A 57,671-nucleotide genomic window follows, 5' to 3' on the forward strand; every position below is an offset into this window, starting at 1 on the left:
ACACTCCTATAAACATGGGAACATTCGTGAAGGCTGTAGTGGAGGCTATCGACGACGAGGTGGACTTCTCGCAGTATGACCACGACGGCGACGGAAACGTCGACAACATCTATATCTACTACGCCGGAAAGGGTTCTGCCGACTCCAACGACGCCAACACCATCTGGCCCCACGCCTTCACCATGAATGAATGGGGAGTGGAGGTGAAGACCAAAGACGGAGTGAACATCAACAGCTACACCTGCAGCAACGAGGAAGACGGACTGAGCCACGGCTTCACCACTGGTATCGGAACTTTCGTGCATGAATTCGGACACTGCCTCGGATTCATGGACCTCTACGACACCAACGGCGTATACTCTTCTTACACCCCCGGCAGCTGGGACACCATGTGCTCCGGCTCTTACAACAACAACAGCAACACTCCCCCACTCTATTCTTCATACGAATGCTACGAGCTGGGATGGCTGAAGCCTGAGGTGATAACAAGAAGAAGCGGCGACCTGAACGAACTGCCGTATCTTGGAGAATCAAACAAGGCATACATGATACAGGTGCCTGGCAACGAGAACGAATACTATCTGCTGGAGAACAGACAGAAAAAGGGATGGGACGCATACCTGCCCGGTTCGGGAATGCTCGTATGGCACATCGACTACGACGAGGATCTATGGAGAGACAACAAGGTGAACACCGTCGGCAGGCACCAGCGCGTGGACATCGTGGAGGCAAACGGCAGATACTCCGGCACCGGATACTATCAGACGGGCGTGCCTTTCCCGGGTTCTGACAATGTGACGGAATACTCGTTCAAGTCGTGGGATGCCGTGCATCTGCTCGACATCGACAAGATCAGCGATGTCAACGGACTGGTGTCGTTCTATGTCAAAGGAGCTGACTCGGGAATCACAAAACCGGAGCTCACGGCAAGCAACGAGAGATACAACGGCTTCGACCTGTCGTGGAACAAGGTAGAGAAAGCCGAGAACTATCTGCTCAACGTGAAGAAGGTGAACGAGGACAACTCGCTGACCGACCTGGAGGACTACACCGACAAGACCGTGACCGGAGAGAATGTCTCTGTAGAGGGTCTTGAGAAGGAAACTACATATCAGGTGAGCCTGGCAAGCTGCAACGGTTCTTACATCACAGATGCTGACACCAAGGAGGTGAAGACAACAGAAAAATTCTTCACTGACGAGAAGGTGAAGAACATCATGGAGAAGGACGTGACGATGACTTCGTTCAGCGCCTCATGGGATGCCATCGACGGTGCCCAGGACTATGTGGTGAACCTCGAAAAGGTTACCTACGACGGAGAGAAGGTGACTTCTGCCTACGACTTCACCGACAGATTGGACGGAATGCCGGCAGGATGGGAAACAAACTGCAAGAACTTCAGCAGCAGCAAGGGTACATTCGGCGAGACTGCTCCATCTCTGAAGATGACGGCAAACGGAAACTATCTCACGATGTCTCTCGAAGGAGCAAAGGTGAACAACCTGAATTTCTGGTATTACGTAAGCTCTGCTTCTGAGGGCTCTACAGTGGAGGTGCAGGCGCTGCGCAACGGACAATGGATCACAGAGAAGACCATCGACGCATCGGAGAAGACTAAGGAGAACCTCTCGCTCAACTTCAATGCTGCCGATAAGGTGAGACTATTGTTCAACCGCACAGGAACTGCTTATGTGGTGATTGACGACGTAAGCATCAGCGGCAACAAGCAGAGCGGTTCAAAGATGGACAGATACACTGAGAAGAGCGTTGGCGAAAAGGCTGAAGCCTCGTTCGACGGACTGGAGAAGGCCACAACATACTGTCTCACTGTATACGGAGTGAAGAACGGCGAGAAGACAATCACTTCCGACAAGCACTACGTGACAACAGCCGACGACGTGTCGGGCATCAACAGCGTAAACGCTTCTGCCGACGCCGCAGAACTGATATTCGACATCAGCGGCAGACGCATCAACAACGAGCGCAACACCGAGGGCATCGTGATTAAGAAAAGCAACGGCAAGACAGTAAAGACGACAAAATAACGGAAACAACTTAATACTCACAGTAATGAAATTCAAAAAACTATTTGCAGCCCTGCTCCTGTCAGCATGCCTCTCGCAGACGGCTACGGCAATACCGGCTTATCCTGGCGTGATAAAGGTGAAACAGGCCGACGGCACGGAGATAAGCATCAGACTCAGAGGCGACGAGTGGGGACACTACACAACGACAGAAGACGGATTCCCACTGATCTTCAACAAGCAGACAAGCAACTACGAGTATGCCATCATCTCCGGACAGAAACTGGTGAGCAGCAATATCGTAGCTACCGACGCAAGCATGCGCGACCCCAAGGCAATGGCTCTGCTCAACACCATCGACAAGACTGAGGTGGCAAAGATAGCACTGAGCGAAAACTCGGCCACCATCGCCAAGGGCATCAAGAAGGTGGGAGGCAAACCGCAGAAAGTGCTCATGAACGACTTCCCTCACTTCGGCGAGCAGCACTCCATCGTTATCCTCGTGGAGTTCAACGACCGTTCGTTCTCTACTGTGTCCGATCCGAAACAGTATTACACCGACATGCTGAACAAGGAGGGCTTCACATACGAAAACGGTGCCAGCGGAAGTGCAAGAGACTTCTTCATAGCAAGTTCACAGGGACAGTTCAAGCCTACGTTCGATGTATACGGACCGGTGAAGATAGACTACTCACAGTATGACTTCGGCGACGGTATGCAGTCAGGACAGAATAATGCCGGAACAATCCTGCAGACTGTAGTGAAGAAGCTCGACCAAGAGGGAGCAGTGAACTTCGCGCAGTATGACCACGACGGCGACGGATATGTAGACAATATCTACTTCTACTACGCCGGATTCGGTTCCAACGACTCCGGCTATTCAAACGTGATATGGCCTCACGCCTTCGACCTGAGACAGTGGGGAACATACATGAAGACAAAAGACGGCACCGGCATCGGAAGCTACACCTGCAGTAACGAAATAGACGGCAGCAACAGAAAATATCCTACCGGAATCGGAACGTTCGTGCATGAGTTCGGACACGTGCTCGGATTCATGGACCACTACGACACCGCCAACTCCTACGCCACATACACTCCGGGATACTGGGACACCATGGCATCGGGTTCTTACAACAACAGCTGCCACACACCTCCTCTCTACTCGGCATTCGAATGCGCCGAGCTGGGATGGATGAAGCTGACAGAGCTCGACAACACGGCAGAGGGCGTGAACGTGCTGAAACCGCTCGCCGATGACTACATGGCATACAAGGTGAACGTGGACGGCAAACCAAACGAGTATTTCATCCTCGAGAACAGAAGAAGAACAAGCTGGGACAGATTCCTGCAAGGCGAGGGAATGCTCGTATGGCATATCGACTACAATTATGACGCATGGGTGAACAACAAGGTGAACTCCCTACCTAACCATCAGCGCATAGACATCGTGGAGGCTGGCAACGTGCAGTCTAACGACTACTACGAGCAGGAGACAGTGCCATTCCCAGGTTCGGGCAACGTCAGCTCGCACGACTTCAAGGACTGGAGCGGCACCTCTGCCATCTATCTCGACAAGATAAAGAGAAACGGCAACAACGTGGAGTTCATCATCAAGGGTTCTGACCAGGGTCTTGCTGCCGTGGCAGAAGTGAACATCGACAGGGTGACATACAAGAGCATCGAGTGTTCTTGGCAGGCTGCCGACAAGGCTACGGAATACGTGGTAAGCCTCAAGAAGGTGAGCACAGACAACGACGGCAACGAGATACTCATCGACATACCTGCATACAACAACCTGAAGATCACGGCAACAAACTTCGAGTTCGACAACCTTGATTATGACACTGAGTATGCAATCTGCGTATCAAGCAGCATCGGCACTTTCAAGAAGAAGCCTACCATCACGAAGACTGCCACGAACTCACTGCCATTCGATAAGACTCAGGTGAAAAACGTGAAGATAAGCGATCTGTCACCAGTGTCGTTCACTGCCTCTTGGGACGCTCTTGCCGACGCTCAGGGCTACAAGCTCTACCTGATGAGAAACTTCTACGACGGTGAGACCATCACTACCTCATACGACTTCACCAATGAAATCTCCGGCATGCCGGAGGGATGGCTTTCATCTACAAACCTCCTCGGCACAAATGATGGTTTCTACGGTGTGGCAAGTCCGTCACTGCGATTCACCCAGAAGAGCCAGTATCTCGTCATGACAAACAGCGGTGCAAACATCACCAACGTGAAGTTCTGGATGAGAGCACAGCAGCCTGGCAAGGGCTCAAAACTCGAGGTATATATCGAGAACGGTGAAGAGTGGAAACTGGCTGACGAGATAACACTGACATCGGGCAACGGCGAGGTATACAACATCGAGGTTGATCCTACTACGGCTGTGAAACTGCAGTACAACCGTCGTTCATCTGGTATTCTCTACATCGACGACGTAGAGGTGAGCGGCAAGCAGCAGAGAGACTTCCCTGGGGTTAATGGCAAGGAGACTGAATATAATGACATGACATTCGGTGCGCTTGATTCCAACGCTTACTACACTCTGACCGTTTCCGGAATATGCAACGGAGTAGAGAGTCTGAAGTCTGATCCTGTACAGGTGAAGACTCTCAAAGGCACCGACGGCATCAAGGGTGCTACAATGATAGAGGTGAATGGCAACAAGGCTATCTTCACTATCGACGGCAAGCAGATTGACAAAATGCCAGCCGACAAGTCGGTATTCGTAATCAAGCAGGACGGCAAGTCTGTAAAGGCTACGAAATAAGCCATAGGCTGAACTGACGACAGTAAATAGTCAAAACATCATCATAATCGGCATGACGTGTGATACGTTGTGCCGATTTTATTTTGCCTCAAACACCGTGAATGTCGATTATTCTTAGTAACTTCGCAAGGTCGTTTGACAACATTCATAAAATCATCAGCATAACACCCACAAACTCCATCTGCCCATGAGACACGACAAACTCGAAAAGGAACTCCAACTGCTTCTGCTGCTTTCTGAAAACAGAAGCTACTCCGTAGAACAGCTATGCCGGAAGATGGAGACATCGAAACGCAACCTGTATTATTACATCGAATTCTTCCGCGATGCCGGATTCAAAGTAGAGAAATACGGCAACTGCTACTCCATCGACAGGTCGTCGCCGTTTTTCGGCAGACTGATAGAGAAGATTTCCTTCACCGAAGAGGAGGCTATCGTCATCAGCCGCCTGCTCAACAAGGTGAAGAAGAAGAATGCCATCGTGGAGACGCTGAAAAAGAAGATGGAGCGGTTTTATGACCTCGGAATACTGGCAAAGGACTCTCTCAGCGACAAGGACTCCCATATCATCAGCGTATTGCACGACGCGATAAAACACGAGAACCAGGTGGTGATACGCGGATATTCGTCGCCTCACAGCAAGACGAGGAGGGACAGACTCGTGGAGCCGTTCATGCTCATGGACAGCAACAGGGAGGTGAGATGTTTCGAACCGGACTCCGGACTGAACAAGACGTTCAAGATAGTGCGCATGGACGATGTGGAGGCACTGTCCGACAACAGGGCATTCAAAGACAGACACAAGCAGATGTTCACCGATGCCTTCATGTTCAGTTCTGAAGAGACAACAAGGGTGGAGATGCGTCTCGGACAACTGTCTCACGACCTGATGGCTGAAGAATTTCCCCGCACCCTACACAACATGACGCAAGAAGAAAACGGAACATGGCTGCTCTCGCTCGACGTCTGCAGCTACATAGGCATCGGGCGCTTCGTGCTCGGACTGTTCGACGACATCGAAGTGTTGGGCGACGAGGGTTTCAAACGGTATCTGAAGGAGAAGCTCGACAAGTTCTGCGGTCTTCTCGCATAATCAGCCCTAATGACCGATTTGGGTTTATGATAATCTGAAACGGGAATTATTGCTATCGAAATTAGCCCCAAACATCAACAATAAGCATTACCTCGAATTTCCCCCACTACGTGGGGAATGAAACCCCACATTAGGGGGTTCTGTTCCCCACGCTGTGGGGGAAATTCCGGCATATATTTCTGTCGACGTAATTATACAGAATCGGTTATTGGGAATTGTTTGGTTTTTGTCTTTATATGCCGAATCAGTCATTGGGGATTGCATGGTTTTTGCCCTTTCAGAAGAGTGTTTTATTTGTTTGACTTACCTCAAATCCCTTATGGTTCGTTGCCCATTCTGAAGGGCCGCATCACTCCATAGCCGCCAATCATACGCATTCCGAGCCATACCAGCACGACGACGCCATAAGCCGCCACTACCTGCCACGGGCTTATGGCGATATTCTCTATGCTCGCCATCGGCAGACCGGCGATAAGGGCGAGAGCATCGTTGAGAAGCTGGGCTGCCGAACCGAGTCCATAAGCCAGCAGACCGCTCACCACCGGCTGCCACGACAGCAGAAACATCGCCAGGGCACCATATAGCAGGAGCATCGCCATGGGGATGGCAATGAAATTGGTGAGAAGGAAATAGCAGGAGAACCTGCCGAAATAATATGCCGTAAGGGGCGACACTCCCAACTGTGCGGCAAGCGACACCGTAACCATCCCACTGACCCAACGCATGGGCTGGCGCTGCCAGATAGGTGACCGGAACAGGAGGCGTTCCATCTGCGGAACGAAGAGCAATATAGAGGCTACGGCTATGAACGACATCTGGAACCCTACATCGAAAACACTCATCGGACTCACCGCCACCACTACGAATGCCGCCAGCGCAAGGTGGTCGAGAGAGAGACTCTCCCTGTTTGCCACCGCCACTACGCTACATACCGACAGCATCAGCGCCGACCTGACCGCAGAGACGGGCAGTCCGACAATCATGACATACCACCACACCGTGGCAATGGCGAGAAGCCGTGCCGCTATACGCAGACGGAACAGTCGTCTGCCATCGAGCAGAAGCATCAGCAGAGTATATATGATGGCTATATGCAGACCGGAAAGTGCCAGCACATGCGACGCTCCCGACACACTATACACCGTGCGCACATGGCGGTCTATCATCGTCTTGTCACCAAGGGTGAGGGCTGAAATCACAGCGAGATTGCCGCCCGACACATCGCCTCTTCTGAACTGCGCGATCAGGCGCTGACGGAAAGCAAGCAGATGCAGCCGCAACCGATGCCAAACGGGAATGGAAGTGGCGGAGATCTGCTTCAACTTCATGTCGGAGACATAAACGAAGGTCTGCGCCCTGAAGCCCTGGGTCTGGAGATAACGGGAATAGTCAAATCGCCGTTCTGACGCCGTGGCAGCTTTTCTCTGTACGGGAAGCTTAGAATCTTTTCTCTGTCCGGGCACCGTGAAAACCGACAATGCCTCTATGCCGCTGCCAATGCCGAGGCGGCATGTGTCGAGACCGGCAATGCTGACCTTTGCCATAAAAGGAGAAACGCGGCGGTCTGCCACATCCACCACGAGGGCGTCGAAGCCGACCACCTTGCCGTGTCTTTGCGGAGTGCTCATCACCACGGCGTCGTATTTCATATAATCAGCAGGCGGAGCACCTGTGGTATACTCCCGGTTGAGAGTCGTCACAAATGCTCCGCCAACGAATGCGAACAGGCATGCAAAGCAGGATGATGACCTGCCGCTATTGAATAGCAGAAGTGACACCAAGCCCATGACCACCGCCACAAGTCCCCAGCCGAGGGGCTGCACTGACAGATGGACGAGCGACGCCATGACTACTCCTGAGAGGAATGGCACCGCAATGCGCAGGAACACGCTGCGGCGGTTTTTCATAATGCTGCAGGATTAGCCGTCATCAGTCCGTGGAGGTCTCGCCTATCTCTCTCGCCTTCTCGCCGTATTTCCTTATCCATACCACAAACCACACCATTGCAATGATGACGGTGAGGATGCCGAGGTAATATGCCAGGTCTTCCTGCAGTCCGAATGCCTGCTTGGATATGAAGAGATATGTGGAGCATACGCCTGTCATGAACAGAGCTGGAAGAAGGGTTATGACGTATGGCTTGTTCTTACGCACGAGATACACGGTGATTGCCCACAGTGTGAACACCGAGAGTGTCTGGTTTGACCATCCGAAATACTGCCATATCACGTTGAAGCCGTCGGGATTGGAACTCTGCCATGAGAGCAGGGCGATGGATACAACGAAGATGGGCAGGCAGACATACAGGCGGTTCATCTTCGGCTTCTGGTTGAGCTTCAAGGCTGACGCCACGATGAGTCTGGCGGAACGGAAAGCGGTGTCGCCGCTCGTTATCGGGGCTGCCACCACTCCGAGGATGGCAAGCACGCCACCGAGCATTCCGAGCCAGTCCTGGCATACGGTAGTAACCACCATCGGCGCTGACGTGTGGAAGCCTTTTGCCGCTGCGAGCTGTTCATAGCCCGGCGTCGGCGAATCGTAGAAGAACCACATTGCCACCGTAGCCCACACGAGAGCCACGAGTCCTTCGGTAATCATTGAACCATAGAAGATGGGTCGTCCCATCTTCTCGCTCTTCAGGCAGCGCGCCATGAGCGGACTCTGTGTGGCATGGAAGCCACTGATAGCTCCGCAGGCGATGGTGATGAAGAGGCAAGGGAAGATATTGTCGGTGAACGACGGGTCTTGCTCCTTTGCCATATTGCCGAGGCCGTCCCACAGCTCCGGCAGCACCGGCATCTTGATGAGGAGTATCACGATGAGGGCTACTGCCATGAAGAGCAGGGAGAAGGAGAATATGGGGTATATCTTGCCGATAATCTTGTCGATGGGGAGCATCGTTGCTACCACGTAATATGCGAATATCACTATTATCCATAGGAGCGAACCGCCACTGAGATGGCCGAGGATTTCTGCCGGACTATACACGAACACCGTGCCCACCATGATGAGGAGCACCACGCAGAACACGAGCATCACGTTGCGCGGAGTCTTGCCGAGGTATTTGCCGATGAGGGCGGGCAGGTCGGCTCCGTTGTTACGCATGGAGAGCATACCGCTAAAGAAATCGTGGGTGGCACCGGCAAAGATGCAGCCGAGGATAATCCAGAGGTATGCCGCCGGACCGAACTTGGCTCCCATGATGGCACCGAAGATCGGTCCCGTGCCGGCGATGTTGAGAAACTGGATCATGAAAATCTTCCAGTTGGGCATCGGCACATAGTCGATGCCGTCGTTTATCACCACGGCGGGAGTCTTTCTGTCGTCAGGAGCGAACACTTTGCTTACGAACTTTCCATACAAGAGATAGCCCAGCACAAGGGCTACAAAGCTAATGAAAAATGTTATCATAGGTCTTGATAGTAAACTGTGCGCACGGTCTGCTTGTCTACCAATGACTTATGGCAGAGGGGCGTAACATAGGTTTTGATTATTGTTGTGTTTCTTTAGTTTTCTTACTGTCAGGATCTTCCTCCTTAGTCAAGGAATCCCTGTGAGCGCAGGGCATCGAGCATCGTTGCCGACATTGCCTCGTTGTCTTTCTTGGTGTAGCGCAGGTCGGTGAACACCTGTGCGAGGGTCTCCTTGTTGTTGACACGCACGAACTCCTCGTTTTCCGGCAGCGCCTCCTTCTCGGCATAATACTCGTCGATGAGCTGCGGGGTGTAGTCGGTGTAGGTCTCTGAATGGATGATGCCCTGCAGCGGCAGTCTGTCGGTGAGCGGCGGATTCTCGTCGGGCCATCCCAGCGTTATCGTGGCAACGGGCATCACGAGGCGCGGCAACTTCAGCGTGTCGATTATCTGCTTGGGGTTATACACCGTGGTGCCGAGGAAGCAGTAGCCGAGTCCTTCCTCGTCGGCGAGGTTGCAGAAGGTCTGGGTATACAGCAATGCGTCGGTGGCTGCATTCAGAAACGAGAGCAGATTGTCGTATCCAGGCGTCGCCTTGCGGTTTTCTGCCCATCGTGTGGTGCGGTTGAAATCAGCACAGATGGTGAGCACCACCGGCGCCTGCGTAACCATCGGCTGACAGAAATGCGCCGGCGCGAGCTTCTCTTTCATCTCTGCCGAACGTGTCACCACCACGCTGTAGAGCTGCAGGTTTCCCATCGTCTGGGTACGCATTGCCTCAGCGAGGAGCCTGTTGAGGAGTTCGTCGCTTACGGGCTTGTCGGAATACTTTCGTATAGTCTTTCTCGTGTTTATCGTTTTCATTCTGTTTTAAGTTTACATTACTTCAAAATCGTGTCGTCTCTCTATGAGCGAAACATACAGGCAAAGATATACATTATTTCCCGAACTCCGTCATCATCGGCTGAAAAATATAACATTTTGAATTCGGCATGATTGCGCGACTGTCTCCTATAGTTCTCGTATGCAGGAGTGATTGCCGTTATATATGAGTGAATGACTGATTTGGGGTTATGCATCAGACAATCATAAGAAACAGCCGTTTTGCAATGCAAGAGTAAGTTCTCTTGACGTTGCAAAACGGCTACTTTTATAAATAGGAACTATGTTTTTAATGCACCAAAGCGTTTTCGTGTACGCCGGAAACGGCACGTCCGCTTGGGTCGTTCATGTTCTTCCACGCTTCGTCCCACTCCAAAGCCACAGCTGTGGAACAAGCTACACTTGCCTCATGTGGCACGCTGCGGGCTGCGCTCTCGCTGGGGAAATGCTCCTCGAAGATGGAACGATAATAATATTCCTCCTTGCAGAGAGGCGTGTTTATCGGGAAACGTTCGGCAGCATGTGCCATCTGCTCGTCGGTCACGGCTTCAGAGGTGATCTTCTTCAGAGTGTCTATCCACGAATATCCCACACCGTCGCTGAACTGCTCCTTCTGTCGCCATGCCACCTCTTCGGGCAGCATATCCTCGAATGCCTCACGCACGATGCGCTTCTCCATAGACGCCTTCGGGTCGGAACCTGGAAGAATGCTGCACATCTTTGCCTTGGGATTGGTGCGCATCGCCACATCAAGGAATTCCTTGTCGAGGAACGGCACTCGTCCTTCCACGCCCCATGCCGAAAGGCTCTTGTTGGCACGCAGGCAGTCATACTGATGCAGTTTGGAAAGTTTGCGGACGGTCTCCTTATGGAATTCCTCTGCCGAAGGCGCCTTGTGGAAATAGAGGTAGCCACCGAAAATCTCGTCGGCTCCCTCACCCGACAGCACCATCTTGATGCCCATCGACTTTATCACGCGCGCCAGCAGATACATTGGCACGGAGGCACGCACGGTGGTTATATCGTAGGTCTCGATGAAATAGATAACGTCACGAAGGGCATCCAATCCCTCCTGAATAGTATAGTTGATTTCGTGATGCACCGTGCCGATATAGTCAGCCACCTGACGCGCCTTCGCCAAGTCGGGCGCTCCCTTGAGTCCCACGGCAAACGAATGGAGACGGGGCCACCAAGCCCTGCTCTGGCTGTCTGTCTCGATACGGCGTTCGGCGTAGCTCTCGGTGATGGCACTGATGACGCTACTGTCAAGACCGCCCGAAAGCAGCACTCCATACGGCACGTCGCTCATCATCTGGCGTTTCACTGCCGCACAAAGACTATCGCGTATGGCATCGCTGCTGGCGGGATTGTCCTTCACATTGTCGTATTCCATCCAGTCGCGCTTATACCAAGGCTTCATTCCGGGGTCCTTGCTCCAATAATAGTGGCCGGGCAGGAACGGTTCATAGCGGTCGCACTCGCCTTCAAGAGCCTTCAGCTCACTTGCCACGAAAACTTTTCCGTCGGCGTTATATCCTATATAAAGAGGAATGACTCCGATATGGTCGCGGGCTATGAGGAAGGCATCCTGCTCCTCGTCATAAAGGGCAAAGGCGAAAATACCGTTCAGGTCTTCAAGAAAGTCAATTCCCTTGTCGCGGTAAAGCGCAAGGATCACCTCACAGTCGCTACCTGTCTGAAAATCATAACGCCCCTGATATCTTGCCCTGATCTCCTTATGGTTATATATCTCGCCGTTGACGGCCAGCACCTGTTTGCCATCCGGCGAGAACAGAGGCTGACCTCCACTCTCGGGATCGACGATGCTCAGACGCTCATGCGCCAGTATGGCACTGCCCGAACAATGTATGCCGCTCCAGTCAGGACCACGGTGGCGTATCTTCTTACTCATGCCGAGAGCCTTGGTGCGCAGCTCCGGCGTCTGTTCTTTTACGTTGAATATTGCTACAATTCCGCACATATATCTTTCTCTTTTGGGGAAATAAAGCTACAAAAATTTCTTGTTCTCTCAAACTGACTGCAGGTAGCTGTCCACCTTGTGCGCCGCATCGCGGCCGCTTGCCATAGCCCTTACCACGAGCGAGGCTCCGTTCAAGGCATCGCCGCAGACGAATACGTTATCGGGATAGTCAGGGTGCTGAGGCTTGAGAAATCCCATTGCGAGGAAGCACGCCTCACACTTTATCACCTCGGGGTCGCCAGCCTCAACCATCAACGGACGGCCTCCCTCTGGATTCGGCTGCCAGTCGATGGGCTGCACACGGACGCCACACAGCTTTCCGTTCTTGCCTATGAACTCCAGTGTGTTGATGTTCCAGCGACGCGTACATCCCTCCTCGTGGCTCGACGTGGTCTTGAGCACGCGCGGATAGTTCGGCCATGGATTCTTCGGGTCGTCGGGACCCTCCACGGGGCGTGGCATGATTTCTATCTGTGTGACGCTCTTGCATCCCTGGCGATGGGCGGTGCCTATGCAGTCGGAACCGGTGTCGCCGCCGCCGATGACGAGCACGTCCTTGCCCTTGCAGGTGACACGCTCGTCCTTGGAGTACTCTGCTCCAGATAGGACGCGGTTCTGCTGCGAGAGCAGTTCCAAGGCGAGGTGTACACCTTTGAGTTCGCGACCGGGCACGTTCTTGAGGTCACGTGCCTCGGGTGTTCCTGTTGCAAGGACGTAGGCGTCAAAGCCTTCGGGCAATGAAGAGGCTTCCACCACTGTATTGTATACGAACCGTATGCCTTCCTCGATGAGGATGTCGAGCCTACGGTCAATGATGTTCTTTGAGAGCTTGAAGTTGGGAATGCCGTAGCGCAGCAGACCTCCTGCCGCTTCGTTCTTGTCGAACACGGTCACGTCGTAGCCCATGCGGTTAAGACGGTTGGCAGCCACAAGGCCCGAAGGACCGGCACCTATCACCGCTACACTCTTGCCGTTGCGTGGGAAGGTCATCGGTTTGATATAGTCCTCATGCCATGCCGTCTCTGTTATGGCAGCCTCGTTCTCACGGTTGGTTACCGGGGCGTGGTCTGTAAGATTGAGCACGCAAGCCTTTTCGCAGAGCGCCGGACAGATGCGTCCGGTGAATTCAGGAAAGTCGTTTGTGGCATTGAGCAGACGATAAGCCAGTTCCCAGTCGCCATTGCAGAGAGCGTCGTTCCATTCAGAATCCTTGTTGCCCAACGGACAAGCCCAATGGCAGAACGGCACACCGCAGTCCATGCAGCGGCTTGCCTGAGCCATGCGGTCACGCGAGTTGAGAGTCTGCTCCACCTCGCCAAAGTCATGTATTCTTTCGTGTAAAGGACGATACCCGGCTTCAAGCCTGGGCACTTCCATGAAAGCTTTTAGTTTTCCCATATCTTCCTTAGTTATTTATTAATTGCATATTGGCGATCTTCTCTTCCAGCTGGCGCATCTTCTCCTCCTGCAGCACCCGCTTGTATTCGATTGGAGTGACAAGGATGAAGTCCTCCACATAGCGGTTCCAGTCGTCCAACATGCGGCGTGCCAGGGCAGAACCCGTATAGAGGTAATGCTGGCGGATGAGTTCGTGGAGCTCCTTGCGTGCCGAACTTTCCTCGACGAGCGATATCTCCACCTGATCCATATTGCAGAAATAATCAAAAGTATGTTCACGGTCCCAAACGTAAGCCAGACCTCCACTCATACCGGCGGCGAAATTGCGGCCTATCTGACCAAGCACCACGATGCGGCCACCGGTCATATACTCACAGCAATGGTCGCCGGCACCTTCGATGACGGCTGTGGCTCCTGAATTGCGCACGCCGAAACGCTCGCCCACACGGCCGTTGACATACAGCTCGCCACCTGTCGCTCCGTAGAGTCCTGTGTTTCCGGCAATGATATTGTCTTCAGCCACGAAGTCGGCGCTCGAACGTGATGGGGGCAGAATGCTGATGCGTCCGCCGGAGAGTCCCTTCGCAAAATAGTCGTTTGCCTCGCCTTCCAGTCTGACGTTGATGCCGCTGACGGCAAAGGCTCCGAAGCTCTGGCCTGCCGATCCCTTGAACTTAATGTTGATGGTGGAATCGGGCAGTCCCTCCTCGCCATAACGCTTGGCTATGACACCAGAGAGCATTGTGGTGACTGCACGGTCGGTATTCTTTATGGCGTAGTCAAGATTCACCTCCTCCTTGTTCTCTATCGCCTTCTCACAGGCACTGATGATGTCTTCATCCTTCACTCCGCTGACCTTTGTGAATCCGCTACGGTCCCAATGGAGTGCCTTGTCCGTGTCGGGACGGTGGAGCAGCCGGCTGAAGTCGATGGTTCCCAACTTTGACGACTTGTCCTGCGGGATGACCTCTATCATGTCTGTGCGGCCGATGATGTCCTTAAGATGTCTTACGCCGAGTTCTGACAGATACTCGCGCGTCTGCTGGGCAAGGAATGTGAAGAAGTTGACCACGTATTCGGCACGTCCGCGGAACTTGGCACGCAGGGTCTCGTCTTGCGTTGCCACACCTACAGGACATGTATTGGTGTTGCACTTGCGCATCATCAGACAGCCGAGCACGATGAGCGGCAGGGTGCCGAAAGAAAATTCGTCGGCGCCAAGCATTGCCATGATGATTACATCGCGTGCAGTCTTGAGCTGGCCGTCTGTCTGCAGGCGGACCTGGTCGCGCAGACCGTTGAGCACCAGTGTCTGCTGTGCCTCGGCAAGTCCGATTTCCGGCGAGATACCGGCAAAGCGCATCGACGATACCGGACTTGCACCCGTGCCGCCCTCAGCTCCTGAGATGACGATGAGGTCTGCCTTTGCCTTTGCCACACCGGCGGCAATGGTGCCCACACCGCTCTCGGCAACAAGCTTCACGCTGACTGCGGCGGTGGGATTGATATTCTTGAGGTCGAAAATCAACTGGGCAAGGTCTTCGATTGAATAAATGTCGTGATGTGGCGGTGGCGAGATGAGCGTGATTCCAGGAATGGCATTACGTGTCTTGGCAATGATCTTGTTCACCTTAAAGCCGGGCAACTGTCCGCCTTCACCAGGCTTTGCGCCCTGCGCCACCTTGATCTGAAGTTCTTCGGCATTGACAAGATATTCGGCTGTAACGCCGAAACGGCCTGAGGCAATCTGCTTGGTCTTGCTGCTGAGCGACACGCCGTCTACCTCGGTGTGGTAGCGGGCGTTGTCCTCACCGCCCTCTCCCGTATTGCTTCGTGAACCGAGACGGTTCATTGCCAGGGCAAGTGCCTCGTGTGCCTCGATGCTGAGCGCTCCGAACGACATGGCTCCTGTGACGAAGTGGCGAACTATGCTCTCCACCGGTTCCACCTCGTCGAGCGGTGTCGGCGTAGCTGCCTTCTTGAAGGTGAGCAGATTGCGGAGGAAGATGGGGCGCTCACCCTTTTCGGCATCTCCCGTGGCGGAATGGGTGTCGACGATTGCCGCCCACTCCTTGAACTGCTTATAGCTGCCCAAGCGTGTGGCGAGCTGTAGCTTGGTGATAGTCTCGGGGTTCCAGGCATGCTCTATGCCGTCTTTTCTATAACTGAAAAGGCCGTTGTTGGGTAGGAAATACTTCTCTTCTGCCTTCACTACAGGAGAGGGGAAGAAAGCTGCCTGGTTGAGCTCTGTGTATTCTCTTGCGATATCCTTCAGTCCGATACCTCCGATGGTGCTTATCTCCGTGCCGAAATGTTTTCTGAGCAATGCTTCTGAAATACCGATACTCTCGAATATCTTGGCACCACGGTAAGAACGGATGGTGGAGATGCCCATCTTTGACATTATCTTCTTCAGCCCCTTGTCAACAGCCTTGATGTAGTTCTGCTCGGCGGTGTGGTATTCTTCCTGAATCTGATGGGTGGCGACCAGATGGTCTATAATGGCGAAGGTCATGTATGGACAGATGGCGCTGGCTCCATAGCCAAGCAGCAGGGCGGCATGCATCACCTCTCTTATCTCGCCGCTCTCCACGATGATGGCGGTCTGGACGCGCTTGCCCACGGAGATAAGATAATGGTGTACGGCGCTGACAGCGAGAAGCGAAGGAATGGCAGCGTGCTTGCCGTCGATGTCGCGGTCGGTGAGAATGATATAGTTTACGCCCTCATCCACGCTCTCTTCTGCTTTCTTACACAGAGTGTCGAGGGCGCTGCGAAGACTGCTTTCGCCTTTCTCCACATCGAAGAGCATCGGCAGCTTCACGGTGTTGAATCCCTTGTAGCGGATATTGCAAAGCAGGTCGAGCTCGGTATTGGTGAGCACCGGCTGTGGCAGGCGCACCATCTTGCAGTTGCTCTCGTCCGGTGTAAGGATTCCGCTACCCACCCGACCGATGTATTCTGTAAGCGACATTACCAGCTCCTCACGGATTGGGTCGATGGCAGGGTTGGTGACCTGTGCGAACTGCTGACGGAAATAATTGAACAACAGCTGCGGACGCTCGCTCAATACGGCGAGCGGCGTGTCATTACCCATGGCTGCCACAGGCTCCTGGCCCTTGGTACACATCGGTATGATGGTGCGCTCGATGTCTTCTTCTCCGAAACCGAAAGCACGCAACTTGGTGTCGTAGTCGTCAACGGAGTTTGCCACCTTGCGACCACTCCTGAGATTCTCCAGCTGGATGCGGCCAGTAGAAAGCCACTGGCGATAGGGATGCTCATGGGCAAGCTTGTCTTTTATCTCGCCGTCATAATATATCTTGCCTTTCTCCGTGTCGATAAGCAGTATCTTGCCTGGTTCGAGACGGCCCTTGCTGACCACGTTGGATGGTTCGAAGTCCATTACGCCTACCTCGCTTGCCACCACCATCATGCCACTCTTGGTTATAGTATAGCGTGACGGACGAAGGCCGTTGCGGTCGAGCATACCGCCTGCATACCGTCCGTCGGAGAACATCAGCGCTGCCGGTCCGTCCCATGGCTCCATCAAGATGGAATAATACTCATAAAAAGCCTTGAGGTCTTCTGATATAGGGTTCTTGTCGTTGAACGACTCCGGCACGAGGATTGCCATTGCCTGAGGCAGACTCATACCGCTCATAATAAGAAACTCGAACACGTTGTCGAGTGAGGCGGAATCGCTCATATCATCCTCCACGATTGGCAGTATGTCCTTGATGTCACCCAAAGCCCCCGAACTGAGCACGCTCTCTCTTGCCTTCATCCATGCGCGGTTGCCACGCACGGTGTTTATCTCACCGTTATGGCAGAGCAGGCGGAAGGGTTGCGCCAGTTTCCATTTCGGGAATGTATTGGTGGAGAAGCGGCTGTGCACAAGCGCCAGTCCTGATGTGAAATAGGGATTGGTAAGGTCTTGATAGAAGCGGCGCAGCTGTCCGCTGGTGAGCATTCCCTTATAAACGATGTTCTTTGATGACAAAGAGCAGATATAGAAGGAATCGATGCCGAGCGGCAAGATTCTGCGTTCGATGCGCTTTCTCACTTTATAAAGTTTTGTCTCAAGCGAAACGGTTTCTTCACCTTCCGAAGCGGTAGAGAGTGACGGCATTGGCGCCACAAATATCTGGCGTATGTCGGGCATCACTTCGCGTGCTGCCACACCCGGTACATCTTCGTTGACGGGCACGTTTCTCAGATGCATCAGTTCCAGACCGTCACGTTCGATCTCCTCAATCATGATGTTCAGAATCTTGTTCTGCAGCTTCTCTTCTTTCGGAAGGAACACCACGCCAGTTCCATAACGCCCCTTTTCGGGCACCGGAATGCCTTGCAGCAGAATAAACTCGTGAGGAATCTGCACCATAATGCCAGCACCGTCACCTGTCTTGTCACGAGTTTCGGCACCACGGTGTTGCATGTTCTCCAACACGCGCAGAGCATTATCCACCAACTCATGACTTTTGCCTCCATGTATGTTTACCACCATACCCACGCCGCACGCATCGTGCTCGTAGGCTGAGGCATACAATCCTTGTTTTGCGTCCATATTATAATGTTTGGTTGATACCTTTAAACAACTTTCTACCCGAAGGATCTATTTCTTTTATTTACAAGCCAACACGGCTTTTTCTCAATCCCCTCTTACAATTTGTTTGAAAATTGCAATAATCAATAGCAATATACAAGTGTATTCGTGTTTGCGGTTGCAAAAGTAAAACAACATTTTAAAACACGCAAATATAATGACAGTTATTTATTTCATAATACGAAATTTTGTTACGAAAACAACATCATTCATAACATTTTTATACCACGGATAAGGAATGCAAGCAAAAAAGACAAAGAATAGAAATTGCTTAACCCCAAAAAGTCACCGGGGCTTGCATGTTTTAAGATTTCAGAACAATACTCATGCCGGGCGTACTACTCAAAAAGGGCCTCGACACCACGTCGAAGCCCTTTTTCATCATTTTTGAATGTCTTAGCTGTTAGTATTAATGTAGCATGTAATTCTGAAAATCAGTGTTTGTTGATGCAAAGGTATCACAAGAATTGATTTAAAACAAATAATCTATAAGTTTTATACCCAAAAACTACGTAAACGTTTGCAATCCTTTGGTTACAATTTACACCTTTGAATACGCAAAATATTGACCGATATCAACAGAAATACGCTATTTTTCATATATATGCATTATATATGAAATTCCACTTTCCATAGTCTATCGCATACATTTATCGCTGCAATCGGACTTTAGATGGGTGTCATATTACAATGAGCGGAATGACAGGACTGAGGGTTTTCTGCTTCACGTATTTTTATACAGATTGCACATAGATGAATTCACCCACAAACGGTTATCGACACCACTCACAAAAAGAGAAAAAAATATTGTCTCACAAGGATGCTTGCCACCCATTATCTAACAGCAACTTTCTTCAAGCTACCATCGCTATACTTCACGATATTCAATCCCTTGGTTGGAGCAGACAATCACTGACCATTTACTGAATAGCGAGCTACCTCCTCAACATCGGTAGAGGTTGTAGTCTTGTCGATGCCTGTTGCATCGAATTCTACTATGTTCTCAAAGTAGTAGCCAAAGCGAGAGAGCCTGTAATCATCACGAGTTCCCATTAAAAGCTGTCTCAAGGCAACGAGGCTCCTTTCGAATCAAAAGGAAAAGGTAGCCACAAGGTTTGGGTAAAAGCTGGCTGGCAGCAATAAGGATCGGTAAGGCAAAGCATTGAGTACGTTATTTTATATATAAAGATAAGTGTCTAAATATAACGCAAGTGGAAGAAATCGAACATCGCAACACAAAAAAAGCTTAATCGGAAAAAATTCCAATTAAGCCCTTTGCTGTTCTTCTCGTTAAAAGCCTATTGCTGTTTTATTTCTTCACAACCTTAACAGTCTTGCCCGAAGCATACTTCACAATGTTCAAACCTCTCTGCATAGAGCTGAGACGCTGACCCTGAGCATCGTATACTGCAACCGGCACATCAGTCTTGCCTTCATTGTTGTTGATGGTAGAGATGCCAGTGCTATAGCCCTCAACATTTGCCTTGGCGGCATTTGCGATAGTGCCATCGGCATTGAGCAACAAGGCAACAACGCGCATCTTTGAAGTGTCCTGAATTAGCGACTCTCCCGAAGTGTTGACAACCTTTGCAGTCTCAAACTCACCCTCTACCTCTATCGGCTCGTCAGTCTTGATTGTTGCTGGCAGCGACACAAGTCCACTTGTAAGACGACTTGTTGCCACTACAACATCATCGAAATGAAGACCTGGGATAACAGAATTTCCTGCAAAGAACGGATCTGCTTCAGGCGAAGGCATTGATCCGACATTGTCTTCTGTATAATAGTTATGCTGCTCCCATGTAGAACCTGTTCCATGAAGGTCATCGGCTACGAGCACAAACTCAACCTTATACTTATCAGCATCTGTCAAATCCTCAAGGAATACGAATGTTGCCTTAGTGGCTATCTTCTTCATGTCATCCTTATAACTTGCCTCAACAGCAACTGATGCAGGAGCAATCTTCTTAGCCTGTGCCTTCCAAATATCCTCAATGCCGAGGCCGGAATTTGAGACTCCGACATAAGGATCAAGAGCAGCATTAAACGAACGGTCCATATCCGCTGTTGGGAATCCAGGCGCACTTGACGGGAAGTTAGTAGAAGACATCACCTCCATTGCATCGTCGTTATGATAAGAAAGCCCGATAAAGTCGGGATGATACTTGTTCATAAGTTTCAAGGCAACATATCCACGCGGACACCATCCGCACCATGTACCAGTATATTCCTCCATTACAGGATTGTGCTTTGGCATAACGTTGGCCACCACAAACTTACCCTCATTGGCAACAGCCTCGCTATTAGCCTCGCCATTCACCTTGTCAATAGTAAACTTAAGTGGATAGGTACCCTTAGCAGCTATCTCACTGAGCTTAATGGTCACATCAGTTGAAGCGTTGTAGATAGCTGGCAGCGGCTTGTCAAGCTCCACCAAACCCGAACCATTCACGTCGCCTGCCGTATAACTGTAGCTGAACGACTTAACGCCATTATAACCATGGTTCCTTATACTAAGAGTAACATCGGTGGTTGTGTTCACCAGTCCATACACCGTTCCTATCTCAGAGATATTGGCAGCATTGGCCTCAAAGCCAGAAATGTCAACCTCAAGAGCCGAAGAACCAAAATCCGACTTATCCTTCCATTTCAAGTAAGTACGCGATGTATGGAGGAAGAATCCTGCATCACTCTTATCCGCAACCAAAACCACTGGATATTTGGTGGTAGAGCTTGTCGCATCCACGTTGAACGAATAGCCCACATACAGTGTGTCGCTATCGATAGTGTAAGGAGTGGCAAGAGTGGCAGAAGCTGTATTGCCATCAAACGTAGCATCGAGACTCATCACATCGGGCACATTCTTATTGCTCTCAACCGTGAGCTTCTTGCTAATCCACACCTTCACGTTGCTTATATTGTCGCTACTCTGGAACGGAGCGCGTATAGCCTCTATCTTCTTACCCTTTAGACTCTTGTCGGCAAGCATCACAGCCACATCATAGTTCTCCTTCTTCTGTGTGCCATAAGCCACCAACGACGACGAACCCATATTGCCACTGAATACAATCTTGCCGTTGTCAGCATAAGCAGAGTCACAGAATCCTGACAAAGCCGCCACAAGCAGAATGGAATTGAGTATACATTTGTTATTCTTCATAACCTTCGTGTTTTTTTATTATTACAGAAAATGGCACCCCCGCTATACACATTATATAATATATAGGGTGAATGAAATTTCCCATTTATGTTAAAAGGCTCTTCTCTTTATTTTTTTATTCTGTCAATCTTACTTCTTGACAACCTTCACAGTCTTCTGTGTGCCGTCTGCCATCTTCATGGTCTTGAGGTATACACCACTAGCAAGGTTGCTTACACGACGACCGCTAAGATCACTGAAGCTTACGCTTGTCACGTTGCCATTGTCGGCAGTCATGCCCTTGATAGCTGTCTCAACAGGAGTGAAGTTGCCTTCATCATCAATCTCATACTCTACAAGATTTGACTTGTAAACCTTGTCACCATCCTTATAGAAAGTCTGAATGCCAAGCTTTGTGAATCCAGTCATGTAGAAGTACAATGTGTGCATGTTACCATTTGCAATAAAGTCAAACGAATTGTCTGAGAAGTAATACGGGATATCGGTGATCTCCTCAGAAATATTCGTATACTCATCTGGATATGCTGTAAACAAATCGCCATCGAAGTATAAATTATAGTAGAGCTTTTGGGCATCAAGCAAGTTGCCGTCAACCGAATTCTTGTCAAACCAGAACTGGAGCACACCACAACCTTGGGCCTCATCGAATGGCACGAACTGCAGCAAGACAGGATCCTTAGGACTTCCAGGAACCTCTACCCACGGCTCCATCTGCGGAGCCCCATAAGATATAGTTGGGTATACAGAATTCATACCTTTGTTAACATCAAACATACCATCCGACTTCAATGTCTTGGCAACGGCGTCATAATCAAACGATATAGACTTCTCGAAGTAGAAGCTGTCAACTTCCACTCCATACAATTCGTTCCAAATCTTCTTACTACCCAAAGGAGCGAAGAAGGAATGTATCTGCTCCACTGGGTCTACACCCATGTAGATCTTACCCTCGAAGACAGCCTTGTCACCATCAATCTTACCCTTTGCCCAATTATCCGGAGCGTTTTCTGAAAGATTGCCAAGATACAGATCCTTGCCATCAATAGCCAAATTGATAATGCGAGCGTCGTCCTGACCATCTTTATTGATGAATCTAACCTGATACTTCGAAACTTCGGCTGAAGCTGGAGGAACACTTGCTGTCTCATTCATCTTGCTCCATACCTAATAGTAGTCGGCGTATCCACACCAACCGCCATCGTCGGCACATAGTGCAAGATAAACATTATTATCGTGGTTGTCTACACGGATGAGTGAGTCGTTGCGGAGCACGTAGCTCATAGTCTGAGATGTAGGATCAGGAACAAAAGAGCTGCCCTCTTGATTCATCACAGCTCGATAAGCATAGAAATATTCCTTCTCGCCTGTAGGATTGCCATTAGCATCAATAGCGTCCTGGGCATAATATTTCTGAGGAAAATCAAACTTGATGGTGTCACCCTCAGCCTTATAGCCCTTTATCCAAGAGCCAGATGGTATTGTGCAGATAGCATTCTGGATATATACTTCTCCGTTGCTACCCTCAACATAACGCTCTACTGTGCCATCCAAAGTTATATGGAATACATATCCGAACATTACCAAGTAACCCTCACTCGTACCATATAGATTGTCATGCAATGTGCCAGCCGGCTGCTCAGTAATGAGTTCCGACTCGCTTGCAGCCTTGCACACACGTGCAAGAAGATTTGTCTGATTGCTTACCGTAGGCATAATAAAATTCATTGGCTGGCCTGCCGGCTTCTTGATGTTAGGCTGATATCTCAGCGAACTGTTGGCAAACGGTCCGTTTGCCTGAACTTTTGCGAGGGGTTGTGCAAAAGACGCTGTAGCAAACAAAGCTGCTACTAACGCTGTGAAGATTTTTTTCATAAGCGACATTAATTTAGTTAACAAATGTACAGATTATCCGTATAGGGAACCCTGTACTTATCTTTTTCTCTGTTGCAAATGTAGTAAATATATATTAACCTGCAAGCTTTTTAATAATTTTCTTTCGTTTTATCGTTATTTTCTTTGTTTTGCTTACTTTTTTATACTATATACACATTAATAAACTATCCTCACATTATTTAATATAAGCAAAAATTTATCAATACAAGCCAAAGTACAAGTAAAATAATATAAGTTAAAAACTTGCCAGATTAAACAAAAAGTCTTACCTTGCAAAACGTTTAAGAAAACAACATTCTTATGCCGTTTTCTTAATTACACATAACAATGCGCTTGTGACGGAATTGGTTGATGCGATAGACTTAGGATATAGTGTCTGAGCCGAGCGGCCTGGGACTATGTGCTTGCTGGGCTTTTAGCCCTTTCAGACATTCTATATCTCATCTATGCATTTAACGGATGACCCAAAAATATTCCTCCAAAAGGAGTGAGTTTCTCAGATTTAATTTGTATCTTCGCCAAGTCATATCAGAGTTTTGCTTGTTTGTTATTGCAACACCAGATAAGTGGATTCTTCGACATGGCAAAATCCTGGGCCGCTCGGCTCTGCCGCTTGCCAAAGCAAGTAACAAAAAGAATAGTTTTTACCATGATATTTTTACCATGATATTTAATGTCTAATTAAAAAAATAGTTATGAAGCAAATTATTAAGAGAGGTAGTTTTTTTACCTTGATGTTTATGTTGCTTGGTTGTTTGTCGCTTTATGCTGCAGATAACGACTTGATTACAAAGCAAATCACCATTCATTTGGAAAAGGCTGGTACTTTGCCTGATAGAATTGGAAGTAGTAAAAAGTATAAGATTACCAATTTAAAGATTATTGGTGAGATAAATGGTACGGATTTGAGGATGATTCGTGAGATGGCTGGAAGTATTTCTTATGGTAATTCTACTGACGGAAAGCTTTCTGTATTAGATTTGTCTGAGGCAAAGATTGTAGAAGGTGGGGATAGCTATTATACTGATTATGATAATAATAATAATTATTATACTTCTAATGATGTAATAGGCAGAATGGCATTCTTTGGCTGTAGCGGATTAATGAGTTTAAACCTTCCTGCTGGTATTACCGAGATAGACTATGGCGCATTCGCTTTGTGTAGCGGATTAACGAGTTTAACCCTTCCTGCTGGTATTACCTCAATAGGCTCTTGGGCATTCCAATACTGTAGCGGATTAACGAGTTTAACCCTTCCTGCTGGTATTACCGAGATAAGCGATGGCGCATTCGCTTTGTGTAACGGATTAACGAGTTTAACCCTTCCTGCTGGTATTACCTCAATAGGCCATGACGCATTCTATAAGTGTAGCGGATTAACGAGTTTAAACCTTCCTGCTGGTATTACCTCAATAGGCACTAACGCATTCTGGAATTGTAGCGGATTAACGAGTTTAAACCTTCCTGCTGGTATTACCTCAATAGGCTATAACGCATTCGAAGGATGTAGCGGATTAACGAGTTTAAACCTTCCTGCTGGTATTACCTCAATAGGCGATTACGCATTCAGAAGGTGTAGCGGATTAACGAGTTTAACCCTTCCTGCTGGTATTACCTCAATAGGCAATTGGGCATTCGCAAACTGTAGCGGATTAACTTCTATTTATGTATATGCAGAGAAAGTACCAAAAATTGGTAGTAATACATTCGAAGGAGTTGATGCCAAGAAATGCACACTTTATGTACCAATGGGAACTCGTGATGATTACTGGCTCTCTAGCTTTGGCGACTACTTTGAGAACATAGTAGAATTCGATGTAACAGGCATCGACAAGACTACAACCTCTACCGATGTTGAGGAGGTAGCTCGCTATTCAGTAAATGGTCAGCGATTGTCAGCTCCAACCAAGGGATTGAATATCGTGAAGTATAGCAATGGTAGCGTGAAGAAAGTTGCTATTCGATAATGGGTGGCAAGCATCCTTGTGAGACAATATTTTTATATAGGGGGTGTGTCAAAAGTTTAAACAGCACGCCCTGAAGTGGGCTAAGGAGATAATTGGGCTTTGCCTTTCCGCTTCGCGCCGGCGACCTTTGGTTCAGCCCGCTTGAAACTAAATCCGAAACATTAGTTAATAGAATTATGACAAGGAAACAAGCTATACAACTGTTTGAAGAACGTAAAGTTCGTACAGTGTGGGACGACAAAGCAGAGAAATGGTATTTCTCTGTTATAGATGTAGTGGCCGTACTTACTGATAGCGCAGACGCAAAAAGATATTGGAGCGTTCTGAAGTCAAGGTTAAAAAAAGAAGGTTGTGAACCTACTACAATTTGTAGTACGTTGAAAATGCAAGCAGCCGATGGAAAAATGAGACTCACGGATGTGGCTGATACAGAACAACTATTTCGTTTGATCCAATCGATTCCATCCCCTAAGGCTGAACCTTTCAAGCAATGGATGGCCTCCGTGGCAAGTCAACGCCTTGACCAGATGCAAGACCCCGAATTGAACATCGATCAGTCCATTATTGACTACAAGCGTTTGGGTTATTCAGATGCTTGGATCAATCAACGTATTAAGAGTATAGAAATACGCAAAGAGTTGACTGATGAATGGGCACGTACAGGCGTTAAGCAGGGACTCCAATATGCTTCGCTCACCGATATCATCACGCAAGAATGGAGTGGAATGACTACCAAGCAATATCGAAATTATAAAGGCCTTAAGAAAGAAAGCCTTCGTGATAACATGACTAATATGGAAATTGCGCTTAACATGCTTGCGGAGGCATCAGCCACCGAGCTTTCAAAACAGCGTGATCCCAAGGGCTTTAATCAGCAGAAAAAAGTAGCCAAAGATGGTGGTAGTGTAGCAAAAGCAGCACGCAATCAATTGGAAAGCAAATTGGGGCACAAGGTGATTTCCCCGGCAAAAGCAAGCGACTATTTACCACCTATTACGAATAACGAAGACAATGAAGATAAGATATAAACATCAGCGTTTTCAAGCAGAAGCTACTAAATGTGTGAGCGATGTGTTTCAGGGCCAGCCCAAACACGATGGCAGTCGCACCTTCTTGAACAAGATTGATATGTGGGATTTTGACGGCTTTGGCAACCTGCCCTTGGTGCTCGATAACGAGAGCCCTTTGCGCGTACTCTTCCGTGACGCCTGCTTTAAGGAAGACGCTCAGAAAATCAATATCTACGAGCAATTCAAGCAAGCCTTGGATTGGGTCGACGATGAAGCTTTCAAGAGTATCAGAGTAATCTGATAGCGTTGAAAACCTACCTTCAGAAGCAACTAGTCGGTATTTCCGACAGGTTCGTTTGGTAGAAGGTTATGATTTATGATGGGGTCAGTTATTCGGTATTTCCGAACAACTGATGAGCATCTATATGATGATAAAAGAATAAGACAATGAAGATAAGATACTAATGTTTCAGATTTAGTAAATATGTCCGTTCTTCATTATATATACGAAAGAGAGGAAACAGGAAGATTTTTGAGACTTTCGCTTTGTGCTTATCTCGCCTTGCATTATCTTTGCATCATCTTCTGACAGGATAAGCTGCGGCTGCAGCCAAGAAACATTTCAACTTTAGACACAACAGAAGCAATTAATAAAAGAAAACAATGAAGATTCACTTTTCACATAAGGAAGAGTTGTGGAACTCGTGGTCGCATTTCGGTGGTGTGGTGATGGGCGTGGGCGTAGGCATCGCGTTCCTGATATTCTGTATCGGTCATCAGAACGCATGGGCTACGGCTGGCGTATCGCTATATCTCTTCGGCATGCTATGCTCGTATATAGCCTCAACGGTGTATCATGCGCTGAGCGCACGAAGCGTATGGAAGGAGAGATTGCGCAAATGGGACCATGCCGCCATCTACTGGCATATCGCAGGCAGCTACTCGCCACTGACGCTGACGGCACTGAGAGAGGACGGCGCATGGGGATGGGGACTGTTCGTGTTTATATGGACGTGTGCCATCGTGGGCACGGTGATGAGTTTCAGAAGACTGAAGGACCACAGTAATCTGGAGACGGCGTGTTTCGTGGGTATGGGATTGAGCATCCTCGTGGCTTTCAAACCACTGATAAACAATGTGAGCGAGGCTGCGGTGATATGGATTATCGCTGAGGGAGTGAGCTACATCACGGGTGCCGTGTTCTACAGTCTGAACAAGCGCAAATACATGCACAGCGTATTCCATTTCTTCGTCCTCGCCGGCAGTGTGTGCCATATCATCGCCGTTTGGGATGTATTGATGCAATACCTTTAAACCCCAAACGGTCATTAGGGCTTAATCTGTTGATGACAGATTTGGGATAAACAATAATGCGGATTGCCTTCCTGCCAACAGGATAAGCAATCCGCATTGTTTATAGTTCCAAGATTGTATTATCTATCTTATTTATTTGTTCAGTCTCCAGGTCACACCGTCCTTGGTGTCGTTCACCTCGAAGCCGGCCTCCTTGAGAGCGTCGCGAATCTGGTCGCTCGTAGCCCAGTCTTTGGCAGCCTTTGCCTTGGCACGAAGGTCGAGCACCATATCCATAACCTTGCCGAATGCCTCCTCACGGGCATCGCTGCTGTCGGCACGCTCGTCTTTGAGTCCGAGGATATCGAAGGCGAAAGTGTGCATGGTGTCGGTCAGTTCGTCGAGACACTCGCTGCATATTGTTGCCTTATGGTCAATGAGTTTGTTGATAACGGTGCATGCCTCGAAGAGATAACTAATCACCTGTGGAGTGGCGAAATCGTCGTTCATGGCATCGTAGCATTTCTGGCGCAGCTCCTTCACCACCTTCTCTGTCTCTGGGTCGCATTTATCGCTCACGTTCACATGACCGAGGTCGTTGATACCGTTGAGCAGTTTCTCCAGTCCCTTCTCGCTTGCCTTCAGTGCGTCATTAGAGAAGTCAACTGTTCCGCGATAGTGTGCCGAAAGCATGAAGAAGCGGATAGTCATCGGCGAGTATGCCTGGTCGAGCAGACGGTGCTTGCCGGTGAAGAACTGCTCCAGGGTAATGAAGTTTCCGAGACTCTTGCCCATCTTCTGTCCGTTGATGGTGAGCATGTTGTTGTGCATCCAGTATTTCACCATCTGGTCGCCCTGGCTTGCCACAGCCTGTGCTATCTCACACTCATGGTGTGGAAACACGAGGTCCATTCCTCCACCGTGGATATCGAAGTGGTCGCCGAGGTATTTGCGGCCCATCGCCGTACACTCGCAGTGCCATCCCGGGAATCCATCGCTCCAAGGGCTTGGCCAACGCATGATATGCTCCGGCGACGCTTTCTTCCAGAGGGCGAAGTCTGCCTGGTTGCGCTTCTCCCCCACTCCGTCGAGCTGTCGGCTCTCGTTTATTACGTCGTCGAGGTTGCGGTGTGAGAGTATGCCATACTGGTATTTCTTGTTGTATTTCTCGATGTCGAAGTATACGCTGCCGTTGCTCTCGTAAGCGAATCCGTTGTCGATGATCTGCTTCACGAGTTCCTCCTGCTCTATGATGTGGCCCGAGGCGTGTGGCTCGATGCTGGGCGGCAGCACGTTGAGCGCCTTCATGGCGTCGTGGTAGCGGTTGGTGTAATATTGTGCTATCTCCATCGGTTCGAGCTGTTCGAGGCGTGCCTTCTTCTCTATCTTGTCGTCGCCCTCGTCGGCATCATGCTCCAGATGGCCCACATCGGTGATGTTTCTTACGTAGCGCACCTTGTAGCCGAGATGCTTGAGATAGCGGAATACGAGGTCGAATGTTATAGCAGGACGAGCGTGTCCCAGATGTGGATCTCCATAAACAGTAGGTCCACAGACATACATTCCCACGTTGGGGGCATGCAATGGTTCGAACGGCTCTTTCCTTCTTGTCAGAGTATTATAAATCAAAAGTCTCTGTTCCATATCATTGTGTATTTGTTGTTATAATCTTTTTTCCTTGTCTCTTGTACTGTAGCCAGACCTTCCGTCAGAAAACGAATTGACGAGTTGGCGAGTAAACAAGGATATTCTTTTATCCTCTCAAGGAACATCACCGGCCGCTGCATTGCAGAATCCGGTTCAGGGTCCTTGTTTACTTGCCAACCCGTTTACTGAGAGAGAGTTCCCAGCTATTATGTCAATCCGCGGGATATGGGCAAAGCCTTGAGGCTGCCCTCGTTCCCGAGGGTATATCTCTATTATTTTATATTGTCAAAGCCTTCGCCGAAGATACCCTGGCAGTTGGTCTGCGACACAAGTGCATTGGAGTCAATCTTCTTGATATAGTTGTATATATCCTGCGACTCATGACGGCGAGCCATCACCACGAGGAGGTTCACCTCATTCTTTGAATACCATCCCTTGCCCTCAACCACGGTAACACCGCGGCGCACGTTGTTGTTGATAACATCGGCAATCTCCTGGTATTTTCTTGATATGATGATAAACTGCACGGTCTGTCTTGCTCCGTTCACCACATAGTCGCACATATAGCTGGCAATCAGCGTGAAAGCCACACCATATACGATTGTCTCGGTGCTGTGGAAGAGCAGGTAGCTGGAAGAAATGATGGTGATATCCACAAACTGCATCGCTCTTCCGAAGCTCATGCGGAAATATTTGTTGAGCATGGCGATAACGATGTCGGTACCACCGGTAGAACCGTTGTGTGAATAGATAAGACCGAGTCCGCCACCACCGAGCACCGCTCCGATAAGAAGGTGCATGAATCTGTCTTCGCCGGCTGTGATTACAGGATGCGCAGCGAAGAATGGCTGAAAAACAGCCACTACGATAGACAATATCGTAACTCCCAACACGGTACGCACGATGAATTGTCTTGACAATGTCTTGATGGCGATGCCAAGCAAGACAAAGTTGAGGAGCCAGATTGAATATGCTGGTGGGAAATGCCATGCATAGTAAAGAAGTGCCGAGCAACCCGACACGCCTCCCATCACAAATTTCTCAGGCAAGATGAATGCTGTGTAACCAAAGGCGTACATAATCACGCCAAGGGTCAAGAACATGAAGTCCTTAATCTGTTCACGGTCAATTCGCAATTTAGCTGCTGATGCTTTAATGCTCATCGTTAGAAAGAATTTTATTTTGTTTAAATGTGGGTAACATGGTATAAGCCGAAGGGTATCGGCAATTTCCAGTGCAAAGATATAGAGAAAAGAGATAGCGTCCAAATTAAAACAAGAAAAAAGGATGGTAGATTTTCTTCTCTGCCATCCTTTATAATTTATATAGTGTTTCACCGATTATATAGAGGCCACGACAGCCGCTTTCCGGGCATATAGGGAATGCTGCGCGGCATCATTCCACAATAGCTCTATACCAGAGAGAGGCGGCGCTGCCGGCGCAGCTCCTTGAGACGCTGCTGGCGATGGAAACCGCGGAGCACTCCCATACCCACCTTGGGCCAGTCAGGGATATGTTTCACATGGCGGCGCACCATTGGGATGTCCCACAAGAGCATCAATATGGCAAAGAACAGGGCGGCGATGAGCGTCCAGCCGAACAGTATCTTGATGCTCTGCGCCATGAATCCCTGGGTGATGCTCTCCATCATAGCCGGGAAGTCGGCATGACGTGCCGACATCCTCACGCTGTCGATATAGCCGGAGCAGCGTGCAAAGCCGTCACCAACATAGTATTTCATCCCTCGGGCATGGAGCGAAGCTCCCACGAGTCCTCCCACGAACATATGGAGGACATTGAACACGGCGAGCGCCTGGAAGAAATGCTCGAACGACATTATTTCATGCAGACACCACATGAAGGCTATACACAACACGGCATAGCTGAACCCGCGCCACACCAGTGGCAGGCGGAGCTGTTCGCCCATGAAATTCTCCGACGCCACGAGAGCCACCTTTGGCATCATCTCGCTCTTGGCGAGCTTCAGCTGCTGGTCTGATGCCTGCATCTCGAGCGCCGACTGGCGTATGACGGGCGACTGCATGGCTGCGGTGTTCTGCAGGTCTGCCTCCTTGATGCCGGCATCGCCAATTCTGTCGAGGTCCACCTCCGGCTCCACCATCACGCCTTCGAGACCGAGGGTATTGCAGAGCTGATGGTTCAGGATCCTCTTCTGGTCTTCGAGTTTCCTCTTGCCGAGTTTCAGCTGCTCCATCTGCAGTTCGTAGCGCGTCACGTCGTTCTTCAGCGCCATGCCCTGCTGCTGTTTGGTATTTATGTCGGCAATGAGTTTCTCGGTGAGCGCAATGTTGCTCTCATACACCTTTATGCCGTTGTCGAGTTTATAGAGGTCGAGATACTGCCCCAGGGCGAGGAAACGCTGCTGGTTGCGTGTCTGCGCCACGGCATTCTCACTCATGCTCTTCTGGAGTTCGGCGAGTCGGATGCCGGCATCGATGGCTCCTCCGGCATACACCACCTGCTGTGCCTCAAGAGCGAAGGAGTTTCCGAAATGTGGCTGCGAGAATCCTTTTACATTCCCGAAATCACGGGTGGTCATCACCACGTTTCCGTTGTAGCTCAGCTGTAGTGAAGCACCCACATCGGCCAGCCTCTTGCTTTTTGCCTCTTCAATTCCCCGTGCTGAAACATCCACTCCGCTTTTCTGCATTCTCAGCGTCTTGCTGCCACTCTCCACCAGAGTGAACAGCTCTCCGATGGTAATCTTGCGCTGTGGCGTCTGGGCTGTGGCATGCTGTGCCATCATCATGGCGACGACGGCACAGCAAATCATTCTTCTTTTCATTAACTGATAATAATATTTCTGTGTGTATTGTAATGCGGAATGATAATGATATGCCGCACGGGCAGCGCCTCGATACGCGTGAACTTCTCAATGTGGAAGCTCAGCGCCGGATCGGTGTTAACGCTCTTTCCCAACGACATGGTGACACTGACGGAGAGGAGCGAGGACTTCAGTGTGGAGGTATTGGAATACAATGCGACACTGCTACGCGAGGCGAGCCTGCAGATGGAGCAGACTGTCTATTCCCAGTTGCGGGCGGACCGTTGCCGCACGGAATCACCTATAGTGACCAACATCATAAACGACATGTTCTCACTGCTTAAGATTTATTTCGACCAGCCTGAATGTATGTGTCTCGACCAACTCGTGCTTCTCCTGCTGAAGGCTTTCTTCGTAGGGTTCTACGACTATATCTACCGTTTTCCGCAGAAGCGCAAACCCGAAGAGGGCAGTCCGAGGGTAAGGGAACTTTTCAATCTCTTCATGATGTATCTCGAGACTCATTTCAAGGATTCGCGCGATGTGACATACTATGCCTCACTGCTGAACATCACTCCAAAATATCTCAACATTATAGCGCAGCGGATAACGGGCAACACTGTGAAGGCGCTGATAAACGAATATGTTGTGATGCAAGTGAAGCTATCGCTCTGCTCCGGCAACACGTCGATGAAGATGTTGGCTGGTGAATACAATTTCAGCGATCTCTCGTTCTTCTGCCGCTATTTCAAACAACACACGGGAATGACTCCCATGCAGTTTGTCAAGAGCGAAGCGCCCAAAAGGACTTGACGCCAATACTCCCCAACGGTCATCTACCCCGTTTAGCCATAATGAACGTTTAGCCATAATGAACATCAGGGATTAGTCATAATTACCGTTAGAAGTTCAATCATGACGCCTGTTTGTGGTTCAGTTCTAATGGCCGTTTGGCTATTAGGCTGATTGGGGATGGAAACAAAAAAACGGAATACTGGCCTTTGTGGTCAATACTCCGTTTTTTTCTTTATCATTCATTAATCAGTTTCATTCCTATACCCCGCATCAGTTTCTGAACTGCAGACCGGCGCCGTTGGCATCGATAACGATAGGTTTCTCGCGGCTTACCTCCTCGGCGAGGATTTTCTTTGAGAGATCGTTGAGCACGAGGCGCTGGATGGCTCTCTTCACCGGACGTGCACCGAACTCCGGGTCGAAGCCTGCGTCGGCAAGATACTGTATTGCGGCATCGGTCACGTTGAGCGTGAAGCCCTGCGGCTCGAGCATCTTCTTCACGGCGTTCATCTGCAACGTCACTACCTGTGCTATCTCCTGCTTCGTGAGCGGCAGGAACATGATAGTCTCGTCGATACGGTTGAGGAACTCCGGACGGATGGTCTTCTTCAGCATCTCCATCACCTTCTGCTTGGTGTCGCTGATGATAGTGTCGCGGTTCTGGGCGTTGAGCTTCTCGAATTCCTGCTGTATGTACTGGCTTCCGAGGTTGGAGGTCATTATCACGATGGTGTTCTTGAAGTTTACGGTCCTTCCCTTGTTGTCGGTAAGCCTACCGTCGTCGAGCACCTGCAGCAGGATGTTGAACACGTCGGGGTGTGCCTTCTCTATCTCGTCGAAGAGTACGACGGAATATGGTTTGCGGCGCACTGCCTCGGTCAACTGTCCTCCCTCATCATAGCCTACATATCCTGGAGGTGCTCCGATGAGTCTCGACACACTGAACTTCTCTTGATATTCGCTCATGTCGATACGCGTCATCATCGTCTCGTCGTTGAAGAGGTATTCGGCGAGTGCCTTTGCCAGCTCCGTCTTACCCACACCTGTGGTGCCGAGGAAGATGAACGAGGCGATAGGTCTCTTGGGATCCTGCAGTCCGGCACGGCTACGACGCACGGCATCGCTGACGGCGGTGATTGCCTCATCCTGTCCGATTACTCTTTTGTGGAGCTCCTCTTCAAGATGCAACAGCTTCTCACGCTCGCTTTGCAGCATACGCGTCACTGGTATTCCGGTCCAGCGGCTCACCACTTCTGCTATATCATCGGCAGTGACTTCCTCTCTCACCATGGCTTCAGCACCTTGTGCGTTGCGCAGCTGACTCTGTATGGCGTTGATGTCCTCTTGCAGCGACTTCAGTTTGCTGTAGCGTATCTCTGCCACACGCTCATAGTTGCCTTCGCGCTCGGCACGTTCAGCCTCAATCTTCAGGTTCTCAATCTGCTGCTTGTCTTCCTGAATCTTGTTCACGAGGGCTTTCTCTCCTTCCCATTTGGCTCTATACTGCTTCTCCTGTTCTCTCAGGTCGGCAATATCCTTGTCGAGCTGATCAATCTTGGGCTGGTCGTTCTCTCGCTTTATTGCCTCGCGCTCAATCTCGAGCTGTTTCAACTTACGCGTAATCTCGTCGAGTTCCTCAGGCACGGAGTCACGCTCCATACGGAGTTTTGCTGCAGCCTCATCCATGAGGTCGATTGCCTTGTCTGGCAGGAAACGGTCGCTGATGTATCTCTCTGAGAGTTTTACGGCGGCAATGCAGGCATCATCCTGTATACGCACCTTGTGGTGGTTCTCGTAGCGCTCCTTCAGTCCACGCAGGATTGAGATGGCGCTCATCTCGTCTGGCTCGTCCACCATCACAGTCTGGAATCGTCTTTCCAGAGCCTTGTCCTTCTCGAAATATTTCTGATATTCGTTGAGTGTGGTGGCTCCGATGGCCCTGAGTTCTCCACGTGCCAATGCCGGCTTCAGGATGTTTGCGGCATCCATGGCTCCCTCTCCGCCTCCGGCTCCCACGAGGGTGTGTATCTCATCGATGAAGAGGATTATGCGGCCTTCGCTCTTGGTCACCTCGTTGATTACGCTCTTGAGTCTTTCCTCAAACTCGCCCTTGTATTTGGCTCCTGCCACAAGTGCTCCCATATCGAGAGAATAGAGCTGTTTGTCTTTCAGATTCTCCGGCACGTCACCTCTGACGATACGCTCGGCGAGTCCTTCCACGATGGCTGTCTTACCTGTTCCCGGCTCACCGATGAGGATCGGGTTGTTCTTGGTACGCCGAGACAGTATCTGCAATACTCGTCTGATTTCGTCGTCACGGCCTATCACTGGGTCGAGTTTGCCGGAGCGTGCCTGCTCCACGAGGTTCTTGGCGTATTTGTCGAGACTCTGATAGTTCTCGTCGCCGCTCTGCGAGCTCACCTTCTGTCCCTGCCGTAATTCAAGAATTGCCTTGCGCATGTCGTTCTCCGTGCACCCGGCGTCTTTCAATATTCTGCCTGCCGTGGCTCCATCTGAAATGACAGCCAGGAGAATCGTCTCCACGCTGACAAACTCGTCGCCCATCTGCTTTGCAAGGCTCTGCGATTTGGCGAGCACATTGTTGGCGTCGGTAGAGAGATATGGCTGTCCGCCCTGAACTCTCGGCAGGTGTTGTATCTCCTGGTCGGCAAGGGTCTCTATCTGCTGTGCGTTGACGCCGAGCTTCTGGAAGATGAAGTTGGCTACATCACGTCCCTTGAGGAGTATTCCCTTGAGGATGTGTACAGGTTCGATAGTCTGCTGACCGTTCTGCTGCGCGGTGTTGACGGCTTGCTGCACCACCTCCTGCGCCTTGATTGTAAACTTGTCGAATGTCATATTTTTATCTCCTTTCTTTTGTTATTATTCTTTATCCTGATTCTTTTTACCTTAACATCAAACAGTCATCAGGCCGTTTGAGATAATATCCTAAAGATGTGAAATCCAAACAAGTCTTAATGACCGATTCGGGGTTTGTTCATTCTGTTCGCTACCGATAGCGCAAAGGGCATACCACGCGAAGAAGCACGACAAATCGGCAGAAGTCTCTGACTATCAGGCATAAAAAAAGCCCCGCCAACCGACAAATAGTCAGAAAGCAGGGTATATTCTACCAATCTGCAATAGGCAGACCTTTCATCTGCAAGGTTTCAGTTCTTTTGTGTCATGGCTTTGCCTTGCTGATATAAAACACCACGACCTTAGAAAAAGATAGTAAACCACCGGAAAATGGGCAACGCCCGTGCCCAATTTCGACATAAATCCATTGACCGGGACAGATCAGAATCCGTTGCCCATCATACCGCCGTTTAGCAGCAGTTGGGCGTTCTTCTCCTTGGTCTTGTCCATGATGAGGAAGAGGTCGACGAGCCACCACACTCCACATCCGCCACAGGTGAGCAGCTTGATGACACCGAGACCAACATCGCCGATATACATACGGTCGATGCCGTAGCCGCCAAGGAATATTGATATCAGCAGACTGATGGTGGGGTCTTTCATCTGCATGAAGGCGACGTTGGCGGTATTGCTGTCCATTGTCTCCAGACGGCTCTTCACCATCGGATACATGTTTGCGGGAATCTTGCTGCCGTATACCATAAGCAGCTGGTCTATCTGATTTCTGTCCATATCACAGGAGGGTTATCGGGTGAATATAATATTTTAACCCAAAACGGTCATTAGGCCGTTCAATGTAATATTTTATAACTGCTTGCAGTCTTTTGCTTTTTATAAGGCGTCTTTTGCTTGTTTTTAATTCGCAATAGCTCGCTATTACTCATTAAAAGCCAAACAAAATCCATCCTTCTAAAAAATCAAAATCCAAGCAAGCCCTAATGACCGATTTGGGTTTAAAGTTTCGCAGGCTTTCAATTTGCTTTGGCTGTAAACAAGGTGACAAGATACGAGTAGACAAGGGGGATATGTATATGGTCGTCAAATGCCAAGGATGTTTCTCACTATCATCCAGATGAAGAAGGTGATGATATAGAACCACACCACGCAGCGGTGTTCTATCACCCTGGCCAAGGCATCGCGCCTCTTGCCATGCGGCATCGCCCACTCCACTATGAAGAGCAGGGCGTATGGCAGCGAAAAGGCGAGATAATAGTTATAGCGCAGCGCCGCCATCGGTTCGCCGTGGAGCAGAGCATGCAGGAAGCGCTGTATGCCACAGGCGGGACAGCTCAGTCCGGTGATGAGTTTCATCGGACATTTGGGAGCGTAGACAGCGTTAGACGGGTCTACGAGAAACAGTCCGCCCAGGATGACCGCCGTTATACCTATTATTATATATATACGCTTGGAGTATGCCACCTGTCAGTTTTGCTCTACATCATTGCACTGAACATACCTGCCATGAAATAAAATATGAACGAAATTACATTAATCACCAATCCGGAGATAAGTCCTATCATACTCCATTTCTTGGCGTCGGCAGCTGATGCCACGGCAGCCTGATACTGACCTGCCATATAGAGTGAGTTCACCTGACTTGCCTTAACGATACCTACGATGCCGAGGGGCAGACAGCAACACAAAGTGACGAGGATGGCAAGCACCATATTGTTGTCTGGCTTTGGAGGCATGTTGCCGTTGCCGAAGCCATTCTGGAAGCCGCCGTTATTCTGGAAGCCACCATTATTCTGGAAGCCGCCATTGTTCTGATAGCCGTTGTTGTTACCATAACCGTTATTATACTGCTGATTAGGCTGCTGTGGTTGATAGTTCTGATCCATAACTGATGAGTTTTAGTTGGTTTAGTGGGTAATTACTCGAAACAATCTCTTTGCCTCTTCAAAGGCATCCACCGCCATGACCATTCCTTTCTTTTGACTTGCGACGGTGTTCTTTCTTGTTTCTAATTACAAAAGTACATAAAAAAATGCAAAATGATTAACCCTGGACTTATTTTTTTCAATAAACAACAGAAAAACAACACAATAGAGGTCATCAGGCCGTTTGGTGGTTAGACATCAAGCAGCGGATAATCCTTTTTCAAGTCAGCGATTTTCTGCTGAGTGCGCTGCACGAAGAGCTTATGTTCTTCGCTGTCGGGATTGAAGGGCTTATGGCCGAGAGCCTCACGGATGGGTCGCCAGCGGTTGAGAAATACATTGGTGGCAGCACTGAAATATAGGGACGAAAGGCGCTCCCAGATATAGCTGACGGTCTGATCCGAGGGATGGAGCATGTCTTCCTTATAGAAGCGATAGTCGCGCAGTTCGTCGTTCACTATCTCATAGGCCGGGAAATAGCTGCAGCAGTCGTATTCACTACAGAGTTTGTCGGCAGCCAGAAGCAGTGTCGCCTTGGATAGCTGACTGCCATGGAATCCGTATTTGGCATAGCGGATGGGACTGACGGTCACTATCACCTTCAGGTCCCGACATACGCCACGGAGAATGCCTATTGCCTCGGCGAGGGCATCCCGACACTGGTCGATGGTGAGTTCTTCTTCCTGAAAGAGGCGTTGCGGACGCTTCTGGCAGTTGTCCACAATCTCGCCGGTCTCTCGCAGACGATAGACGTGGTTGGTGCCGAGGGTGAAGACGCACACCAGACGGTCGTAGCTGTCAGCTTGCAACGGCATGGCGAAGCGGCGCACGGTGTGCAGGATGCTCACCGGATTATACATCACGCCGTAGGGGTTCACCACGGCACGGAATTTTTCGTCGGCAAACCGGCGCCCGATATTGTCGGCGAAACAAGAGCCGACAAACAGCATCTGCTCCAATGGCTCTATGCTGAATGTCGGCTTTGGTATGTCTACTTCTGTTCTGAATATCATATCATCCAATGATTTTATCTTTGAGCCTCACTTAGCTGCGGCTCACCTGCAGACCGGTTTCGCTGAGCGTCATGTCAACGAAGCGGGCATTGGCGTTGGGACGGTTCTCATTGATTATCTTGCGGATGCGGGCTGCCGCTTCCGGATCTTTTGCCACCATATACAGATAGCCGCCGCCACCGGCTCCCGGCAGTTTGTAGCCGAGGCAGAGGTCGTCGACCATATTCGTTATCGCCCTCACGCTGTCGGGATTGGTACCGCTGTCCATCGCCTGGTTCTGCGTCCAGGTCTTGCGTATCAGTCCTCCCATGCGCTGGAAATCGGCACGCTGTATGGCGTCATACATGTCGAGCGTATGGCATTTCATGTCTCTGAGCATAGCGAGTTCTCCACTGTGGTTGAGGAACATCCGTCTGACTATCTCCGAGAGGATGGTCTTTGCCGTGCGTGTGATTCCTGTGTAGTACAGCAGATGGCAAGCCTTGTATTCATTGCGGGTGAAGAGGTCGCCCGGCAACCAGCGCACCGTAGGGTTCTGGTCGAAGCCACGCTCCGTCTGCAGCAGTTTCACTCCTTCGAGCACTCCGCCGAACTGGTCTTGCCAGCCTCCACCGGTGGTGAGCATCTGCTCCAATGCCAGAGTGCGCCTGCCTATCTCTCCCTTGTCCCAGGAGAGTCCGCAGAAGTCGTTCAAGGCTCCGAGCACTGTGGCGGCGAGCACACTGCTCGTGCCCAGTCCGCTGCCGGCAGGGATGGCAGAGAGCAATGTCAGTTCTATTCCGCAACCGAATACCATCAGCTGGTCTTTCAGCGTATTGTGCTGCTCCACAGCGTATGCCGGAAGGAATCCGGCAAGGGCGAGGGCTGCCTTGGGGATGGAGAACGGACTGCCCACGTGTCTGAAGTCAGCGAGCTGTTCGAATGTCGTTATCTGCTCAGAGGCTCCCAGGTCGATGCTCCGCAGTATGATATGCGGTTCGCTGCAGGGTCTGATGTATGCCTGCAACGGCGGCTGGCCGTTGAGTTCTATAGCGAGGTTTATCACGTTTCCGCCTTCCATCAGGCAATATGGCGGCGTATCAGTCCATCCGCCTGCGATGTCGATTCTCACCGGACTGCGTGCCCACACTATCTGGTCGGCATATACCGACATGCGTGGCTGCTGCTTCACGGCGGCCTGCGGAGCGATGAGCCCCTGACGGAGAAGGGCGAAAGCCTTCTCTTCAAATTCCGCCGAACCAGAAGTGTCGCCGCGGCGTCTCGACAGTTCTGAGCGGAACATGTTGTCGTGTATCCTCGTCAGCAGCGGAGCGGAGTCGGCAATAGGTTCCGGAGCCGGGATGCCGTAGAGGGCAAACTCCTTTGCGGCATCGCTGAGGTCCACCTGATAGAACACGCTGTGGCGATAGTTCTTTGCCACCGATGCCCAGCTCGACGCTCTGAATTCGTTGCGCTGTCTGGTGAGGCGTTCGAGGTCTGCCTCGTTAGAGATGTCGTCAGCACTGAGGCGGCGTGCCTCCTGCCAGAGAGCGAGAGCTTCATCACGTTCCTCCTCGCTGAGCTCCTGTCTGCCGTCTATCATCCAGCGCAGCAGCAGCTGCATGCCGTAGGTATCGTATACCACTGGGAATATGCGGGCAGACTGCAGGTCTTCTTTTCCGTCGATGCAGGTTATATCTATGTTGCGCTCTGCAGCCCATTGCGTGAATGGCATTCCGAGGTATTCCACTGATGGGTCGGAGAGATTGCCACGGAACTTGTCATTGAATCCATAGGGGCGCACCACGTATCCGTTCTCTTCCACCGGCACGATGTCAACACACTGTCCTGGCTGCAAATGCAGGCTCCAGTCATTCTCCGGCACTCCGGTGATGATATTCTCGCGGGTGAGAGTCCAGTTCTTGCCCACCCAACTGTTCTCTATCCAGATGTTCTGGTTCTCTGCCGTCAGCTGACAGTCTCTCTCAGCATTCTGCACGAAGAGTGAGGGATGCGGCTTGAGGGAGTGGTGCATGATTTCGCGCTGGTCGTTCACGAGGTTCTGTATGGCGAGCGTAGATGAGAGTATCTCGTGGCTCGTGCCATAATGGTAGAACTCGCCGCCCGGCAACGGGAGCACGGCGACGGTGAGGTCGGCCAGGTCACTGTCTGGCGACGTCGGTTTGTCGCCGAGGGCGCAGCCGAACTCTGAATACATGTCGTAGTTGATTATATCGCCACTTGTCAGGTCGCCATTCTTCAGCGATTTCTTCATGAGCATCTTCACCGCCTTGTCGCTGAGCAGCCAGATGCCGATGTCGGTGAGATAGAGGTGGGTGTTGAGAAGTTCGCCCAGAGTCTTCACCGATGGCTTCTGGAGCATGCATTCCATCTCTGTGGGGTTGTCGCGGCGCGACACGAAAACGCCGTGGTCTTTGGCTATCTCCGGTCCGAGCCATAGTCCGTAGCACACCACGTCTGCCTCGGGTATGTCGCCCAGCGGTTCTGTAGCACGGATATACACGTCGCCGCTCACTATCATAGTGTGAAGCGAGCGTGGCGCTGCATCCATTATCTGCTTATATAGCGGTATCTGCAACGAGAGCAGATCTTGCGACAGTCTCTGTCCGCGCTCCCATCGAAACACGGGTATCGGCGTCAGAATCTTTCCCGACGGGGCGTATGCAGGCAACCGTCGGCTCTGTCCGCCGGCATGCAGGATAAGGCGTCTGTCGGCAGAAAGCCATTCGTCGAAGGTCTTTCCGGCGGCATCGGCGGCATAAGCCTGTTGCAGCAGCCATGTGGTGCCACCTCCCGAACCGAGTTTCTTCCCTACCGGGTCATTGGAGCAGAACCACTCCTTCCTGTCGTATCCGGTGATATCATGAAAGCAGTCCACCAAGTTTGGCGGAAGTGACAATAATTTCTTCATCTTAGATCTATAGTTTGTCAGTTTCGGTTTCTACTCTTCTGTCTTGCCAGCCTTGCGTCTTCTGTATTCTCTATATACGAGCAGCAGGAGGATTACGACGAGCAGTGAATATCCTATATAGGCAATGGTCTCTGTGGTAGTCACCGTGGCTGGCTTGAAGGTGAGCACCACCCTGTGTTTGCCCGGTTTCACGTTGATGGCACGCAGGATATAGTTCACCCGTCCCATCTCTACCGGCTGTCCGTCAACGGTGGCTGTCCAGCCCGGATAGTACACCTCTGAGAACACCACTACTCCACCCTTGTCGGAGTTCACGTCGTAGGTCAGCTCGTTTGGCTGGTATGAGGTGATGGTGACGAGCGAGTTGCCGTCCTGCTTCGTGGCGTTGCCTATCTGCCGTGCGAATTTCTTGTCTGCCACAGCCTCGTGGCGCAGGTCTATCTTCGCCATAAGATCCATCTCCTGGTTGGCATTGTCTACGAAGCTTACCTTATCCACAAACCATGCCACTCCATAGGCATAGGGGTTCATGATAGGCACTGTCTGTCCGCCGTTGAGCGGCATCACGAAATATTTGGCGTTTAGCATGCTTATCACAGGATAGATGCTGTCGCCGTTCACCTTTGTCATGTCTCCGCCGGCCTCAACGATTGCCGTCATAGCCTTCTGCATCTGCGGCTGGATATAGCGCTCTATCATCTCCTGATAGCGGCGTAGCTTGGCCGGATGGTATCCGCCGAGGCTCTTGTGGAAGTATGACGTCTCGTTCTCGCTGAAGGTATTCGACGCGAAGTTGAGCACGCGGTAGTTGCCACACTCGGTCTTGTCCTGTAGTATCTGCTTGTCGGTAGCCGTCATCTGGATAGGATTCTCGCGCACGCTCTTCTCCACGAACATTCCGTCGTTGAGATAGCGTTTGTCTATCTGCCACATGTCAACAAGACAGAGCACGCAGATGAGTCCTACCATGGCTTTGGCATTGAGTTTCCTGTATATGAAAGCCATGAGGAAGGCGCTGCCGATGAGTATGATGAAGAACGAGCGCCAGCAGTCTGCCGTAAACACGGCGATGCGCATCTGGCGAAGGTTGGCGAGCAGCGGATTGAGATATTCCTGAGGTATCTGCGAGAGAGCGCGCATCTCGTTCTGCGACACGAAGTCGGAGAAGAATGCCGTAGGCATCAATGCAAAGGCGAGGGCAATTCCTGCCGTCATGAGGAAGCTGATGAGGATATAGTCGCGCTTTTTGCGGGCGAAGACTGACAGCCACGACACGAATATCGTAACCGGCAGCTTGTCGCGCATGGTGAGTTTCTCCTGCAACACTTCCGGGTGTTCTATTAATTCCTTCAGGGCGAGCATGGCGAGGAGCGGGATGGTGAACTCGGCGATGACGAGTATCGACGCCACGGTGCGGAACTTGGCATACATCGGCATATAGTCGATGAAGAAATCTGTCAGTCCCATGAAGTTATGTCCCCACGATAGCATCACGGAAAGATAGGTGGCTGCCACGAGCGCCCACTTTATAGGTCCCTTCACTATCAGGGCTCCAAGGAAGAAGAGCATCAGCACGAAGGCTCCCACATACACCGGCCCGCTGGTCATTGGCTGGTCGCCCCAGTATTGTCCGAGCTGCTGGTATACCTCCATGAACTGCGGGTCTGCCTTCTGCATCGCCGTCTCGCTCTGCGCCAATGGCACCGAGGCTCCTCCCTTGGTGTTTGGCACGAGCAGCGTCCATGTCTCGTCCACTCCGTAGCTCCACTGCGTGATGTAGTCGCGCTCCAGTCCGCTGTCGGTCTGGTTGGCTGAGCGCTGCTTCACGAGCTCGCTCTTGCCTCTCATCGACTCCTTGCTGTATTCCCAGGTGTGGTAGAGGTTGCTGAGGTTGATGCTCACTCCGATGAGGGCTCCGAGGGCACACACTCCGGTGGCTTTCAGGAAGTGTGCCATCTGCTTCTTGCGGATGGCGTCAACGAGGTATGCCACTACCATGAAGAAGATGATGAAGAGATAATAGTATGTCATCTGCACGTGGTTGGCAAATATCTCAAATGCCGTGAAGAGTGCCGTGACGAAGAGTCCCCAGAGGTATTTTCCTCTGTATGCCAGCACAATACCTCCTATCATAGGCGGCAGATATGCCAGTGCCATCACCTTCCAGATATGTCCGGCAGCGATGATGATGAGGAAATAGCTGGAGAATGCCCACACCACGGAACCGAGCGCTGCAAGATAGTTCTTGAAGTTGAACGCCCTGAGCATGATATAGAATCCGAGCAGGTAGACGAAAAGATACCACACGTTTTCGGGCAGTCCCAAATGATACACGTCTACGATGTCGGTGAGCGTGGTGAGACTCTTGTATGCCGGCGAAATCTGATATGTCGGCATACCGCAGAATCCGGATCCCGTCCAGCGAGTGATGTCGCCGTCGGTGCGGTCACGATATTCCTGTGCTTCATGTCCGAGTCCTACTCCGGCTTGGGAGTCGTGGCGGAAGAGCACCTTGCCGTCGATGTCGGCAGGAAAGAAATAGGCGAAAGAAATCACTGCAAAGAGCAGCACTGCCAGCACGTCCGGCAGATATTGTTTCCAGTTTTTCATTATAGCTATAAATTGTTTATTGTCTTCTTTTCGTTTGCAAATTTAGACAAAACAAATGAATTACAGGTATCGGGAAATGGAAAGTTGAACTTTGCATTGCAAAATTATATATTATGATTACCAGTTGGCGGAATTAATTTAAGTTGGTCGATATGAGCAAAAGTTGCCCATATCGCTGATTCTTAGTAAAAACGAGAATTTCTGAAAAACTGTCAGATTGTCTGGTTTTTTATCGTAATATTCTGGCAATCAGACAGTTGACTGCCAGGCAATTGTCAGCCTATTGTCTGGATGGTTTGCTGATGAAAAGAGAATTGTCAGATGAAAAGAATTATCAGATGAAAGGAATTCAGACGACAGGAATTGTATGCGTTGGCAGAATCCTGAAAACAGGAATATGGGTGTTACAACATTAGCTTATTGGGCAGACGCCTTACAGCAAATCTGCCCAACAGGGGCAAGCACGTTGCCCATGATGGGCAAGCACGTTGCCCCACTTGGGCAAGCAGCGTGCCCATTTTAACCCAAATCGGTTATTAGGGCTTGCTTGGATTTTGTTATTTTAGAAGAGTGGATTTTGTTTGGCTTTTAATGAGTAATAGCGAGCTATTGCGAATTAAAAACAAGCAAAAGACACCTTATAAAAAACAAAAGACTGCAAGCAGTTATTAAAATTACACTTTAAACGTCCTAATGACCGATTTGGGTTTAACACAAACTGACATTAGGATTAAGTATGCACTAATCTAATTCCGCCAACGGGCTATGATTACCTTTAAATAATAAGCTAAGCGGCATCTCGGGATAAGAAATGAAGGAATTCATTTCGTTCTCCACTCGATTTGCATTACCTTTAAATAAGGTAAGCGGCATCTCGGGATAAGAAATGAAGGAATTCATTTCGTTCTCCACTCGATTTGCATTACCTTTGCAAAAAGATTAAAAAGAAAACAGAATATGAAAATAGGAATTATCGTCGCCATGGACAAGGAGTTCGTACAGCTGAAGACTCTACTGAGCGACACCACGGTGGAAAGGTTCCACCACAAAGACTTCGTGACCGGACGCATCGGAGACAAAGAGATCATTCTACAGAAATGCGGCATAGGAAAGGTGAACAGTACTATCGGAGCGGTGGAGATGATTGACCGCTACGCTCCCGACCTCGTGATTTCTACCGGCGTGGCTGGTGGTGCCGACGTGGAAATGAACGTCACCGACGTGGTGGTGGGCACAGAATATGTATACCACGACGCTTACTGTGGCGACGAATGCGAATACGGACAGATTATCGGCATGCCGGCAAAATTCCAGGCTCCCAAGGAACTCGTAGAGAAAGCACTGGCTGCTGGCGGCGACACTCCAGTGCATGGCGGACTGATAGTGAGTGGAGAATGGTTCGTTGACAGCAAGGAGAAGATGGGTGGCATCTTGGAGCATTTCCCGAATGCAAAGGCTGTGGACATGGAGAGCTGCTCGATAGCACAGACATGCCACATATACCACGTGCCGTTCATCAGCTTCAGAATCATCAGCGACATACCGCTGAAGGACAACAAGGCTTCGCAGTATTTCGATTTCTGGGCGCGCCTCGCCGAGGGATCGTTCAACGTGACAAAGCATTTCCTGCAGAGCATCTGACAATCTGAATATATTCGTAAGGAGGATTGCCGCTATGACGGTGCCCCCTGACAAAAGCAGAACTGAATATCCACAACAAAAAAATACAGTAAGCACTATGAAGAAGATTCCAAGTTTCACCATCAATCACGAACTGTTGCTGCCGGGCATCTACGTATCTCGCAAAGACGAGGTGGGCGGCGAAGTGGTAACGACATTCGACATTCGCATGAAGGCGCCTAACCGCGAACCGGCTCTACACGCCGGAGCGCTGCACACCATAGAGCATCTGGCAGCCACATATCTGCGCAACGACGAGGAGTGGAAAGACCGCATCATATATTGGGGACCGATGGGATGCCTCACCGGAAACTACCTGCTCATCCGCGGCGACTACGAATCGAAGGATATCGTGGAACTGATGAAACGCACGTTCCAGTTTGTTGCCGGATTCGAAGGTGACATACCTGGCGCTGCTCCTAAAGACTGCGGCAACTGGCTACTGCACGACCTGCCAATGGCACGCTGGGAATCGGAGAAATATCTCGAAACACTACGCAATATTAAGGAAGAGAACCTGGTGTATCCGCAGAACTAAACTGCTGCGGACACAAGGGAACGGCAAACCTGTGAGAACGCTATACGCTCTGCCAATCACATTCAGACTCTAACAAGCTCCCCCTTTCATAGTATATCCCCAAATCAGTCATAAGGGCTGACACTTCACTAACGAGGTGTCAGCCCTTTGTTTTTATCCTAATGACCGATCAGGGTTAATTACTCCACCCGCTTCATCTCTCTCCTCCACAGCAGGGTCTGGGCAATGCCTCTCATCGCCATATAGGCGAGGAAGGCAATCCAGAGGGCGTGGTTGGCAAGGGAGGAACGCAGGGAATAATACACCGTGAAGAACGTGGCTGCCGAGAAGAACATCGAGAGGAGCATGCCGCGGGTCTTGGTGCAGCCGATGAAGACTCCGTCCCAGATGAATGCCGCCATTCCCAAAAGCGGTACCAACGATGCCCAGAATGAATATCCATGGGCTGCTGCCACCACAGTATGGTCGTCGGTGAGGAGCGACAGGAACGCGTCGCCTCCTATTATATATAATAAGGTGAATATCACGGTCATCGCAGCTCCCCACCCGAAGAGGTTGCGCACAGACTGCTGCAGTCCCGATCTGTTACCGGCACCGTAGTATTTGCCGCTTATCGCCTCGCCGGCATAGGCGAAACCGTCCATGAAATATGAGAATATCATATAAAACTGCATCAGCAGCGTGTTGACGGCAAGCACCGTCTCGCCCTGCCATGACCCGGCGGAGGTAAAGAAGAGCATCACGCTGATGAGACAGAGAGTGCGCAGGAAGATGTCGCGGTTTACTCCAAGGAAACCTTTCATCGAACGCCATGCAAAGAGGGCTTCTGACTGGAAATGCTTCCACAGTCTGCCATACGTCACTACCCACATCACCACCGCCATGAGGAATCCGGCATACTGAGCCACGAGGGTGCCGAGGGCTACGCCTTCCACCTTCATTCCCAATCCGAAGACAAGACCGAGACTCGCCACGATGTTGACCACATTCTGGGTTATCGCTATGACCATCGGCATTCGGGAATTCTGCATCCCGATAAACCATCCCGTGAGACTATAGAGACAGAGCATTGCCGGGGCGCCCCATATCAGAATGTCGAAATAAACTTCGGCAAACTCTCTCACTGCCGCAGAGGGCTGCATCACGCTGAGTGCCATCTGCCTCAATGGCACCTGCAGCAGTATCATCACCAACGCCACCGCCAGAGCCACTCCCACCGACCTGACAAGCAAGCGTACTGCCTCGGTGAGGTTGCGCTGTCCGAGAGCCTGTGATGTCATGCCGCTCGTTCCCATGCGGAGGAATCCGAACAGCCAATACATCACGTTGAATATCATTCCGCCCACGGCGATGGCTCCAATGTATGCCGCCGAACCGAGGTGGCCCACTATAGCCACGTCGATGAGTCCGAGCAGAGGCACGGTGATGTTGCTCACGATGGCTGGCAGGGCGATATGGAGTATCCGTCTGTTGAGGTCTGTCATCTTCTTTTTTATTATTCTGTTGTTGGGATATGTGGCAATGTATGATGGATTTGAAGAATAGAATAAATTCAACGCCCATCGTTGGTATCCATCAAAAAGAGGCGTGCCGGAAGCTCTCTTCAAACTCCTTCACGCCTCTGTATATTTGATGCTGCCTTGACCTGGATAGGTCATCGGGGTATCAGCTGCGCTTTTCCTTTATGGGAAAACGCTTTATTCCTTGTTGGAACGCTTGCGCTCCAAGTGGTCGAGCAGTATCTTGCGCATACGCATGCTCTTCGGAGTCACCTCCACGAGCTCGTCGCCCTTGATATATTCGAGAGCCTCTTCGAGAGAGAGCACCGTGCGTGGCACGATACGAGCCTTGTCGTCGGAACCGCTGGCACGCGTGTTGGTGAGCTGCTTTGCCTTGGTCACGTTCACCACGAGGTCGTTGTCGTGAACATGTTCGCCTACTACCTCTCCGCCGTATACTTCCTCACCCGGATCAATGAAGAACTTACCGCGGTCTTGCAGCTTGTCGATAGAGTAAGCATAGGCCGTACCGGTCTCCATGGCTATCATACTGCCGTTTACACGACGTGTGATTTCGCCCTTGAACGGCTGGTATTCCTTATAGCGGTGTGCCATGATGGCTTCGCCCTGTGAGGCGGTGAGCACGTTGGTACGCAGACCGATGATACCACGCGACGGGATGTCGAACTCGATGTCAACGCGGTCGCCGAGGTTCTGCATGGATGTCATCTCTCCCTTGCGGCGTGTCACCATATCAATCATCTTGCTGGCAAATTCCTCCGGCACGTTGATGGTGAGCTCCTCGACAGGTTCGCATTTCACTCCGTCTATCTCCTTGTAGATAACCTGTGGCTGGCCCACCTGCAGCTCGTAGCCCTCGCGACGCATGGTCTCGATGAGTACCGAGAGATGCAGCACTCCTCGTCCGCTGACGATCCACTTGTCGGTGGAATCCTCAAAAGGAGCCACTCTCAGGGCGAGGTTCTTCTCCAGCTCCTTCTTCAGTCTGTCGCTGATGTGACGGCTGGTAACGAACTTTCCTTCGCGGCCGAAGAACGGTGAGTCGTTGATAGTGAAGAGCATACTCATGGTAGGCTCGTCGATGGCGATTGGAGGCAGTGGCTCAGGGTTCTCGAAGTCGCAGATGGTATCTCCGATCTCGAAGTTCTCCAGACCTACCACGGCACAGATGTCGCCGCTCTTCACCTCTTCCGTCTTGGCATGTCCCATTCCCTCAAAGGTGTCGAGCTCCTTGATCTTGGTCTTCTCCATAGAACCGTCGCGGTGGGCGATGGTCACGTTCATACCGTCTTTCAGCGAACCGCGATGCACGCGGCCCACAGCGATACGGCCTGTATAGCTTGAATAGTCGAGACTGGTGATGAGCATCTGTGGTGTTCCGTCGAGCATCTTCGGAGCCGGTATCACCTCAACGATCTTGTCGAGCAGATACTCGATGTTGTCGGTTGGCTCCTTGTAGTCGGCGCTCATCCAGCCGTTCTTGGCACTTCCGTATACAACGGGGAAGTCGAGCTGGTCTTCTGTGGCATTGAGAGAGAACATCAGGTCGAACACCATCTCGTAAACCTCCTCCGGGCGACAGTTTGGCTTGTCCACCTTGTTTACCACCACGATTGGCTTGAGTCCTATCTGCAGGGCCTTCTGCAATACGAAACGTGTCTGTGGCATCGGTCCCTCGAAGGCATCGACGAGAAGCAGACATCCGTCTGCCATATTGAGCACACGCTCCACCTCACCACCGAAGTCGGAGTGTCCCGGAGTATCTATGATATTGATTTTTGTACCTTTCCAGTTAATTGAAACGTTCTTTGAGAGGATGGTGATACCACGCTCACGTTCCAAATCATTGTTATCCAACACTTGGCCGCTCAGGTCCTTTCCGTCACGGAAGAGGTTTCCGGCCAACATCATCTTGTCCACCAATGTAGTCTTACCATGGTCTACGTGGGCAATAATCGCAATGTTTCTGATATCTTGCATAATTTACCTTAATAATATGAGTGCAAAGGTAGTGTTTTTAATTTACATGACAAATAAGCGCATGCCATTTCTTTCATTTAGCAACAGATTATTAACACGACTCGTGCAATAATCAGTGTATCGGGGCGTTTATATAAAAAAGGTAAAACAAAAAAAAACAAGTTACTATGAGAAGAATATTTCTTACCGCCATATCATTGGTTATCGGCGTCGTGGCAACAATGGCCCAGCCAAAGGCAGGCACTTTCTCCATAATCCCAAGACTGGGTGTGGCCATAGCCAAGGTGACGGGCGACAAGGTGTACACCTCTCTCGCATCGGCATACGGCGATGCCACGCATTCGAATTACAAACCGGGACTGATGGCAGGTGTGGACTTTGAATACCAGTTCTGCGACATGCTGGCGGCATCCATAGGTGCGTACTACAGCAGACAGGGCGAAAGATTCGACGATGTAAAGGAGGCACACGACATGTCGACCAAGCAATGGAACGAAGTGAGAGACTGGAAACAACACCACGACTATGTGAATGTGCCGCTGATGGCAAGTGCATACGTGGCAGACAACCTCGCACTGAAAGTAGGCGTGCAGGTGGGATTCAACGTGGACGGAAAGATGGAATACACCGAGGCGAGCTTCGTGCGCGACCAGGCAGGCGTGGGCTCTACGGAGAGCGTGAAGAAGATAAAGGGTGACGTGAAACTGAAGAAAGTGGATTTTGCCATTCCCGTGGGCATATCATACGAATACATGAACGTGATTCTCGATGCGCGCTACAATATCGGACTGACAAAGGTCTACGACAACATAGATGGCAAGAACTCCGTGTTTACGTTCAGTGCCGGATACAGATTCTCTCTGTAAAAAACGACAGGCGGCAAACGGCAGAATCCGCAAGCCATGGCGCAATACGTACGCATCAGTGACCAAAATGTAAAAGAATATTAAAATATCAAGATATTCAAGGCCTCTTGCTTTGTAAACAAAATAATATTCTTACCTTTGCACCCGCTTTATGCAAATATAAATAACAATTTTAACAAAATCAAAACAATGTATTTAGATCAAGCTAAAAAACAAGAGATCTTTGGACAGTACGGAAAGTCTAACTCTGATACTGGTTCAGCTGAGAGCCAGATAGCATTGTTCTCATACCGTATTTCCCACTTGACGGAGCACCTGAAGAAAAACCGTAAAGATCATACTACCGCAAGGTCTCTGACCAAATTGGTAGGTAAGCGTCGTGCATTGCTCGATTATCTCTACGACCGCGACATTGAGCGCTATCGTACTATAATCAAGGCTCTCGGTCTGCGTCGATAATCATCGCGCTGCTGAATGCACAAAAAAGGACTAATCCCGATCGGCAACATGCCTGTCGGGATTTTTTGTTGCCACTACATAACATTTGCTGTCGTCGCCATAGCGCTTTATGATGAACAGAAAACACAAAAATATACATTTATATAGCATTTTTCATACTAAAAGTTATGGAATTAGAAAAAAAAGATTAACTTTGCACCATATATCACAATTTAAAGGAGGAAACGGCAGTTTTATTCACAAAAATATAGAAATAACGAATTAGATTTATTAATACGGTTATGAAAAAGTTCTTAATTATGCTGGCTATAGCCGGCGTTTCCCTGACCTCAATGGCACAGGAAACAGAAACTACAACAGAAAAGTATAGCGTAGCAACTAACTCTTTCTGGAGTAATTGGTTCGTACAGGGGGGAGTGCAGTGGACTGCGTTCTATTCTTCACTCGAGCATGGTTTCGACACATCAAACAACCCTCTCAAGAGTTTCCGCTCTAACCCACAGGCTTCTGTAGCTATCGGTAAGTGGTTCACTCCTGGTCTCGGACTCCGCACAAAGGTGTCTGGTATCTGGGGTAAGGCAAATGGCGACAGCTTCAAATACTGGAACGCACAGGAGCAGGTGCTCTTCAACCTGAGCAACATGTTCTGCGGCTACAACCCTAAGCGTGTTTACAACTGTATTCCATTCGCTGGTGCAGGCTTCGCACGCAACATGAGCTCTGACATGTATGCAATGGGTATGAGCATCGGTTTGCTCAACGAGTTCAACATCAACAAGCGCGTTGCCATCAACCTCGAGTTGGGTTGGAACCGTCTGGAGAACGACTTCTACTCAGAGGGACACGCAAACAACGGTCCTCGCGGATGGGATTCTCACGACAACTACCTCTATGCTGAGCTCGGTCTCACTCTCAACATCGGCAAGACCGGTTGGGCTAAGGTGCCAGATGTTGACGCTATCAAGGCTCTCTCTCAGTCACAGATCGACGCTCTCAACGCTCAGCTCGCTGACTCTAAGTCAGAGAACGAACGTCTGAAGGCTATGCTGAACGAGAAACCAAAGGAGGTTGCAATGCCTGAGTCTATCAAGCAGTTCATCACTACTCCGGTATCTGTATTCTTCAACATCGGCAAGACAGACGTTGCCAATCCTAAGGACCTCGTCAACGTTGAGGCTCTTGCTAAGTACGCCAAGACTAACAACTCTAAGATCATGGTTACAGGTTTCGCCGACAGCGCAACAGGTACTCCTCAGATCAACCAGAAGCTCTCTGTTAAGCGTGCTGAAATCGTTAAGGGCGAGCTTATCAAGATGGGTGTAAATGCAGACAACATCTCAACTCAGGCTCACGGTGGTGTAGAAACACTCTCACCAATCTCATTCAACCGTCGTGCAACAGTTCAGATCACAGAGCAGTAATCTGCTCGTCTGAAAATCATAAATTAACAGGAAGCCTTCCGTCTCATCGCAGACGGGAGGCTTCTTTCGTTTTTTATAACTACTGCCACGCCTACAACCGAAAGGAGTCTGTTCTTATGGTGCTTTTTGCATCTCCTTTACTAACGTTCATTCCATGAAACATTGTGGGTACGTTTTTGGCTCTGATTATGCCCAACCGGGGCAAGCAGCATGCCCCACTTGGGTAAGCAGCGTTCACAACCGGGGCAAGCAGCGTTCCCATTTCTTGAAGTTTTTGCTATCCTTGTCAAGGATCCGACCAGCCTGTTTGGAAAACAAATACCAACCATAAAAATGTCTGCCCTTATGTAGCCCTGCAATAGGTTTTCCGGAGAGCAATAAAAATAAATCTGATGCAGATTACCGAACTTTTTGAGTACGAATAATCCAAGATACGACACGTTCAATCCAAAATACATACAAACGGAACATTTACCATTTTTTTTGTATTGTTAATTTTCGTACATTTGTAGATGTGAAAAAGAAATGTGCAAGACAGTTGTACTGCACAGAAAAATTAATCTAACGAGAGTTCATTTAAAACAAATAGCTTATGTCTCAGAACAGAACAGTAATCCAAGGTCTCGAACCAGACAACGGACAGGGTGGAAACAACATGAACAGCGGACTTGGCAACAGCTTCTATTCCAGAAGCGGACGCCAGGCAGCAAGAGGCACCGTGGTGCCGGGAATGATGGGCAACGAAACACAGCAGCCAGGCAACAACGCCGGAGAACAGCCACAACAAAGACAGCGCACCATACAGCCAGGAAAACCGGTTGTAGGATTCCTGTACTCTGTTTCCAGAACAGCTGCAGGAGAGTTCTGGCCTCTGCAGATTGGCCGCAACACTATCGGACAAAGCGCAGACTGCGACATACAGCTCGCCGAAGGCACCGTGTCGGGCAACCATGCCGTAATCGTGGTGAGACAGCAGGAGGGCAAAGGCGTGATAGCTTCTATCAAAGACCCGGAATCCACCAACGGAACAAGACTCAACGGAACACAGCTCGGATTCGACGCTGAAGCCTGCCACAACGGCGACATCATAACAATAGGCAACAACTACGAACTGCTGCTCATCCTCATCGATGCAGAGAAGGCAAACCTGAGAGTGAACCCTAACTTCATCGCCGTGGCAACGGAGGAGGACAGCGACGAATTCGGTGACGTGCCGCCATTCCGCAACGGACAGACACGCACCGAAGCCTACGACCCATACGGCAACAGCGGATACAAACCTACAAACGGCACTGTAGGAATGGACGGATCTATCGATCCTAACCACGGCGGAACAATCTCCATGTGATGCAACCTAAGAAGACCGTATTAAAACGTGGTGCATACATATACCTCTTTGCCGAAGGGGTGTGGTACTGCTATAACCCGGCAGAGATGCCATTGGGCAGCGGCGCTATGGGCGACGTGTATCTTGGCTTCAGATGCGACGACGGAGTGAAGGTGGCGATAAAGAGAGTGAAAGACTATTTCGCCAACAACCCCATGATAAGGCAAAGGGCACGTCAGGAGGCTTCACTCGCCTTCAGACACCCTAACCTCGTGGAGATGCTCGGATACTGCGAATATGCCCCCGACCGCGGACCCATCTGGATTATAAGCAAATATGTGCAGGGAGACGACGCTGACAAATATGTAGCGGCATTCCCCAACACTCACAACCGCGCCGAGAAAATCTGCCGGCTGATAATGCCGGTGATGGACGCCCTGGCATACATACACCAGAAGGGAGTGGTACACCGCGACATAAAGCCGTCGAACATCATGGTGGAAAACGGCAACAACGTGCGTCTCATGGACCTGGGAATATCAAGAGTGAATGGCGGCAACAAGTTCTCGCAATACGGATTTATCGGCACACCGCAATATTCATCGCCCGAACAGATAAAGAGGGACGAGAGTTCGGGTGCCGAGAGCATAAACGGCCGCAGCGACATCTATGAGCTGGGCATCACGCTATACGAGCTGATAACCGGCAGCAACCCCATGGACAAGGGAAACGACACGGAGACGCTTGCGGCACAGATATCCGAGAAGCTGCCGCCCAGCGACAAGATACCGCCGCAGCTCATGCGGGTGATATGGAAAGCAACAGAGAAGGACCAGATTAAGAGGTTCCAGACAGTGAAAGAATTCAAGCAAGCAATAACGATGGCTCTCACCTACCAGCCTACAACGATGGAAAAGACAATGGAATGGGCAAAGCGGAACAAGGCTCTTGCCGCGATAATGGTCTTCCTCGCCATCTGCGCTATGGCAATGGTCATCGTTTTACCGTTCATCATAAATCAACAATAATGGATCTGCAGAAGATATATTCAGACAGCTCTGCCGACGTCATCGCATTTGCTGAAAGCCGCATCGGAGGAAGACGCGAAAACCAGGACTCGTTCGGATGGAACGACACGAGGCTGGGATACCTCGTCACCGTTTGCGACGGCATGGGAGGCGGACCGGGCGGAAAGACTGCATCCACGATTGCCGTGAAGGAAATCGTAGACTCCATAACGGATGCCTCGGAGAAAGACGACCCGAAGACAGTGGTTGCCGATGCCGTGAGAAGAGCCAACGACGCCATTATAGAGGCCGGCAAGCAGACGCCACAACTCAAGGGAATGGGCTCCACGGCGACGGTGCTCCTAATCGGCAAGCAGTCGGCAATCGTGGCTCATGTGGGCGACAGCCGCATATACCAGCTGAGGAGAGGAAGGAAGGTGTTCCGCACATTCGACCACTCCATGGTGTTCGAGATGGTGAAGCAGAAAGTGATAACAGAGGAGCAGGCACGCCTCTCTGCACAGTCTAACATCATAACGAGGGCTCTCGGCGCCGCCGAAACGGTGGATGTTGAAATTGCCGAGGTGGCGTATGAGAAGGGCGACCGCTTCATGCTCTGCTCCGACGGCATACACGGCACGATGCCTGAGAAGGAACTGTTGAAGCTGGTGTCGAAAAGAAGCGTAAGCCTTGCCACCGTGACCGACGACATCGCCACCCACGTGGACAATCTGGGACACAACGCCGGAGGCGGACACGACAACCTTACGCTTGCCCTCGTAGAAACAAGAAAGTACTCTAAACTAACTCCAAAGATGACCAAAGCAGCAAGAATAATCATCGCCGTAATGCTCGTGGGACTCACGGCAAGCATCATGACAAACGTGATGCAATATCGCACCGCCAATGCGGCAACCAAGGCAACCGCCGACAGCATTGCATTATACAAAGACTCCGTGAAGAAAAGCCAGGCCGCAGTGGCTACCCTCACCGACTCCATCAAGAAAATAACTAAAAACAAATAATTCTGACTATGAAAGTATATTCTATTGGAAGAGAGACAGGATGCGACATCGTTATCAACGACAGCACCGATGTCATAAGCCGCCGACACGCCATCCTCAACGTCACGTCGATGGGAAAGATGACGATTGTTGACCAGAGCCATAACGGCACCTATGTCAACGGCATCAGGATAGCGCCCAATGTGCCGGTGCCGGTAACACGCAAAGACAGCGTATCGTTCGCCCACGTGGCACGCCTCGACTGGAACCGCGTGCCAAAGAGCGGCGAGGCAATAAAGTATGCCATCATAGCAGTAGTGGCGCTTGCAGTCATTGCCATAGCCGGATTCGGCATCAAGGCGGCAATGGGAGGCGGCAACTCTGCCGGAACGCAGGAGAAACCTGCTGCCGTGGCTGACACCACGAAGACCCAGAAAGACGAGGACAAGCAGAAGGAAGAGAAAGCCGAAAGCAAGGACGACAACAAGAAGGACGAGCAGAAGGCTGACAAGAAACAGACAAAGAAGGACAACAAGCAACAGGCAAAAGACGACAAGCAGCAGAAGAAAAACGACTCAAAGGCTGCCGACGCCGCAAAGAAGGACAAGCAGCAGAAAAAGAACGACACTCCGAGTGAAGACAACGACAAGAAGTCTGCCGGACTGAGAATCTGATGCCAGGCAACTGTCAATAGTATACATATTATTATATAATCAATAAAAAGAACGCTACACTATGAGAATATTGAAAATAGGACGCGACGCAAGTTGTGATATCGTCATACAGAGCCCGATGGTAAGCTCGGTACACGCTGAACTGACACTGCTCGACAGCGGTGACATGATGATAGAAGACAGAGGCAGCCACAACGGCACCTTCGTGATGGGACAGCAGATAAAGCCGGGCACACCGGCAAAGGTGACACGTGGCGACAAGATAACGTTCGGCAACGTGGACCTGCAGTGGAACCAGGTGCCGATGCCTGAGGACAACTCGGCATACAAGGGCATCTACGGCATCGGAAGCCATTTCAACAACGACATACAGGTGACGGGAGCCACGGTGAGCCGCTATCACGCCACAGTGAAACAGGGACGCGACGGAAAGTTCTATATCTTCGACCACAGCAAGAACGGAACGACCGTTGACGGTGTGCGCATACCGAAAGACACGCCATACCGCATCAAGAAGAAGAGCGCCGTGGTCTGCGGCGGAGTGCCGGTGAACCTCGCCACACAGTTGCCATGGCCAAGCGAGTCGTGGAAATATATCGTGGGAGCAGTGGCAGGACTGGTAGTCCTCGTCGGAGTAGGATTCGGACTGATGAAACTCATCGGTGGCGGATTCGGCGGAGGCAAGGAGTATAGCGACGAAGAGCTGTATGCACGCTACAACACTTCCATAGCCATGATAATCGGAAACAACCACCTGGAGGTGACATGCGGCGACCTCGACCTTGCTGCGTCGGCCGGAATACCGACAAAATGGGTTCCCATCAGCAGAGCCACTTCCATCTCGCAGGAAGAGATAAACAGCATCAACTACAAGTCGTGGGCAAACAAGGCCGTAGTACTCGTCACTGCAAACTACTACTTCGTGGGTGCTGAGGACATATCCGCCATACAGGAGTACATCCTCAACCGCACAAGTTTCGCCACGGGATTCTTCGTGTCGCAGGACGGACAGCTCGTCACCAATCTGCATGTCGTGAAGCCTTGGCTCTTCGACACGTCGGTAAGCGAACTTGAAATGAAGATAAAGACACAGCTCTCGGCAATGGCTACAAACAAAGAGTTCATGAACA

40 protein-coding genes (2 of these 40 cut by a window edge) are annotated in these 57,671 nt (G+C 50.4%); 18 read left to right on the top strand and 22 right to left on the bottom strand.

Annotated features, from left to right (window positions below):
- The 3 genes from CCC32_RS01640 to CCC32_RS01650 form a co-directional block, all read left to right on the top strand.
- Positions 1-2,045, top strand: the 3' portion of a protein-coding gene (locus CCC32_RS01640) for a M6 family metalloprotease domain-containing protein (RefSeq protein ID WP_287071817.1). 685 nt of this gene lie to the left of the window's left edge; only the last 2,045 of its 2,730 coding nucleotides appear in the window; its start codon lies off the left edge, out of view; the stop codon is at positions 2,043-2,045.
- A 25-nt stretch (positions 2,046-2,070) separates the two neighbouring features.
- Positions 2,071-4,806: a M6 family metalloprotease domain-containing protein gene (locus tag CCC32_RS01645; protein WP_278840368.1), complete on the top strand. Its 2,736-nt coding sequence runs from the start codon at positions 2,071-2,073 to the stop codon at positions 4,804-4,806.
- 187 nt (positions 4,807-4,993) lie between these two features.
- On the top strand, positions 4,994-5,899 hold the full coding sequence (locus tag CCC32_RS01650; protein WP_287071820.1) for a helix-turn-helix transcriptional regulator: 906 nt from the start codon (positions 4,994-4,996) through the stop codon (positions 5,897-5,899).
- Between the two features lie 317 nt (positions 5,900-6,216).
- Here the strand turns inward: CCC32_RS01650 and CCC32_RS01655 are convergent, their stop codons facing one another.
- The 10 genes from CCC32_RS01655 to CCC32_RS01700 all read right to left on the bottom strand — a co-directional run bounded on the left by CCC32_RS01655 (position 6,217) and on the right by CCC32_RS01700 (position 23,214).
- On the bottom strand, positions 6,217-7,806 hold the full coding sequence (locus tag CCC32_RS01655) for a ComEC/Rec2 family competence protein (RefSeq protein ID WP_287071822.1): 1,590 nt from the start codon (positions 7,804-7,806) through the stop codon (positions 6,217-6,219).
- Between the two features lie 22 nt (positions 7,807-7,828).
- Positions 7,829-9,310: a carbon starvation CstA family protein gene (locus CCC32_RS01660; RefSeq protein WP_287071824.1), complete on the bottom strand. Its 1,482-nt coding sequence runs from the start codon at positions 9,308-9,310 to the stop codon at positions 7,829-7,831.
- Between the two features lie 125 nt (positions 9,311-9,435).
- A complete protein-coding gene (locus tag CCC32_RS01665) occupies positions 9,436-10,176 on the bottom strand; it encodes a nitroreductase family protein (protein WP_287071826.1) in 741 nt (246 codons plus the stop codon).
- 307 nt (positions 10,177-10,483) lie between these two features.
- Positions 10,484-12,175 carry an asparagine synthase B gene (asnB, locus tag CCC32_RS01670; protein WP_044065074.1) on the bottom strand — a complete coding sequence of 564 codons (1,692 nt, stop codon included), beginning with the start codon at positions 12,173-12,175 and terminating at the stop codon, positions 10,484-10,486.
- A 48-nt stretch (positions 12,176-12,223) separates the two neighbouring features.
- Positions 12,224-13,573 carry a glutamate synthase subunit beta gene (locus CCC32_RS01675; RefSeq protein WP_287071829.1) on the bottom strand — a complete coding sequence of 450 codons (1,350 nt, stop codon included), beginning with the start codon at positions 13,571-13,573 and terminating at the stop codon, positions 12,224-12,226.
- Between the two features lie 7 nt (positions 13,574-13,580).
- Positions 13,581-18,143, bottom strand: coding sequence for a glutamate synthase large subunit (gene gltB, locus CCC32_RS01680; RefSeq protein ID WP_287071831.1), 4,563 nt, complete (start codon positions 18,141-18,143; stop codon positions 13,581-13,583).
- 948 nt (positions 18,144-19,091) lie between these two features.
- Complete coding sequence (locus CCC32_RS01685; RefSeq protein WP_287071833.1) at positions 19,092-19,250, bottom strand: hypothetical protein; 159 nt, start codon at positions 19,248-19,250, stop codon at positions 19,092-19,094.
- Between the two features lie 241 nt (positions 19,251-19,491).
- Positions 19,492-21,342 (bottom strand): hypothetical protein, encoded by a 1,851-nt coding sequence (locus tag CCC32_RS01690; protein WP_287071835.1) that lies wholly within the window; start codon positions 21,340-21,342, stop codon positions 19,492-19,494.
- A 129-nt stretch (positions 21,343-21,471) separates the two neighbouring features.
- Complete coding sequence (locus CCC32_RS01695) at positions 21,472-22,494, bottom strand: hypothetical protein (RefSeq protein ID WP_287071837.1); 1,023 nt, start codon at positions 22,492-22,494, stop codon at positions 21,472-21,474.
- A 12-nt stretch (positions 22,495-22,506) separates the two neighbouring features.
- The gene (locus CCC32_RS01700; RefSeq protein WP_287071840.1) at positions 22,507-23,214 is read right to left on the bottom strand and encodes a hypothetical protein; all 708 of its coding nucleotides are present in this window, start codon (positions 23,212-23,214) and stop codon (positions 22,507-22,509) included.
- Between the two features lie 716 nt (positions 23,215-23,930).
- Between CCC32_RS01700 and CCC32_RS01705 the strand changes: the two genes are divergently transcribed.
- The 4 genes from CCC32_RS01705 (at position 23,931) to trhA (ending at position 27,526) form a co-directional block, all read left to right on the top strand.
- Positions 23,931-25,202 (top strand): leucine-rich repeat domain-containing protein, encoded by a 1,272-nt coding sequence (locus CCC32_RS01705; protein WP_287071842.1) that lies wholly within the window; start codon positions 23,931-23,933, stop codon positions 25,200-25,202.
- Between the two features lie 176 nt (positions 25,203-25,378).
- Positions 25,379-26,230, top strand: coding sequence for a BRO-N domain-containing protein (locus CCC32_RS01710; protein WP_287071843.1), 852 nt, complete (start codon positions 25,379-25,381; stop codon positions 26,228-26,230).
- Positions 26,214-26,513, top strand: a complete 300-nt coding sequence (locus CCC32_RS01715; protein ID WP_287071845.1) for a hypothetical protein — start codon at positions 26,214-26,216, stop codon at positions 26,511-26,513. The genes CCC32_RS01710 and CCC32_RS01715 overlap by 17 nt, the downstream gene beginning before the upstream one ends.
- A gap of 362 nt (positions 26,514-26,875) precedes the next feature.
- Positions 26,876-27,526: a PAQR family membrane homeostasis protein TrhA gene (trhA, locus tag CCC32_RS01720; protein WP_042518375.1), complete on the top strand. Its 651-nt coding sequence runs from the start codon at positions 26,876-26,878 to the stop codon at positions 27,524-27,526.
- Positions 27,527-27,658: 132 nt separating this feature from the next.
- Here trhA and cysS read toward each other — a convergent pair whose 3' ends face one another.
- The 3 genes from cysS to CCC32_RS01735 all read right to left on the bottom strand — a co-directional run bounded on the left by cysS (position 27,659) and on the right by CCC32_RS01735 (position 31,958).
- On the bottom strand, positions 27,659-29,149 hold the full coding sequence (gene cysS, locus CCC32_RS01725) for a cysteine--tRNA ligase (RefSeq protein WP_287071848.1): 1,491 nt from the start codon (positions 29,147-29,149) through the stop codon (positions 27,659-27,661).
- A gap of 275 nt (positions 29,150-29,424) precedes the next feature.
- Entirely contained in the window at positions 29,425-30,315 is an 891-nt protein-coding gene (locus tag CCC32_RS01730) for a YitT family protein (protein ID WP_044079767.1), read from the bottom strand.
- Between the two features lie 248 nt (positions 30,316-30,563).
- Positions 30,564-31,958, bottom strand: coding sequence for a TolC family protein (locus CCC32_RS01735; RefSeq protein WP_287071851.1), 1,395 nt, complete (start codon positions 31,956-31,958; stop codon positions 30,564-30,566).
- Positions 31,959-31,997: 39 nt separating this feature from the next.
- On the opposite strand from CCC32_RS01735, the gene CCC32_RS01740 reads away from it, so the two are divergent.
- On the top strand, positions 31,998-32,750 hold the full coding sequence (locus tag CCC32_RS01740) for a helix-turn-helix domain-containing protein (RefSeq protein ID WP_287071852.1): 753 nt from the start codon (positions 31,998-32,000) through the stop codon (positions 32,748-32,750).
- 252 nt (positions 32,751-33,002) lie between these two features.
- Here the strand turns inward: CCC32_RS01740 and clpB are convergent, their stop codons facing one another.
- From clpB to CCC32_RS01775, 7 genes are all read right to left on the bottom strand, one after another.
- A complete protein-coding gene (gene clpB / locus CCC32_RS01745; protein ID WP_287071855.1) occupies positions 33,003-35,591 on the bottom strand; it encodes an ATP-dependent chaperone ClpB in 2,589 nt (862 codons plus the stop codon).
- Positions 35,592-36,032: 441 nt separating this feature from the next.
- Positions 36,033-36,383, bottom strand: coding sequence for a TM2 domain-containing protein (locus CCC32_RS01750; protein ID WP_022316605.1), 351 nt, complete (start codon positions 36,381-36,383; stop codon positions 36,033-36,035).
- 306 nt (positions 36,384-36,689) lie between these two features.
- Positions 36,690-37,070 carry a DUF2752 domain-containing protein gene (locus CCC32_RS01755; RefSeq protein ID WP_022316606.1) on the bottom strand — a complete coding sequence of 127 codons (381 nt, stop codon included), beginning with the start codon at positions 37,068-37,070 and terminating at the stop codon, positions 36,690-36,692.
- 14 nt (positions 37,071-37,084) lie between these two features.
- Positions 37,085-37,492 (bottom strand): CD225/dispanin family protein, encoded by a 408-nt coding sequence (locus CCC32_RS01760; protein ID WP_044074493.1) that lies wholly within the window; start codon positions 37,490-37,492, stop codon positions 37,085-37,087.
- A 230-nt stretch (positions 37,493-37,722) separates the two neighbouring features.
- Positions 37,723-38,544: a GSCFA domain-containing protein gene (locus CCC32_RS01765; protein ID WP_042518364.1), complete on the bottom strand. Its 822-nt coding sequence runs from the start codon at positions 38,542-38,544 to the stop codon at positions 37,723-37,725.
- A gap of 31 nt (positions 38,545-38,575) precedes the next feature.
- Positions 38,576-41,455 (bottom strand): bifunctional fucokinase/fucose-1-phosphate guanylyltransferase, encoded by a 2,880-nt coding sequence (locus CCC32_RS01770; protein ID WP_287071860.1) that lies wholly within the window; start codon positions 41,453-41,455, stop codon positions 38,576-38,578.
- Positions 41,456-41,485: 30 nt separating this feature from the next.
- Positions 41,486-44,065 (bottom strand): YfhO family protein, encoded by a 2,580-nt coding sequence (locus tag CCC32_RS01775; protein ID WP_287071862.1) that lies wholly within the window; start codon positions 44,063-44,065, stop codon positions 41,486-41,488.
- Positions 44,066-45,022: 957 nt separating this feature from the next.
- Between CCC32_RS01775 and CCC32_RS01780 the strand changes: the two genes are divergently transcribed.
- Positions 45,023-45,706 (top strand): 5'-methylthioadenosine/adenosylhomocysteine nucleosidase, encoded by a 684-nt coding sequence (locus tag CCC32_RS01780; protein ID WP_022316099.1) that lies wholly within the window; start codon positions 45,023-45,025, stop codon positions 45,704-45,706.
- Positions 45,707-45,803: 97 nt separating this feature from the next.
- Positions 45,804-46,283 (top strand): S-ribosylhomocysteine lyase, encoded by a 480-nt coding sequence (locus tag CCC32_RS01785; protein ID WP_278841267.1) that lies wholly within the window; start codon positions 45,804-45,806, stop codon positions 46,281-46,283.
- A 179-nt stretch (positions 46,284-46,462) separates the two neighbouring features.
- Here the strand turns inward: CCC32_RS01785 and CCC32_RS01790 are convergent, their stop codons facing one another.
- Both CCC32_RS01790 and typA read right to left on the bottom strand, forming a co-directional pair.
- Positions 46,463-47,767 (bottom strand): MATE family efflux transporter, encoded by a 1,305-nt coding sequence (locus tag CCC32_RS01790; protein ID WP_287071867.1) that lies wholly within the window; start codon positions 47,765-47,767, stop codon positions 46,463-46,465.
- A 213-nt stretch (positions 47,768-47,980) separates the two neighbouring features.
- On the bottom strand, positions 47,981-49,783 hold the full coding sequence (gene typA, locus CCC32_RS01795; protein WP_042518356.1) for a translational GTPase TypA: 1,803 nt from the start codon (positions 49,781-49,783) through the stop codon (positions 47,981-47,983).
- Positions 49,784-49,950: 167 nt separating this feature from the next.
- Here typA and CCC32_RS01800 point away from each other — a divergent pair, with 167 nt between their 5' ends.
- From CCC32_RS01800 to CCC32_RS01835, 8 genes are all read left to right on the top strand, one after another.
- Complete coding sequence (locus CCC32_RS01800) at positions 49,951-50,649, top strand: porin family protein (protein ID WP_287071869.1); 699 nt, start codon at positions 49,951-49,953, stop codon at positions 50,647-50,649.
- A 189-nt stretch (positions 50,650-50,838) separates the two neighbouring features.
- Complete coding sequence (gene rpsO, locus CCC32_RS01805) at positions 50,839-51,108, top strand: 30S ribosomal protein S15 (protein ID WP_022316094.1); 270 nt, start codon at positions 50,839-50,841, stop codon at positions 51,106-51,108.
- Positions 51,109-51,389: 281 nt separating this feature from the next.
- A complete protein-coding gene (locus tag CCC32_RS01810) occupies positions 51,390-52,529 on the top strand; it encodes an OmpA family protein (protein ID WP_044065062.1) in 1,140 nt (379 codons plus the stop codon).
- Between the two features lie 592 nt (positions 52,530-53,121).
- The gene (locus CCC32_RS01815) at positions 53,122-53,877 is read left to right on the top strand and encodes an FHA domain-containing protein (protein WP_022316090.1); all 756 of its coding nucleotides are present in this window, start codon (positions 53,122-53,124) and stop codon (positions 53,875-53,877) included.
- On the top strand, positions 53,877-54,884 hold the full coding sequence (locus tag CCC32_RS01820) for a serine/threonine-protein kinase (RefSeq protein WP_287071875.1): 1,008 nt from the start codon (positions 53,877-53,879) through the stop codon (positions 54,882-54,884). The genes CCC32_RS01815 and CCC32_RS01820 overlap by 1 nt, the downstream gene beginning before the upstream one ends.
- A complete protein-coding gene (locus CCC32_RS01825; RefSeq protein ID WP_287071877.1) occupies positions 54,782-55,888 on the top strand; it encodes a PP2C family protein-serine/threonine phosphatase in 1,107 nt (368 codons plus the stop codon). The genes CCC32_RS01820 and CCC32_RS01825 overlap by 103 nt, the downstream gene beginning before the upstream one ends.
- Positions 55,889-55,896: 8 nt before the next feature.
- Positions 55,897-56,541 carry an FHA domain-containing protein gene (locus CCC32_RS01830; RefSeq protein WP_287071879.1) on the top strand — a complete coding sequence of 215 codons (645 nt, stop codon included), beginning with the start codon at positions 55,897-55,899 and terminating at the stop codon, positions 56,539-56,541.
- A 61-nt stretch (positions 56,542-56,602) separates the two neighbouring features.
- Positions 56,603-57,671, top strand: partial view of an FHA domain-containing protein gene (locus CCC32_RS01835; protein ID WP_022316086.1) — the 5' portion only. 560 nt of this gene lie beyond the right edge of the window; only the first 1,069 of its 1,629 coding nucleotides appear in the window; the start codon lies at positions 56,603-56,605; its stop codon lies beyond the right edge, outside the window.

Origin of the sequence: Prevotella sp. LMAG:51, assembly GCF_008680225.1 — a bacterium.
Lineage (GTDB): Bacteria > Bacteroidota > Bacteroidia > Bacteroidales > Bacteroidaceae > Prevotella > Prevotella pectinovora.

Coding starts and splice junctions, on each gene's coding strand:
- CCC32_RS01775 (WP_287071862.1), bottom strand. CDS start 44,065: ATGAAAAACTGGAAACAATATCTGCCGGACGTGCTGGCAGTGCTGCTC.
- CCC32_RS01730 (WP_044079767.1), bottom strand. CDS start 30,315: ATGAGCATTAAAGCATCAGCAGCTAAATTGCGAATTGACCGTGAACAG.
- rpsO (WP_022316094.1), top strand. CDS start 50,839: ATGTATTTAGATCAAGCTAAAAAACAAGAGATCTTTGGACAGTACGGA.
- CCC32_RS01790 (WP_287071867.1), bottom strand. CDS start 47,767: ATGACAGACCTCAACAGACGGATACTCCATATCGCCCTGCCAGCCATC.
- CCC32_RS01655 (WP_287071822.1), bottom strand. CDS start 7,806: ATGAAAAACCGCCGCAGCGTGTTCCTGCGCATTGCGGTGCCATTCCTC.
- CCC32_RS01740 (WP_287071852.1), top strand. CDS start 31,998: ATGATAATGATATGCCGCACGGGCAGCGCCTCGATACGCGTGAACTTC.
- CCC32_RS01820 (WP_287071875.1), top strand. CDS start 53,877: ATGCAACCTAAGAAGACCGTATTAAAACGTGGTGCATACATATACCTC.
- CCC32_RS01690 (WP_287071835.1), bottom strand. CDS start 21,342: ATGAAGAATAACAAATGTATACTCAATTCCATTCTGCTTGTGGCGGCT.
- CCC32_RS01800 (WP_287071869.1), top strand. CDS start 49,951: ATGAGAAGAATATTTCTTACCGCCATATCATTGGTTATCGGCGTCGTG.
- typA (WP_042518356.1), bottom strand. CDS start 49,783: ATGCAAGATATCAGAAACATTGCGATTATTGCCCACGTAGACCATGGT.
- asnB (WP_044065074.1), bottom strand. CDS start 12,175: ATGTGCGGAATTGTAGCAATATTCAACGTAAAAGAACAGACGCCGGAG.
- CCC32_RS01695 (WP_287071837.1), bottom strand. CDS start 22,494: ATGAATGAGACAGCAAGTGTTCCTCCAGCTTCAGCCGAAGTTTCGAAG.
- CCC32_RS01650 (WP_287071820.1), top strand. CDS start 4,994: ATGAGACACGACAAACTCGAAAAGGAACTCCAACTGCTTCTGCTGCTT.
- CCC32_RS01750 (WP_022316605.1), bottom strand. CDS start 36,383: ATGGACAGAAATCAGATAGACCAGCTGCTTATGGTATACGGCAGCAAG.
- CCC32_RS01735 (WP_287071851.1), bottom strand. CDS start 31,958: ATGAAAAGAAGAATGATTTGCTGTGCCGTCGTCGCCATGATGATGGCA.
- CCC32_RS01815 (WP_022316090.1), top strand. CDS start 53,122: ATGTCTCAGAACAGAACAGTAATCCAAGGTCTCGAACCAGACAACGGA.
- cysS (WP_287071848.1), bottom strand. CDS start 29,149: ATGGAACAGAGACTTTTGATTTATAATACTCTGACAAGAAGGAAAGAG.
- CCC32_RS01770 (WP_287071860.1), bottom strand. CDS start 41,455: ATGAAGAAATTATTGTCACTTCCGCCAAACTTGGTGGACTGCTTTCAT.
- CCC32_RS01765 (WP_042518364.1), bottom strand. CDS start 38,544: ATGATATTCAGAACAGAAGTAGACATACCAAAGCCGACATTCAGCATA.
- CCC32_RS01825 (WP_287071877.1), top strand. CDS start 54,782: ATGGGCAAAGCGGAACAAGGCTCTTGCCGCGATAATGGTCTTCCTCGC.
- gltB (WP_287071831.1), bottom strand. CDS start 18,143: ATGGACGCAAAACAAGGATTGTATGCCTCAGCCTACGAGCACGATGCG.
- clpB (WP_287071855.1), bottom strand. CDS start 35,591: ATGACATTCGACAAGTTTACAATCAAGGCGCAGGAGGTGGTGCAGCAA.
- CCC32_RS01785 (WP_278841267.1), top strand. CDS start 45,804: ATGAAGAAGATTCCAAGTTTCACCATCAATCACGAACTGTTGCTGCCG.
- CCC32_RS01810 (WP_044065062.1), top strand. CDS start 51,390: ATGAAAAAGTTCTTAATTATGCTGGCTATAGCCGGCGTTTCCCTGACC.
- CCC32_RS01780 (WP_022316099.1), top strand. CDS start 45,023: ATGAAAATAGGAATTATCGTCGCCATGGACAAGGAGTTCGTACAGCTG.
- CCC32_RS01760 (WP_044074493.1), bottom strand. CDS start 37,492: ATGGATCAGAACTATCAACCACAGCAGCCTAATCAGCAGTATAATAAC.
- CCC32_RS01715 (WP_287071845.1), top strand. CDS start 26,214: ATGAAGATAAGATATAAACATCAGCGTTTTCAAGCAGAAGCTACTAAA.
- trhA (WP_042518375.1), top strand. CDS start 26,876: ATGAAGATTCACTTTTCACATAAGGAAGAGTTGTGGAACTCGTGGTCG.
- CCC32_RS01700 (WP_287071840.1), bottom strand. CDS start 23,214: ATGAAAAAAATCTTCACAGCGTTAGTAGCAGCTTTGTTTGCTACAGCG.
- CCC32_RS01705 (WP_287071842.1), top strand. CDS start 23,931: ATGAAGCAAATTATTAAGAGAGGTAGTTTTTTTACCTTGATGTTTATG.
- CCC32_RS01675 (WP_287071829.1), bottom strand. CDS start 13,573: ATGGGAAAACTAAAAGCTTTCATGGAAGTGCCCAGGCTTGAAGCCGGG.
- CCC32_RS01665 (WP_287071826.1), bottom strand. CDS start 10,176: ATGAAAACGATAAACACGAGAAAGACTATACGAAAGTATTCCGACAAG.
- CCC32_RS01710 (WP_287071843.1), top strand. CDS start 25,379: ATGACAAGGAAACAAGCTATACAACTGTTTGAAGAACGTAAAGTTCGT.
- CCC32_RS01830 (WP_287071879.1), top strand. CDS start 55,897: ATGAAAGTATATTCTATTGGAAGAGAGACAGGATGCGACATCGTTATC.
- CCC32_RS01660 (WP_287071824.1), bottom strand. CDS start 9,310: ATGATAACATTTTTCATTAGCTTTGTAGCCCTTGTGCTGGGCTATCTC.
- CCC32_RS01645 (WP_278840368.1), top strand. CDS start 2,071: ATGAAATTCAAAAAACTATTTGCAGCCCTGCTCCTGTCAGCATGCCTC.